The organism is Peribacillus deserti (genome assembly GCF_002863585.1).
In the GTDB taxonomy this organism is placed as follows: Bacteria; Bacillota; Bacilli; order Bacillales; family DSM-1321; genus Paraperibacillus; species Paraperibacillus deserti_A.
Genome location: NZ_PGUY01000046.1, coordinates 1 through 57,671, shown reverse-complemented (window position 1 = coordinate 57,671; position 57,671 = coordinate 1). Strand labels below are relative to the sequence as shown.

At 40.1% G+C, this 57,671-nt stretch carries 53 protein-coding genes and 2 pseudogenes (1 of these 55 running past the window's edge); 35 read left to right on the top strand and 20 right to left on the bottom strand.

Features of this window, described 5'->3' with window-relative positions; genetic code table 11:
* From CUU66_RS15030 to yhbH, 4 genes are all read left to right on the top strand, one after another.
* Positions 1–534: the final stretch of a PrkA family serine protein kinase gene (locus CUU66_RS15030; RefSeq protein ID WP_101643591.1), read on the top strand. It extends 1,362 nt beyond the left edge of the window; only the last 534 of its 1,896 coding nucleotides appear in the window; its start codon lies beyond the left edge, outside the window; the stop codon is at positions 532–534.
* Between the two features lie 430 nt (positions 535–964).
* Positions 965–1,150 (top strand): hypothetical protein, encoded by a 186-nt coding sequence (locus CUU66_RS15025; RefSeq protein ID WP_101643589.1) that lies wholly within the window; start codon positions 965–967, stop codon positions 1,148–1,150.
* A gap of 157 nt (positions 1,151–1,307) precedes the next feature.
* Complete coding sequence (locus tag CUU66_RS15020) at positions 1,308–2,465, top strand: polysaccharide deacetylase family protein (protein ID WP_101643588.1); 1,158 nt, start codon at positions 1,308–1,310, stop codon at positions 2,463–2,465.
* 241 nt (positions 2,466–2,706) lie between these two features.
* A complete protein-coding gene (yhbH, locus tag CUU66_RS15015; RefSeq protein ID WP_101643585.1) occupies positions 2,707–3,879 on the top strand; it encodes a sporulation protein YhbH in 1,173 nt (390 codons plus the stop codon).
* Positions 3,880–3,928: 49 nt separating this feature from the next.
* On the opposite strand, the gene CUU66_RS15010 is transcribed toward yhbH, so the two are convergent.
* Positions 3,929–4,552: a DNA-3-methyladenine glycosylase gene (locus CUU66_RS15010; protein ID WP_101643583.1), complete on the bottom strand. Its 624-nt coding sequence runs from the start codon at positions 4,550–4,552 to the stop codon at positions 3,929–3,931.
* Between the two features lie 667 nt (positions 4,553–5,219).
* On the opposite strand from CUU66_RS15010, the gene CUU66_RS15005 reads away from it, so the two are divergent.
* Genes CUU66_RS15005 through CUU66_RS14995 form a run of 3 tightly spaced genes read left to right on the top strand, consistent with a single transcriptional unit; the run spans position 5,220 to position 8,730 of the window.
* On the top strand, positions 5,220–6,572 hold the full coding sequence (locus CUU66_RS15005) for a spore germination protein (protein WP_101643581.1): 1,353 nt from the start codon (positions 5,220–5,222) through the stop codon (positions 6,570–6,572).
* Positions 6,572–7,651 carry a GerAB/ArcD/ProY family transporter gene (locus tag CUU66_RS15000; RefSeq protein WP_101643577.1) on the top strand — a complete coding sequence of 360 codons (1,080 nt, stop codon included), beginning with the start codon at positions 6,572–6,574 and terminating at the stop codon, positions 7,649–7,651. Before CUU66_RS15005 ends, CUU66_RS15000 begins: the two co-directional genes overlap by 1 nt.
* A complete protein-coding gene (locus CUU66_RS14995) occupies positions 7,648–8,730 on the top strand; it encodes a Ger(x)C family spore germination protein (protein WP_101643574.1) in 1,083 nt (360 codons plus the stop codon). Before CUU66_RS15000 ends, CUU66_RS14995 begins: the two co-directional genes overlap by 4 nt.
* Before the next feature lie 323 nt (positions 8,731–9,053).
* Here CUU66_RS14995 and ald read toward each other — a convergent pair whose 3' ends face one another.
* The 4 genes from ald to CUU66_RS14975 all read right to left on the bottom strand — a co-directional run bounded on the left by ald (position 9,054) and on the right by CUU66_RS14975 (position 13,388).
* The gene (gene ald / locus CUU66_RS14990; RefSeq protein WP_101643571.1) at positions 9,054–10,187 is read right to left on the bottom strand and encodes an alanine dehydrogenase; all 1,134 of its coding nucleotides are present in this window, start codon (positions 10,185–10,187) and stop codon (positions 9,054–9,056) included.
* A gap of 184 nt (positions 10,188–10,371) precedes the next feature.
* Complete coding sequence (locus CUU66_RS14985; RefSeq protein WP_101643569.1) at positions 10,372–11,625, bottom strand: PucR family transcriptional regulator; 1,254 nt, start codon at positions 11,623–11,625, stop codon at positions 10,372–10,374.
* A gap of 126 nt (positions 11,626–11,751) precedes the next feature.
* Positions 11,752–12,750: an inorganic phosphate transporter gene (locus tag CUU66_RS14980; protein WP_101643566.1), complete on the bottom strand. Its 999-nt coding sequence runs from the start codon at positions 12,748–12,750 to the stop codon at positions 11,752–11,754.
* A gap of 14 nt (positions 12,751–12,764) precedes the next feature.
* Positions 12,765–13,388 (bottom strand): DUF47 domain-containing protein, encoded by a 624-nt coding sequence (locus CUU66_RS14975; RefSeq protein WP_101643564.1) that lies wholly within the window; start codon positions 13,386–13,388, stop codon positions 12,765–12,767.
* 371 nt (positions 13,389–13,759) lie between these two features.
* Here CUU66_RS14975 and CUU66_RS14970 point away from each other — a divergent pair, with 371 nt between their 5' ends.
* The 3 genes from CUU66_RS14970 to abc-f all read left to right on the top strand — a co-directional run bounded on the left by CUU66_RS14970 (position 13,760) and on the right by abc-f (position 18,132).
* On the top strand, positions 13,760–14,656 hold the full coding sequence (locus CUU66_RS14970) for a manganese catalase family protein (RefSeq protein WP_101643562.1): 897 nt from the start codon (positions 13,760–13,762) through the stop codon (positions 14,654–14,656).
* A gap of 380 nt (positions 14,657–15,036) precedes the next feature.
* Positions 15,037–15,876, top strand: a complete 840-nt coding sequence (locus CUU66_RS14965; RefSeq protein WP_101643560.1) for an aldo/keto reductase — start codon at positions 15,037–15,039, stop codon at positions 15,874–15,876.
* A gap of 459 nt (positions 15,877–16,335) precedes the next feature.
* Positions 16,336–18,132 carry a ribosomal protection-like ABC-F family protein gene (gene abc-f, locus CUU66_RS14960; RefSeq protein ID WP_101643558.1) on the top strand — a complete coding sequence of 599 codons (1,797 nt, stop codon included), beginning with the start codon at positions 16,336–16,338 and terminating at the stop codon, positions 18,130–18,132.
* A 170-nt stretch (positions 18,133–18,302) separates the two neighbouring features.
* Here the strand turns inward: abc-f and CUU66_RS14955 are convergent, their stop codons facing one another.
* Positions 18,303–19,838, bottom strand: coding sequence for an ATP-binding protein (locus tag CUU66_RS14955; RefSeq protein ID WP_101643556.1), 1,536 nt, complete (start codon positions 19,836–19,838; stop codon positions 18,303–18,305).
* A gap of 341 nt (positions 19,839–20,179) precedes the next feature.
* Between CUU66_RS14955 and CUU66_RS14950 the strand changes: the two genes are divergently transcribed.
* Positions 20,180–20,824 carry an SDR family oxidoreductase gene (locus CUU66_RS14950; protein WP_101643554.1) on the top strand — a complete coding sequence of 215 codons (645 nt, stop codon included), beginning with the start codon at positions 20,180–20,182 and terminating at the stop codon, positions 20,822–20,824.
* Positions 20,825–20,870: 46 nt separating this feature from the next.
* Here the strand turns inward: CUU66_RS14950 and CUU66_RS14945 are convergent, their stop codons facing one another.
* The gene (locus CUU66_RS14945; RefSeq protein ID WP_101643551.1) at positions 20,871–22,682 is read right to left on the bottom strand and encodes a hypothetical protein; all 1,812 of its coding nucleotides are present in this window, start codon (positions 22,680–22,682) and stop codon (positions 20,871–20,873) included.
* Between the two features lie 325 nt (positions 22,683–23,007).
* Here CUU66_RS14945 and CUU66_RS14940 point away from each other — a divergent pair, with 325 nt between their 5' ends.
* Positions 23,008–23,199: a hypothetical protein gene (locus CUU66_RS14940; RefSeq protein ID WP_101643548.1), complete on the top strand. Its 192-nt coding sequence runs from the start codon at positions 23,008–23,010 to the stop codon at positions 23,197–23,199.
* Between the two features lie 200 nt (positions 23,200–23,399).
* Here the strand turns inward: CUU66_RS14940 and CUU66_RS24255 are convergent, their stop codons facing one another.
* The 3 genes from CUU66_RS24255 to CUU66_RS14930 all read right to left on the bottom strand — a co-directional run bounded on the left by CUU66_RS24255 (position 23,400) and on the right by CUU66_RS14930 (position 28,069).
* Positions 23,400–23,549: a hypothetical protein gene (locus CUU66_RS24255; RefSeq protein WP_180955300.1), complete on the bottom strand. Its 150-nt coding sequence runs from the start codon at positions 23,547–23,549 to the stop codon at positions 23,400–23,402.
* Positions 23,550–24,249: 700 nt separating this feature from the next.
* Positions 24,250–26,856 carry a hypothetical protein gene (locus CUU66_RS14935; protein ID WP_257968014.1) on the bottom strand — a complete coding sequence of 869 codons (2,607 nt, stop codon included), beginning with the start codon at positions 26,854–26,856 and terminating at the stop codon, positions 24,250–24,252.
* Complete coding sequence (locus CUU66_RS14930; protein WP_101643545.1) at positions 26,840–28,069, bottom strand: ATP-grasp domain-containing protein; 1,230 nt, start codon at positions 28,067–28,069, stop codon at positions 26,840–26,842. Before CUU66_RS14930 ends, CUU66_RS14935 begins: the two co-directional genes overlap by 17 nt.
* A 159-nt stretch (positions 28,070–28,228) precedes the next feature.
* On the opposite strand from CUU66_RS14930, the gene CUU66_RS14925 reads away from it, so the two are divergent.
* The 5 genes from CUU66_RS14925 (at position 28,229) to CUU66_RS14905 (ending at position 31,318) form a co-directional block, all read left to right on the top strand.
* The gene (locus CUU66_RS14925; protein ID WP_101643542.1) at positions 28,229–28,792 is read left to right on the top strand and encodes a GNAT family N-acetyltransferase; all 564 of its coding nucleotides are present in this window, start codon (positions 28,229–28,231) and stop codon (positions 28,790–28,792) included.
* A gap of 151 nt (positions 28,793–28,943) precedes the next feature.
* Positions 28,944–29,414, top strand: coding sequence for a DinB family protein (locus CUU66_RS14920; protein WP_101643540.1), 471 nt, complete (start codon positions 28,944–28,946; stop codon positions 29,412–29,414).
* A 184-nt stretch (positions 29,415–29,598) separates the two neighbouring features.
* Complete coding sequence (gene wrbA, locus CUU66_RS14915) at positions 29,599–30,213, top strand: NAD(P)H:quinone oxidoreductase (protein ID WP_101643537.1); 615 nt, start codon at positions 29,599–29,601, stop codon at positions 30,211–30,213.
* Between the two features lie 210 nt (positions 30,214–30,423).
* Complete coding sequence (locus tag CUU66_RS14910; RefSeq protein ID WP_101643535.1) at positions 30,424–31,023, top strand: hypothetical protein; 600 nt, start codon at positions 30,424–30,426, stop codon at positions 31,021–31,023.
* Between the two features lie 25 nt (positions 31,024–31,048).
* On the top strand, positions 31,049–31,318 hold the full coding sequence (locus CUU66_RS14905) for a GlsB/YeaQ/YmgE family stress response membrane protein (protein WP_101643533.1): 270 nt from the start codon (positions 31,049–31,051) through the stop codon (positions 31,316–31,318).
* Between the two features lie 351 nt (positions 31,319–31,669).
* Here the strand turns inward: CUU66_RS14905 and CUU66_RS14900 are convergent, their stop codons facing one another.
* Complete coding sequence (locus CUU66_RS14900; protein ID WP_257968013.1) at positions 31,670–32,569, bottom strand: RluA family pseudouridine synthase; 900 nt, start codon at positions 32,567–32,569, stop codon at positions 31,670–31,672.
* 213 nt (positions 32,570–32,782) lie between these two features.
* Between CUU66_RS14900 and CUU66_RS14895 the strand changes: the two genes are divergently transcribed.
* Complete coding sequence (locus CUU66_RS14895; RefSeq protein ID WP_101643530.1) at positions 32,783–33,193, top strand: DUF5365 family protein; 411 nt, start codon at positions 32,783–32,785, stop codon at positions 33,191–33,193.
* A 150-nt stretch (positions 33,194–33,343) separates the two neighbouring features.
* Here the strand turns inward: CUU66_RS14895 and CUU66_RS14890 are convergent, their stop codons facing one another.
* Both CUU66_RS14890 and CUU66_RS14885 read right to left on the bottom strand, forming a co-directional pair.
* A complete protein-coding gene (locus tag CUU66_RS14890; RefSeq protein ID WP_101643528.1) occupies positions 33,344–33,814 on the bottom strand; it encodes a thioredoxin family protein in 471 nt (156 codons plus the stop codon).
* Positions 33,815–33,818: 4 nt separating this feature from the next.
* Positions 33,819–34,250, bottom strand: a complete 432-nt coding sequence (locus CUU66_RS14885; RefSeq protein WP_101643527.1) for a disulfide oxidoreductase — start codon at positions 34,248–34,250, stop codon at positions 33,819–33,821.
* 339 nt (positions 34,251–34,589) lie between these two features.
* Between CUU66_RS14885 and CUU66_RS14880 the strand changes: the two genes are divergently transcribed.
* Together CUU66_RS14880 and CUU66_RS14875 are read left to right on the top strand one after the other, a co-directional pair.
* Positions 34,590–36,131, top strand: a complete 1,542-nt coding sequence (locus CUU66_RS14880) for a bifunctional GNAT family N-acetyltransferase/carbon-nitrogen hydrolase family protein (RefSeq protein WP_101643525.1) — start codon at positions 34,590–34,592, stop codon at positions 36,129–36,131.
* A 134-nt stretch (positions 36,132–36,265) separates the two neighbouring features.
* Positions 36,266–38,002, top strand: coding sequence for a phospho-sugar mutase (locus tag CUU66_RS14875; RefSeq protein ID WP_101643523.1), 1,737 nt, complete (start codon positions 36,266–36,268; stop codon positions 38,000–38,002).
* A 163-nt stretch (positions 38,003–38,165) separates the two neighbouring features.
* On the opposite strand, the gene CUU66_RS14870 is transcribed toward CUU66_RS14875, so the two are convergent.
* On the bottom strand, positions 38,166–38,405 hold the full coding sequence (locus CUU66_RS14870) for a YhdB family protein (RefSeq protein WP_101643522.1): 240 nt from the start codon (positions 38,403–38,405) through the stop codon (positions 38,166–38,168).
* Between the two features lie 258 nt (positions 38,406–38,663).
* Between CUU66_RS14870 and CUU66_RS14865 the strand changes: the two genes are divergently transcribed.
* A complete protein-coding gene (locus CUU66_RS14865; protein ID WP_101643520.1) occupies positions 38,664–40,079 on the top strand; it encodes a SpoVR family protein in 1,416 nt (471 codons plus the stop codon).
* A gap of 324 nt (positions 40,080–40,403) precedes the next feature.
* On the opposite strand, the gene CUU66_RS14860 is transcribed toward CUU66_RS14865, so the two are convergent.
* Positions 40,404–40,724, bottom strand: coding sequence for a winged helix-turn-helix transcriptional regulator (locus tag CUU66_RS14860; protein ID WP_101643518.1), 321 nt, complete (start codon positions 40,722–40,724; stop codon positions 40,404–40,406).
* A 212-nt stretch (positions 40,725–40,936) separates the two neighbouring features.
* Here CUU66_RS14860 and CUU66_RS14855 point away from each other — a divergent pair, with 212 nt between their 5' ends.
* The 7 genes and pseudogenes from CUU66_RS14855 (at position 40,937) to CUU66_RS14820 (ending at position 48,887) form a co-directional block, all read left to right on the top strand.
* Positions 40,937–42,370 carry a DHA2 family efflux MFS transporter permease subunit gene (locus CUU66_RS14855; RefSeq protein WP_180955301.1) on the top strand — a complete coding sequence of 478 codons (1,434 nt, stop codon included), beginning with the start codon at positions 40,937–40,939 and terminating at the stop codon, positions 42,368–42,370.
* A 398-nt stretch (positions 42,371–42,768) separates the two neighbouring features.
* The gene (locus CUU66_RS14850; RefSeq protein WP_101643514.1) at positions 42,769–43,320 is read left to right on the top strand and encodes a GNAT family N-acetyltransferase; all 552 of its coding nucleotides are present in this window, start codon (positions 42,769–42,771) and stop codon (positions 43,318–43,320) included.
* A 1,290-nt stretch (positions 43,321–44,610) separates the two neighbouring features.
* The gene (locus tag CUU66_RS14845; RefSeq protein ID WP_101643513.1) at positions 44,611–44,814 is read left to right on the top strand and encodes a YozQ family protein; all 204 of its coding nucleotides are present in this window, start codon (positions 44,611–44,613) and stop codon (positions 44,812–44,814) included.
* Positions 44,815–45,654: 840 nt separating this feature from the next.
* Entirely contained in the window at positions 45,655–46,128 is a 474-nt protein-coding gene (locus tag CUU66_RS14840) for a GNAT family N-acetyltransferase (protein ID WP_101643511.1), read from the top strand.
* Between the two features lie 645 nt (positions 46,129–46,773).
* Positions 46,774–47,123: pseudogene (locus CUU66_RS14835) on the top strand (short-chain dehydrogenase).
* A 261-nt stretch (positions 47,124–47,384) separates the two neighbouring features.
* Positions 47,385–47,816, top strand: a complete 432-nt coding sequence (locus tag CUU66_RS14830; protein WP_101643510.1) for a hypothetical protein — start codon at positions 47,385–47,387, stop codon at positions 47,814–47,816.
* An 876-nt stretch (positions 47,817–48,692) separates the two neighbouring features.
* Positions 48,693–48,887 carry a hypothetical protein gene (locus tag CUU66_RS14820; protein WP_101643506.1) on the top strand — a complete coding sequence of 65 codons (195 nt, stop codon included), beginning with the start codon at positions 48,693–48,695 and terminating at the stop codon, positions 48,885–48,887.
* A 102-nt stretch (positions 48,888–48,989) separates the two neighbouring features.
* Here the strand turns inward: CUU66_RS14820 and CUU66_RS14815 are convergent, their stop codons facing one another.
* Together CUU66_RS14815 and CUU66_RS14810 are read right to left on the bottom strand one after the other, a co-directional pair.
* Positions 48,990–49,817 carry a tyrosine-type recombinase/integrase gene (locus CUU66_RS14815; protein WP_101643504.1) on the bottom strand — a complete coding sequence of 276 codons (828 nt, stop codon included), beginning with the start codon at positions 49,815–49,817 and terminating at the stop codon, positions 48,990–48,992.
* A gap of 306 nt (positions 49,818–50,123) precedes the next feature.
* A complete protein-coding gene (locus tag CUU66_RS14810) occupies positions 50,124–50,516 on the bottom strand; it encodes a hypothetical protein (RefSeq protein WP_101643502.1) in 393 nt (130 codons plus the stop codon).
* A gap of 119 nt (positions 50,517–50,635) precedes the next feature.
* Here CUU66_RS14810 and CUU66_RS14805 point away from each other — a divergent pair.
* Positions 50,636–50,776, top strand: a pseudogene (locus CUU66_RS14805) (IS110 family transposase); the annotation flags it as partial.
* A gap of 311 nt (positions 50,777–51,087) precedes the next feature.
* On the opposite strand, the gene CUU66_RS14800 reads toward CUU66_RS14805, so the two are convergent.
* Positions 51,088–51,534, bottom strand: a complete 447-nt coding sequence (locus tag CUU66_RS14800; protein ID WP_101643500.1) for a PH domain-containing protein — start codon at positions 51,532–51,534, stop codon at positions 51,088–51,090.
* Positions 51,535–51,829: 295 nt separating this feature from the next.
* Between CUU66_RS14800 and CUU66_RS14795 the strand changes: the two genes are divergently transcribed.
* The gene (locus CUU66_RS14795) at positions 51,830–52,510 is read left to right on the top strand and encodes a TerD family protein (RefSeq protein WP_180955298.1); all 681 of its coding nucleotides are present in this window, start codon (positions 51,830–51,832) and stop codon (positions 52,508–52,510) included.
* Between the two features lie 193 nt (positions 52,511–52,703).
* On the opposite strand, the gene CUU66_RS14790 is transcribed toward CUU66_RS14795, so the two are convergent.
* Positions 52,704–52,904, bottom strand: a complete 201-nt coding sequence (locus CUU66_RS14790; protein ID WP_101643497.1) for a cold-shock protein — start codon at positions 52,902–52,904, stop codon at positions 52,704–52,706.
* 300 nt (positions 52,905–53,204) lie between these two features.
* On the opposite strand from CUU66_RS14790, the gene CUU66_RS14785 reads away from it, so the two are divergent.
* The 4 genes from CUU66_RS14785 (at position 53,205) to CUU66_RS14770 (ending at position 55,606) form a co-directional block, all read left to right on the top strand.
* Positions 53,205–53,399: a hypothetical protein gene (locus CUU66_RS14785; protein WP_101643495.1), complete on the top strand. Its 195-nt coding sequence runs from the start codon at positions 53,205–53,207 to the stop codon at positions 53,397–53,399.
* Positions 53,400–53,672: 273 nt separating this feature from the next.
* Complete coding sequence (locus CUU66_RS14780) at positions 53,673–54,437, top strand: sulfite exporter TauE/SafE family protein (RefSeq protein WP_101643493.1); 765 nt, start codon at positions 53,673–53,675, stop codon at positions 54,435–54,437.
* Between the two features lie 513 nt (positions 54,438–54,950).
* Positions 54,951–55,196, top strand: coding sequence for a hypothetical protein (locus tag CUU66_RS14775; RefSeq protein WP_101643491.1), 246 nt, complete (start codon positions 54,951–54,953; stop codon positions 55,194–55,196).
* A 23-nt stretch (positions 55,197–55,219) separates the two neighbouring features.
* Positions 55,220–55,606, top strand: coding sequence for a DUF4871 domain-containing protein (locus CUU66_RS14770; protein ID WP_101643489.1), 387 nt, complete (start codon positions 55,220–55,222; stop codon positions 55,604–55,606).
* A 292-nt stretch (positions 55,607–55,898) separates the two neighbouring features.
* Here the strand turns inward: CUU66_RS14770 and CUU66_RS14765 are convergent, their stop codons facing one another.
* Positions 55,899–56,162, bottom strand: a complete 264-nt coding sequence (locus CUU66_RS14765; protein ID WP_026693513.1) for a GlsB/YeaQ/YmgE family stress response membrane protein — start codon at positions 56,160–56,162, stop codon at positions 55,899–55,901.
* Positions 56,163–57,396: 1,234 nt separating this feature from the next.
* Here CUU66_RS14765 and CUU66_RS14760 point away from each other — a divergent pair.
* A partial coding sequence (locus CUU66_RS14760) for a gamma-glutamyl-gamma-aminobutyrate hydrolase family protein (protein ID WP_142383735.1) occupies positions 57,397–57,671 on the top strand: 275 nt, incomplete at its 3' end.

The window sequence follows — 57,671 nt, the reverse complement described above, 5'->3', positions numbered from 1 at the left end:
GAAAAGTATATGAACTTTATTTCGGTTGCCCGTAAGGAATATGATACGATCGCTAAAAAGGAAGTCCAAAAAGCATTTGTGTACTCTTACGAGGAAAGCGCGAAAACTCTTATGGATAATTACCTTGATAATGTGGAGGCCTATTGCAATAAAAACAAGCTGAGAGACCAGCTTACAGGCGAGGAAATCAGTCCGGATGAAAAATTAATGCGTTCTATTGAAGAACAGATAGGAATTTCTGAAAATGCAAAGAAATCTTTTCGGGAAGAAATCTTAATCCGAATCTCTGCTTATGCCAGAAAAGGCAAGCGATTTGATTACAACTCTCATGACCGGCTCAGGGAAGCGATTCAGAAAAAACTATTTGCTGATCTGAAGGATGTAGTCAAGATTACAACATCTTCGAAAACACCTGATGAAACGCAGCTTAAGAAAATAAACGAAGTAGTGGCACGGCTGGTTGATGAGCACGGGTATAACACTACCTCTGCAAATGAGCTTCTCCGTTATGTGGGCAGCCTGCTGAATAGATAGAATATAACACCTGCTTGTATAGCAGGTGTTTTCTATCATTCAAAGGTTCTGTTGAAAATGCTTGTCTGGTAAATGGAAAGGGTTTTTCGCAAACATTGTAGTTATTGAACAAGGGGGTTGATTGGAACGTGAGGATGCTCGCGGACCTTAGGGGCGGGCGCTAAGCCTCCTCGGCTTCGCCTGTGGGTTCTCATCTGTCCCGCTGCTCCCGCAGGAGTCTCGCACCTTACGTTCCAATCAACCTTTTTACAATAGGGTAGATACACAGAAACTTATCAATAAACAACAATCTTGTAGAAAAGGGACAAAGGAAAACACAATTATTATCTTTCATAAGTACGGTTGCCGCTTTCACCCAAAAAAACTTGATGAAAGACGAGTTTTTTAAAAAACAATACCGGGTATTAATTCAGTAAAAGGGGTGAATGCATTGAAAGAATATGTAAAGCCTGAACAAGTACCGGAAAATAGCTCTATGGCCCGGAATCTGAAGGAAATGAAGTTCCTTGGCAAGCAGATGGAGAATATGAGAAGTAACGAAGAACTGGGCACCTATGGTAAACATCCAGATCCAGTGCAGCATGAGGAAGAATTAAGAAACAGGGAAGGATTTTGATACTCCACAATAAGCAGCCTGTAAAAGAGGCTGCTGTATTTTTTTATTCTATATGCATAATACCTACTATTTTAATTTATTTACTCTACTACAATTAAACATATTTAGCGTTCTCTCCTAATAGCTATATACAAAGAAAGAAGGGGAGAGAGAGCATGTGAAAAAGTGGGGGCTATTCCTATTTTTGATGAGTGTATTCTTATTTTATTTTCCTCAGCTTACTGCTCAGGCAGCTGAAAGCAGTCAGTTCAAAGAGAAGATGCTGTTTGGTGTCAACGATAGGCTGCTTACTCCGCCAGGGACGGCCGTGATCTCAGAAGGAAACAGGGTATATGTATCGTTAGATCGATTTACTGAATTAGATATAGAGATACAATGGATAAACCAAAATGAAGTAACTCTTTATAAAAAGAATGATCGAAACAAACTGCTGCACATACTTTTCACCAATAGATTGGTAACTGATAAAAGAGGATTTCAGAAGTCCATTGAAATTCTGCAGCGGCAGCAAACCCAATATGTATCAGCCGAAGCAATCTGCTCGTACTTTGGATATAATGTACAATATCTGAAACAAGGACCTGTTATAAGGTTCAGCCAAACAACAGCAAAACTGACCGATGCTCAGTTCCTGCAGAAGCATAAACAACAAATGTTCACTGTTTACAATCCTCCCGCTCAAAAAAAGCGGATTCCTATATATTTAACCTTCGATGATGGACCAGGCCCCTTTATGGATTCAATATTAAACACATTAAAGTCAAAAAAGGCCAAGGCTACATTCTTTATGATTGAACCTCAAATGAAAAAATACTCATCTCTCGTGAAAAGATCTATAAAGGAAGGGCATTATCCCGCGCTTCACAGTGTCAGCCATGATAAACGAAAATTGTATGGAAAGAATACAGCAGCCATAGGCTTGGAAATGGAGGCCGCAAGAAAAACGTTATTGCAAATTACCGGAGTCAGCTCCCGGTTAACCAGGGTGCCATACGGCAGTAAACCCTACATGACTGTTCCTTATCGAAACAGTTTGTCAGTGAGGGGCTTTAAAATGTGGGATTGGAACGTAGATACGGAGGATTGGAGATACCAAAAGACGGATTCAAACCGCATTCTTGAAAATTGTCTTGCCGGCGTTAAGAAAATGAAAGGAAAACAAACACCAGCAGTGGTTTTGATGCATGTAAACAAGGGGACAGCGGAATCCCTGCCAAAGCTCATCGATTCCCTGCAAAAGCAGGGTTATGAATGTGTAGCGTATAATCAGAAAGCGCACTTTGTTTTAAACTTCTGGGGAGACAAAAGACTATAAGTACCATAGCTGATGAAAAGCTGTTATGTAGAGTTTAAGAGATTATGGGCTTTTGAGCAATTGTCGAAATTATTTGTAAATTTTTAACCTTTACTGCATATGATAGAGTAATCAAGTCCCTTTAGTGATCAAGATGGATATGTACCCATTAAGCCTAATACCACAGCAGGCTTATTTTTTACCATTCAAATCAGAGCCTGCATTAACAAAGTTGTAAGAAAAGTTAGGAGGGGAAATAAAAATGACAGATGACCTAAATCGCCAGTTTGTGATTTCCAAAGAAGATTGGTCCCTCCATCGCAAAGGATATGATGATCAGCAAAGGCATCAGGAAAGAGTGCAGGATGCCATTCGCAATAATCTGCCTGATTTAATTTCTGAAGAGAGTATTGTTATGTCAAATGGGCGAGATGTAATAAAAATCCCAATCCGTTCACTCGATGAATATAAGATTAGATATAATTACGACAAAAATAAACATGTAGGACAGGGAGACGGCGACAGCCAGATTGGTGATGTTGTGGCCAGAGATGGTTCCGGGTCGCAGCAGAAAGGCCCGGGAAAGGGCCAAGGCCCGGGAGATCAGTCAGGTGAGGATTATTACGAGGCTGAGGTATCATTGATGGAGATTGAAGAGGCGCTGTTTAAGCAGCTGGAACTCCCCAATCTGCAAAGAAAAGAACTCGATGAGAATACAATAGAACACATAGAATTCAATGATATTAGAAAAACAGGGCTCATGGGAAACATTGATAAGAAGAAAACCATGATTTCGGCTTTCAAAAGAAACGCCATGAACGGAAAACCAGGCTTTCATCCTATAACTAAGGATGATTTAAAGTTTAAGACCTGGAATGAAGTCGTTAAACCAGATTCAAAAGCGGTAGTGCTTGCTATGATGGATACTTCGGGATCTATGGGCCTTTGGGAAAAATACATGGCCAGAAGCTTCTTCTTTTGGATGACAAGATTTCTCCGAACAAAATATGAGACTGTCGAAATTGAATTTATAGCCCATCATACAGAAGCCAAGGTTGTTTCAGAGGAAGATTTCTTTTCAAAAGGTGAAAGCGGTGGGACGATCTGTTCATCGGCATACAGAAAGTCACTGGAACTGATAGATTTCAAATATAGCCCTTCTAAATTTAATATATACCCGTTTCACTTTTCAGATGGTGATAATCTAACGTCTGACAATGCCCGCTGCGTCAAGCTCGTGAATGAGTTAATGAAGGTTTCCAATATGTTTGGATACGGGGAAGTGAATCAATACAACAGACATTCTACCCTCATGTCAGCTTATAAAAATATTAACAATGAAAAATTTAATTATTATATTCTTAAACAAAAATCTGATGTGTTTCATGCAATGAAGAGTTTTTTCAAGAAAGATGAAAACAAAATGTATGCATAGAGGGCGATGGCTACATCGCTTTTTTGTTTTGAAAAAAAGCATGTACAAATTAAGATTCTTTCTTGCCAGAGTTTCTAGATACGTACGGATTACCTGAAACCCAAAATCGCCATGGGTAATGGACGGCATCTCCTGCGTTGGCGATGCCTATGCGTTTTCCGGTGGAAATAGCATCCGGCTTGATTCCTTCTGCTAGGTAAAGAGGCGGTTTTGTGAAATGACCTCCATAATCGTCCATGGTAATCCCCAGTGCTTTTGTTAATTTACCAGGTCCGTTCGTTAAGTTTCTACTATCCTCCATGCCCCGTCTGCTCATCATTAAATCCAGCCCCGCGGCCGGCTCTACTGCACGGATTAATACAGCTTCCGGTGCCCCTATCTTCCCGCTTACAATATTCACAAGGCAGTGAGTGTGCATAACGTAGGTATAGATCGAACCAGCTTCCCCAAACATGATTTCCGTCCGTTTTGTTCTTCTATTATTATAGCTGTGGGCAGCCTGGTCCATGGGCCCGATGTATGCTTCCGTTTCAACAATATAACCGGAGGCAGTTCCAGCGGCAGTTTCCTTAACCAGCAGGCAGCCAAGCAGCGACCGGGCCAGATCAAGAGTAGGCTGTGCAAAAAAAGCTTTACTAAGCGGCTTATTATAGCTTTCAAAATTATAGTCCATGATAAAAGTTCCTTACTATTGTAATAGTTATATATGGGGGTAGAATACACATCCATAATTGCTCCATATGCAGCATTAATACCCTCTTTTTTCTAGATTACTCTTTCTGCTGTAGATCATACTGTTTATTATCCGCTGCCATTATATGTATCCGTTTTATTTGAGGCCTTCATAAAAACTTAATTACTTGAGCCAGAACTACCTCCGGGTAAATGAGAGTATGTGCACCAATCAATGGAACATCAGCTCATTCACTACACGGAAGTCCAATTCAATTGAGCAGTTTAGTTTTTAACCCCTGATTTTTGAGTTATGCGCAATTTTTTATCCGCTGTTTTTATATGTGATGAAATTTTTCATACTCGGACGGACGATATGCTTGTAGTTTTAAAAACTTTCTGCCCATTCGTTTTTTGCTCCTAAGTCAACCTGATTGACCGTGAACCTGAGTTTTGTGCCCAAACTCCTCCAGCCGCTTTATTCTTCATATTCCGCCTATATGCTTGACGTTTTTAATCAAAAGTCAGTAAAACACTCATAATACTTCCAGATTGAGGAATGATAGTAACAATACGCATCAAAAGATTCGGAGTATGCTTTTAACGAAAATGAGTGAAAATAGGCAAGTCATTTTTTTGAGGTTAATTTGATTCTGGAGGATGTTTTAATGGTGATCAAAGTAAAAACGGAAAATGAAAAGGTACATGAATGGCTGAAGCAGCAGCTCGAAGATTGTGCGGATATAGACGACCGCGAGCTTAAAGCCGGGGATAAGAAAGCCAAAATTATTTATTTGAAGAGTGTTACTGACTCTCAAATCATCAATAGATTTATCATTACTCCTTTTTATGAAACAAAGGATACCAAGGAATTCATGGAGTATGTTGTGTCATTTCCAGCTGAAATGGAGCCCAAGGATCAGCATGAAGCGCTTTCGCAGTTATTAAAGGGATTTGTCATTATTTTTGCAGAAAACAAGTATGTTGCCTTCCAAGCGAAAAAAATGGCTGGAAGCGGTGTGACTGAAGCATCTGCGGAGGTTAATGTACAAGGCTCTCCAGATGCGCTGACGGAGAATCTGGAGGTCAATCTTAATTTAATCAGGCATCGCTATCAGACTGCGAATTTAAAAGTAGAATTAAAGGTAATCGGAAGTATTTCGCAATCTGCAGCTGGCATTCTCTACGATTCAACGAAAGTTGATAATGATGTGTTAAAGGAGCTAAAGAAGAGACTCGATTCAATCGAAGCGGAAGTCTTAATAACAGCAGGGGAATTAGAACAAGAGCTGTCTGGGAGGAAATTCCATATATTCCCTACAGTAGTGGTCACTGAAAGGCCAGATCGGCTTGTTAAGAGTATCGAGCAGGGTAAGATCGTAGTCATGCTTGATAAGACAAAATTTGCAATTATTCTTCCTTCGATATTTCAAGACTTTTTTGCGGCCATGGATGATCGCATACAGCTTCCGCTAGTAGGCTGGTTTTTGAAGGGGATTCGATATGCCGGCCTTATCGCAACTCTGTCTCTTCCCGCGTTTTATGTAGCTTTTGCAGCCTATAATCCTGAGATTCTCCGGGTTCAGCTTACGTTGATGATTGCAGGAAGCAGGGTGCCTGTCCCATACCCCGCGGTGATTGAAGTTTTGCTCATGCTCATTATGGTTGAATTTTTGATAGAAGCAAGTATCAGGCTGCCGAAAACGATTGGCCCCACTGCTACAACGGTAGGTGGTTTGATTCTAGGAACCGCCGCTACGGAAGCAGGATTAGTCGGGAATGTCATGATCATCCTCGTTTCCGCTGTTGCTATTACGAATTTCGTCATACCAATAAATATGATGAATTTTTCCGTGCGTGTCTTAAGGTATGCTTTTCTTCTTTTGGCTTCCCTTTTCGGATTGGTTGGAATTGTCCTTGGCTTTGTGGGAATTGTTGTCTACCTATCTCAGGTGCGCAGTTTTGGAAGGCCATATTTCAACATACTAGCCGATACTAACAGCAGAAAGGGCATATCATAATGCTTAATAACCGATATTTTTATTATTTATTAATTCTGAATGGTCTTGTGAATTCTGTGAATTTTGTCCCGCGGATACTGGTTAATAAAAATGGCAGCTTAATTGCCATTTTTGTTGCGGTGGTAATAGGAACCTTGATGATTATTTTTACTACAAAAGCCATGCAAAGCTTTCCAGGAAAAGAACTGCCAGAAATATTAGAACCACTTTTCCCTAAGTTCATTAATAAAGGGATGATTTTATTTTTCTCCCTGCATTGGTATTTATTTGGCGCCATTACCTTAGTATCTCTAGTGGATATCACACACAGGTTTATTACTCCTGATGTAAATCGGCTGATGCTGGCTTTTGGGCTCTTGGCGCTGGTTATCTTTGCCTGTCAGGTTGAATCATACTCCGTATTGGTGTCGATAGAGACTATTTTAATTGTAAATATCCCAATTTTTTTGTATTTTATCATTAAAATTTTTTCCAATGAATTTTTCAGCTGGGATACCATACGGGAGGTGGTAACAGATGCTGCTGATATGCCTCACTACACAGCCATTGCTGCGGCAAGCTTTATTTTTACCGGGTATATAAACTTAGTAGTCTTTAACCGCCTGTTTAAGGATTTAAAAGTCAAGAAAATCTGGATCATTGCCATATCAGGTCTGCTGCTGCTGCTCGCTGCCTATTTAATCCCAATTGGCATCAATGGGATTGAAGGTGTTAAACATCAGGTTTATCCATGGCTGACAACAGCAGATTCCAATAGAATTGTATTTTTTATCATAGAGCGCCTTCTTTTTATTTACTATCTTTTTTATATCACCGTGGCGGTCGCGGCTACTGTCCTTTACTGGCATGTAGGGCTCCGATTGCTGCAGACAAGTTTTTTTAAGAAAACCGGTAAGAAGTTTAATATAAAAAACTTACTACTTCTTTTGATTTTTGTTGCAGGAACCTTTTTCTTGATTCAGCTCGATCAATTTAATTTTATGAAAATCACTGATTGGTTTATCCGCGTCAGGCTGATTTCTGAGGTCCTTTTACTCTTGATGTTATTTTATGCTGTAAGGAGGGCGAAAAAGGCATGAAGAAGATCCTTCTTTTTGTATGCATTGCTGCCCTGCTGTCCGGGTGTAATATCCGGGATGTGGAGAAGCGCGCTTTCGTGGTTGCGATGGGAGTGGATAAAGCCAAAGAAAAGGATAAGCTTGAGATAAGCTTAAAAGTGTCGCTTCCCACAGGTGACCCAAAAGCAGGCTTGAGTAAATTCACAATTATCACTGTACAGGCGGAAAGTATTGCTGAAGCCATGAGGATCGCAAAGTCAAAAATAGATAAGGAATTGGATTTCGGGCATACAAGGGTGATTATGCTTGGCAAGAATCTCTTATCAGAGGACATTAAGCCAATCATTTATTGGGCTCAACGGCGCAGGGATATACAAATGATTTCGCATATAGCTGCAGCACAGCCTGATGCCAAAACAGTGATCGCGATTCAGCCTAAAACAGAAACGATTCCAGGCAGTTATCTGGTCAACTTATTCGATAGAGAAGGAAGTGAGTCTCCCTTTGTTATACCTGAGTATTTATTTGACTTGCAGCGAAAAATAAGCGAGTTTGGCTGGGATCCAGTGCTGCCGCTCGTTGAAGCCCAAAAGGATAATTTGGTGGTAGAAAGAGCTATACTGCTTAATGATGAAAAGATGAAAGTTACCTTATCCCCGGATGAGACACGATTATTGAATATACTGAAGGATGACGAAATCAAGTCAAGTTTTACCGCTATTGAACATGGAAAGATCAAGTATACAATCAATGAGGAAAGTTCTAGGGCCAAGTTCCGCATTTCAGAAGGTAATCATCCTACAATTACCTTCAATGTTAAAATGTCCGGTGTGCTGGAAGAGGATCGGGTGGAAGGGTACTTTACAAAAGAAAAGGCACAGGAAGCTGCCAGGCTCATTGAACAGGAATTGAATCGAAAAATGGTAAAACTGCTAATGAAATGTCAAAAGAGCAAAGTCGATCCACTCGGTTTTGGTCTAAGATACCAGGCGACTCATGTGAAAAAAGATGAACAAGAGGTTTGGAATGAATTATATCCGCGTATAAAATTTAAGGTGAATTCCAAAGTGGATATTCAATCAACAGGTATCATTAAATAGAAAAGCAGCCCGGTGAGTGAATACCGGGCTTTGTTAAAGGATGAATCCAGAATATTGGGAGCAGGGAGGAAGGAAAGGGTTTCTGCACTTTTTAATATACTCCTTGAAAGGCACCGTCCTCCGCTTTTCTAGTTGTCCAGCTCCGGACTGACACCTTCGGTCGTAAGCCAATCGCCATCAAAAGGCAAAAGCGGCCTTTCGCTGCCGCTTTTCTTACGCCTTTCAGGTGTCTGCCTTTCAAATAATATGGGTGTTAGAAGAGCTTGCTCCTCACGGTTCTTGTAAAGTATTACGTTTGAAAGGCACCGTCCTCCGCTTTTCTGTTAAGCCTCAATAAATTCTCTTTCTAGGGCATCTTTTAATTCTACATAATTAAAGCCTAAGTCTCTTGCTACTGCTTCAAATGTTACTTCACCATTAACAACGTTGACTCCTTGTGCAAGGGCTTCATTATCTAGAACGGCTTGTTTAGCTCCTTTATTGGCAATTTGTACAGCATAAGGAACTGTTACGTTTGTCAAAGCGATAGTGGATGTACGAGGCACCGCACCAGGCATATTAGCAACGGCATAATGAACGACACCATGTTTAACGTAAGTAGGGTTGTCATGTGTTGTGATATGATCAACTGTTTCAAAGATACCGCCTTGGTCGATCGCAACATCGACGATTACTGAGCCCGGGCTCATGGCTTTTACCATATCTTCCGTCACTAGCTTAGGAGCTTTGGCGCCAGGAATCAGTACAGCTCCGATCACCAGGTCAGATTCTCTCACAGCTTCAGCAATGTTGAAAGGATTAGAGATAATCGTCTTGATTTGATTACCAAAGATGTCATCTAATTGACGGAGACGTTCTGGGCTTAAATCAATCATAGTAACGTCAGCACCAAGGCCGACAGCGATTTTAGCTGCATTTGTACCTACAACGCCGCCTCCAATGATTGTTACTTTTCCTCTTTTTACGCCGGGAACTCCCGCAAGAAGAATTCCTTTGCCCCCATGTGGTTTCTCTAGAAATTGTGCACCAATCTGGGCCGCCATTCTGCCGGCTACTTCACTCATTGGAGTAAGAAGAGGAAGAGTTCGGTTTACAGTTACTGTTTCATAGGCGATGGAGAAAACACCGCTCTCTTTAAGTGCTTTCGCAAGCTCCGGTTCTGCAGCAAGGTGCAGATAAGTAAATAGGATCAATCCTTTACGGAAATACTTATATTCACTTTGCAAAGGCTCTTTAACCTTCATGATCATTTCTGCTTCTTTCCATACATCAGCAGCAGATTCCACGATGGTGGCGCCCTCTGCCCGATATTGTTCATTAGTAAAGCCGCTTCCAAGGCCGGCATTATTTTCTACAAGAACCTCGTGACCAGCATGTGTCAGTGTATATACACCAGCAGGAGTAAGGGCAACACGGTTTTCATTGTTTTTAATTTCAGCAGGTACGCCAATACGCATAATCATTTCCTCCAATTAAGGCTTTTCCTAATCATATAGCCTTATTATTGTTTAGGGGGTCCACTATATTCTTAAGTAGTTAAACCCTTTGTACAAACAGTATAAGCGCTTACAAGAAGATAATGTTTGTGATATGAGAAGAATTTGAAAAGGACCATTTGTGGAATTCCACAAATGGTCCTTTTCAAGGATTCTTATAATACTTTTCATATGCTGTCAGTTTAATATCGAGGAAGAGACCTATTTTTTGAAGGGGGTCCTTTAAATTGATAACTCCTACATCTGCTATTCTCTTCAGCCTGTATGTCATCGTATTTACGTGTATGTGCAGGGCCTTTGCCGCTTCATTCGGATTGCTGTCTTTTTCAAGATATACTTTCAATGTTTCGTATAAATCCGTCTGGTGCTTTATATCATATGACTGCAAACGGTCCAGATGTATATTTTGAATCCCTTTATTCCTATGTTTATGTAAAGTGTTTAGATATTTATAGGCACCAAGCTGGCTGTATAAATAGACTTTATTGGTCTCATCAGGAAAAACCTTTTTAAGAGAGAGAACCTCCAAAGCCTCCCGATAGCTTTGCATGGCGTCTGTAAAGTTACTATAAGTCATTCCGGATGCGCCGGAAATCGGATGTACATGGAACCTTGCTTTCATCTGCAGGATGAAATTCTCTATAAAGGAGGAGAGGGAGTCCATTATATTTTGCTCTTCCTGAAATCCTGCTAAAATAATGAGTTTATCCTGGTCTGTTGTAAAGATGTCTGCCTTGATTTTCTGAGTGGTTGTCAGCATGTACGAAATTTGCCGCTCCCTTTCAGAAGAAATATCCTCGGGAAAGTGAAAAACGAGTATAGAAAAAAGTGATGGTACGCGGGGAGAGTGCTTAATGAACTTTTCTCTTATTTCTTGTTCTTCTTTAAAGTGACCTGTTAAGAGCTGCCAGAGGAATTCCTGTGCGCTCTCAAGACGGCGGTGTTTCCTGGTTTGCAGCTGCAGAATTTGATTTTTTGCTTCCTTGGCGGCAAATTGCAGAAATTCCAGGTCATCCTCAGTGAATGGCTTATCGACTTCAAGCGCCCAGATAAAACCGATTACGTCATTGTTTTTCCAAATAGAAACGGCTGCCCTGTTTCCCAATCCCACGTCATCAATAGAAGGTACTTTTACAGGGGCACGTCCCTTTAAAAGTGTAGGAATGATTCCTTCTTTCCACAGACTATTAATCACTTTCTCAGGTACCCTTCGTCCGATAATCGTAGAGATCCTTGCCTTATCCGTTCTGTCATCATGCATGCTGTATGCAATCAGACGATGATTCGCATCCTCGATCGTAATGGGGCAGCCTAAATACGTGCTCACACGGTCAGCGAAATCCTCCAAATCCCCGTATAATCCCTGAAACAGCTCCTGCCAATCAGCATTCTTAGCCATAAAAAAACCTCTGTATCCATAAATTTATCTGCCTTGAATTTTACCACATACCAGGGGGACTGTCCCCATTTCCCGGTTTATTTCCCAAATGAAACAGGCCCGGAATGTGCTCCGGGCCTGTGTTTATTAAAATATTAGGTCTAATAAGAAGTACATGAGACCTGCAACTGTTGCAGATATCGGAAGGGTGATGACCCAGGTAATGATCATACGCTGTGCGGTTCCCCATTTAACTCCTTTTACGCGGTGGGCAGAGCCTACACCAAGGATGGAGGATGAAATGACGTGAGTCGTACTGACAGGCAGGTGTATATAAGTTGCACCAAAAATGATGGCAGCACTCGTTATGTCTGCAGCAACACCGTTAACAGGGCGTATTTTCATGATCTGTCCGCCGACTGTCTTAATGATCTTCCATCCGCCTATAGATGTACCAAGACCCATAGCCAGTGCACAGGAAATTTGAACCCATAAAGGAATATCTGTAGTAGACACATAATTATTCGCAATAAGAGCCATTGTGATGATACCCATTGCTTTTTGAGCATCGTTTGTACCATGTGTATAAGATTGAAGCGCAGCAGTTGCAATCTGAATTAAACGGAATCTCTGATTGGTCTTGGACAAGTTTGCCCCTTTAAACGCTACCTTGAAAATACTATACACAATGAACCCAAGCACAAAAGCTAAGATTGGAGAAATAACCAGTGCTTGCGCAATCTTTCCAAACCCGCCCCAGTTTAAAGAACCAAAGCCTTCAGACGCAATGGCTGCGCCGGCTATCGAACCTATAATCGCGTGAGAGGAACTGCTTGGAATCCCATAATACCAAGTAAGAAGATTCCAAAATATTGCTGCAATCAAAGCAGCAAGTATAACTACCGAACCGTTATGGAGCGTGAAGGGATCTACGATATCTTTAGTTATCGTTTTAGCAACCCCCGTAAAGGTCATGGCACCCACAAAGTTCATAACGGCTGCAAGTATTATTGCATGCCTTGGCTTTAGGGCTTTCGTTGAAACGGATGTAGCGATAGCATTAGCTGTATCATGGAACCCATTAATAAAGTCAAAGGCCAGAGCACCTATTACAATCAATATAGTTAAAATAAATACAGTTTCCATTAAGTTAAAACTCCTTACGCATTTTTCGTGACTATGGTTTCTAGAGCGTTTGCCACAGACTGACAGCTGTCAGCAATATCTTCAAGGTTTTCATAGATTTCTTTATATTGAATAATGCGGATAGGATCTTTTTCAACTGTGAAAAGGTTTTTTATTGATTGTCTTAAAATACCGTCGCATGTGGATTCAAGTTCTTTGATTTTAATTGCATGTTCACGGATTTGAATGAACTTTTTCTTATTTGTCAGCAATGCGACTGACTTCTCAATTTCTATTGCACAGTTACGGATTGCGTCCACAAATTTGAGCATATAATCATCTGCATTAATGACTGAATACATTTCAAACAGTGCAGAACTGCTTTCTAAGCCATCTAAAACGTCATCCATAGTCATCGCCAGAAGGAGAATGTCCTCACGCTCAATTGGAGTAATAAAAGCATTGTTCAGATCTGTAATCACTTCATGCACATAAGAATCGCCTTTGTGCTCATAATCTTTCATGGTGTCAGCAAATACTTTTAAATCACTGATATTGTTAAGCTTGTAATCAGCAAAGTAATCGGCACTGACCCGGATGTTTTCTGAAATATTAATAAGCAGACTTGCAAACTTATCTTGCTTTGACTTAAATACCATAATTTTAGTACCCCCGTTTTTTCATCCAAAAAATTTTACTAACAGTATTTGCTTTTACATTCTATATAATTCTTCGACAAAAAAGCTAGGTTTCGACAATAAATTTACAAAAACTTAACATTAAACAGGCAGAAAATTTTGCAAATTTACACTAGATTAATATTATTTACTTTAGCCATTTCCCTATTTGATGGTTATTAAACTCATCTAAAATAAAACTCAAATAAAAAGAATACCCATGGCCTGTTTGCACCGTCTTTTAGGACTGGCAATCATTCTCTCAGCAGCATTTTTTCTGTCATATTTACAGCATGTAATTCATAGATGTAAAAAGAATCAATTTGAACATCATCATGGCAGGAGGGCACAGCATGATAAAAAGAATGGATAAGATTGCTATAGAACTGCCTAGGACGCCCAGGCCTGATCCCGCTGCAGCCGCTAATCTGCAGCAGCTTTTGGGCGGGAAATTTGGAGAAATGTCGACGTTTAATAATTATATGTTCCAGTCGTTTAATTTCAGAGGAAAGCGGAAACTACGCCCGTTTTATGAATTAGTCGCATCTATCACAGCAGAAGAGTTTGGCCACATGGAACTGGTTGCCCATGCAATTGATCTATGCCTGGAAGGAAGTACAGAACCGGGCGATCCAGATACAGCGCCGCTGATGCCGGGTAATGCAGACCGAATCGCCCTGCATTTCATAGACTCCGCTCAATCTTCTCTTCCTGTTGATGCACAAGGCAGGCCGTGGAACGGAGAGTATGTGGTTAACAGCGGCAATCTGGTATTTGATTTCCTTCATAATTTCTTTTTAGAGTGCGGAGCCCGTACTAATAAAATGAGAGTGTACGAAATGACGGATAATCCTGTAGCCAGAGAGATGATAGGCTACCTGCTTGTCCGGGGCGGAGTGCACATCCTGGCCTATGCAAAAGGTCTTGAAATGGCTACAGGCGTTGACGTCACCAAAATGTTTCCAATCCCTAATCTGGATAATAAAGCATTCGATCATGCACGGAAATTTGAAGCAGTCGGGCTGCATACGAGACTTTATACTTTCAGTGATCGAGATTATAGACAGATTAATCAAATCTGGAAAGGCACGCATCCGACAGACGGACTCCCGCTTCAGGTGTTCCAAGGGGCGCCCCGGGGAGCGGAAGTACCTGATTATCCAGATCTGCCTGAGGAGTTTGCGCCAGGAGTCTCCGAAGAAGACTTTATGAAGATTGTACAGAGACTGCAAAGATCTGCTGGATTATAAGATAGTACTTAAATACGAATTATTTAGGGAAGTTTGGGATAGTTAAGCCTATTTCATACAGGTCTGTGAATTAGATATGCTTGAATATAGCTCCGTAAGATTTGATTATGGTCTGAAAAGGGTAAAGTTATGGATTCAATATGGCGGCTAAAATTCCTCGACGGTACTGATAATGCTCCAGCATTTTAGGACCGTGGAGATTTTTTTTAGCTCTGTTAAATATCTGTGGATTGCAGCCAGCAGGCACTCGCATTTTGCCTAAGCTGCATTTGCAAATGCAGGTACCCTAAAGCTCGATCCATAAAACAGCATAAACGGATTTTACAGGGAAACTATAATAGAAAAATGGGAAATTGCAATCATCCTGAAGGAGTACAAAGATGAATATTAATCAACAAACGAGGCTGAAGCTCCTCAATGGTGTGGATATGCCCATTATAGGCTTTGGAGTTTATAAAGTTGAAGCAGGGACTGAAACAGTAAATTCAGTGAAGACCGCAATCGAGGCAGGATACCGATCAATTGATACAGCAGCCATATATCAGAATGAATCGGGAGTGGGACAAGCCATCAGAGAAAGTAAAGTGCCTCGGGAGGAACTGTTTATTACTTCCAAGGTCTGGAATGATGATCAGGGCTATGATTTTACACTGCGTGCATTTGATGAATCCTTAAGAAAGCTCGGTTTAGACTATCTAGATTTATACCTGATCCACTGGCCGGTAGCCGGAATGTATGCTGACACATGGCGGGCAATGGAAAGGCTGTATAAAGAGGGAAGGGTAAGAGCCATAGGAGTTAGTAATTTTCATGTTCATCACCTGGAAAACTTGTTAAACCAAGCTAAGGAGGTACCGGTGATCAACCAGATTGAACTGCACCCCAGATTAAATCAGGCAGAAATAAGGAGTTTCTGCCACAGCCATAATATCGCTGTAGAAGCCTGGGCGCCGCTTGGTAAAGGAAAATTGCTTGATGAACCGGTCCTTGCTGAAATAGCAGATTCACATAATAAGACGGCTGCCCAGGTCATTTTAAGGTGGCATCTTCAGAACGGAGTTATTGTGATCCCCAAATCTGTAAATCCAGCTAGAATTAGAGAAAATATTAAAGTATTTGATTTTTCTTTGAGCCCTGAAGAAATGCAACAGATCGAAGAGCTAAATTCTAATGAACGGTTCGGGACAAATCCTGATAAATATGAACCTAAGCCCTCGTGAGCGGGCTGCAGGGATTAGTTAACTTCCATGCAAAAGGCTGTATGGCTGGGATAACCGTAAAAGCAAAATTCAGTCTCCATGTTTCCAGTCTAGTGTTTGTAACAGAGAGAAAAAAAGTACTTTTTTTCTAAATAATGCCCATTTTAAAAATAAAGTAATGTCCGTAACAGGATATATTGTGTATAATAACAGTAACTATTATCAAGGAGGCATCTAAATAGACGATATGTACATCCAATAACTTTTTCGCTGAGCAATTTTATAGCAAAAAAGTACTCTGCCTGTGGTCAGAGCAATGGGATAAGTCTGTCTATTTTAAGATGACGCTGAAAATACTTTTCTAACACATATGCTTTCGAATTTCGACAGCTCTCTTTATTATCTCATCCAATTTGCACAGGCAGAAGCCTGTGCTTTTTTGTATTCATTTAAAATACAAATGATGAGGATGGGATCTATATGCGTTTATTAAAAGCCGAAAATTTGACTGTTGACATTAATGGACTGAATATCGTTCAGGGGGGGAGCCTGGAAATCGTTCAGGGGGAAAAAGTGGCGTTATTGGGCCGGAATGGCGTTGGGAAAACAACGTTTCTAAGAGTGCTGACAGGAAATCTCCCACATTCTAAAGGTTCTTTATCCTATGGGATAGATAAAAGTGATATCGGCTGGATGATGGAGGAAGAAGTACAGCAGGAGCAGACGGCACTCGCCTTTATCCAACAAGGTAATGCCGCTTGTGATCATCTGAAATCCAAATTGGCAGAGTACAACGCTTTATGGGATTTAAAGGGGAATGATGAACGTTTTATAGATGAATATAATACACTCTTACAAGATTATGCGGATCACGGCGGATATGAATGGGAAGCAGCGGTTGAACGGATATTGAAGGAAATGAAAATTGGGGAAGCATTGTGGAATAATCCTTATTCCAGCCTAAGCGGGGGACAGAAAACACGTCTCAAATTGGCCCGGCTGCTAATAAGACAGCCAAAGCTCCTAGTACTGGATGAGCCGACCAACCATTTAGATGTAGAATCTGTCGAGTGGCTGGCCGCCTGGCTTCGTGGTTATAGAGGAACCGTGCTATTCATATCGCATGAACGTGAATTTATTGATAAAGTGGCTACAGTTACCTATGAACTGACCGAAAAGGGTACAAAGAGATACCCTGGTGGTTATTCGGTATATAAGAAGCTGAAGGAAGAAGAGATTCAGGCAGCGAAGGCCTTATATGATAAACAGCAGCAGGAAAGGAAGAAACTGCTCGAAGTGATTCAAACCTATAAACAGTGGTACCAAAAGGGCTCAAACGCAGCAAGCGTAAGAGATCCTTATGCACAGAAGCAAGCAGGGCGGCACGCAGTCCAGATTAAATCAAAGGAAAAGGCGCTAGAAAAATTAGAAAACCAGCGGACTGAAAAGCCAAGAGAAACGAAAGAAATACGAGCCTCCTTTGACATTGGGGAATTTGACTCCAAAAGGATGATTGCCTTAAAAGACATTTCCTTTTCCTATTCTCACACCTCCCCATTTTTTATTGATATAAGTTTTCATATCCAAAGAGGGGAACGAATAGCTGTTACAGGGAGAAATGGTTCAGGTAAGACAACGCTTCTAAGATTATTAACTGGCCAGCTCCCTCCGGATAAGGGAAGCCTGAAAAAAAATCCACAGACAAAAATTGGGTACTTTATGCAGGAACTGGAAGGGTTAAAACTGGAGAATACCATTCTGGACGAAATACTTTCTTTAAAAAATATAACCCAGGAAGAAGCAAGGACCATATTGGCATGCTTTTTATTCCGGAGAGAAGAGGTATTCAAGAAAGTAAAAGATCTTAGTATGGGTGAAAAATGCCGGGTTGCATTTGTGAAACTTTATTTTTCAGAAGCTAATCTTTTGGTGCTGGACGAACCGACAAATTATTTGGATATTAGTGCAAGAGAGCAAATAGAAGAGGCGCTGCTCAGCTATCATGGCTCAGTGGTCATTGTATCCCATGATCCTTATTTGCTGAGATCTGTTGCTAATCGTGTGCTTTACTTAAATAATGGTACCATAGAAGACTTTCAAGGAACCTATGAGGAGTGGGAGAACTATAAAAAGCGGACCGTTGATCAGCAGAATCTCTTGAATGAGCAGCTTGTTCTGGAGCTTAAGTTAACCGATTTATTGAATCAAGAGGAATCGGATATGGTACAAATCAGAATGATTCAGAATGAAATTAATGCAATAAAAAAGCAATTATAGTTTTTACAAAAGGTGGTTCTTTTTAGAACCGCCTTTTGAATTTATATGCCGGGCTGTTCATACTAAAAGCCTGGTACGTTTATTGGGATATCACTTACTGAAAACTTTCTGCGGAATTAGCGGAAATATCCTCCTTGTACGTGTTTGCAAAAGCTCATATCGGGCCTGTTTCAGGATGACCGGCTGTCAATAAGCGGAAACGACAGCTGGAATAGAGTTCCTTGATTTTTTTCGCTTTTCACCGAAATATTCCCATGATGATTTTGAATGATTTTATAGCTCACCATTAAACCCAGTCCGTTACCATAGGGTTTTGTTGTATAGAAAGGCTCTCCCAATTTTTTAATCTGATCCTTGCTCATTCCAATCCCGTTATCCTGGATGGAGATAACCAGCTCTGACTGATAGTCATGAACATGAATTTTGATATGTCCGCCATGGGGAAGTGCTTCTATTCCATTTTTAATGATGTTTAGGAATACTTGCTTTAACTGATTCTTTTCACCGCGGATCATGCTGCTTTTTTGAGGAATTTCCCGCATTAGAATGACATCTTTCAAGGCTGCCTCAGCTTCGAGGAGGTTGATAACACTATGCAGGATATCGCAGACATTACACTCGGTATAATAATTTGCATGAGGTCTCGCGAAGACCATAAACTCACTCACGATAAAATTGATGCGGTCTATTTCCTCTAATATAGTATCAGCGTACAACAGTTTTGTTTCTTCATGGGATTTTCTTAGGAGCTGGACAAAGCCTTTGATGGTTGTCAACGGGTTGCGGATTTCGTGGGCTATGCCTGCAGCCAGTTCGCCAACCAGCGATAGTTTTTCCGCTTTTCTGAGGATTTCCTCTGTCTTTTTTTGTTCTGTAATATCGTACTGAATAGATATGTGCTGGTACGTTTCTCCATTGGCATTAATAAAGGGAACGATCGTTGTGTCGACCCAGTAGCAGGTTCCATCCTTGGCACGGTTATAAATTTCTCCCTTCCAGACTCTCCCTTCCTGAATGGTCTGCCAAATCTCCCGGAAAAAAATGTCCGGATGGAAACCAGAATTTAGTAAATTGTGCTTTTGTCCAAGTAATTCCGCTTTCGTGTATTTAGAAATCTCACAAAATTTTTCATTCACATAGGAAATTTCGTCATTGCTATCAGTGATTGCGAATATGGCAGCTTCATTCAGAGCATTTTTAAGGTCGGCAAGTTCTTTCAGGGTGATGCTCAAGTCTTCTGCTGATTCATCCAGGGCAAATTTCGTCAGCGAAAAACGATCTATATAAAGTTCTGTAATAGTACTGGTAACAAGCTGGAACAGAGAATCGAGTTCTCTAGTTAGCTTGATTAAAGTCATAGCGGAAATCCTCTGGCTGCTTACTTCTTCCTGTATGAACTCCATGATGCTCGAACGGATAAAATATATAAAATTGCAGGACATATCGAGGGATATTTCTGATTGAATAGACCTCTGTCCAAATAAATCGGCCCAGGAGGCAATATTATTCCGTGCCTCAATATGATCTGTCGATAAATATTCACCAATCCAATAGAACAGCTCTTCAGGTAAACAATGGCGGTCGGTTAGTTTCACATTTAATAGACTGCATACCAAATCCCCTTTTGGATGTTCAACTGTTTTACCCGTTAGTACTTTACCATTTTGCTTGATCTTCTTGCCGATATAGTTGATTTGGTAATCCATAGTGACCCTCCTAAAATCCAAACGAAAGCAATCAGTAATTTACTTTGACATAGAAGCCGAGAATACCTTCTTGTTCTAAAATAAATTTATGTTTAAAGACCTATATTTTTAGATCCTTTATCCTATCAAAAGAAAACCAATGAAATAACAGGAGGGAACATCAAGCCCTGGTTTTTATTTGGAATCTGGGAATTTCCAATTCAGGTACATAAATTTAACAAATATAAAAAACTGGATGTTGTTTGACTGAGGACAAAAAAGGATATGTATGGGTATTGCATCAATTTGGTACGTTAAGGCATATGAAGGAAAGAATTTAAGGGAAAAGGGGTTATTCAATCATGAAAGTACTTGTTGTAGGCGCAAATGGGCAGGTTGGCCAGCATCTTGTCCGGCTGTTAAGTGAAAATAATGATCACACCGTGAGAGCTCTGGTAAGGAAGGAAGAACAGCTGAGTTATTTTAAGGAAATCGGGGCGGAGGCAGTCCTTGCTGATTTAGAAGGAAGTGTGGACCAGCTTGCAGAAGCAGCAAGAGGATGTGATGCAGTTGTATTCACGGCAGGATCTGGGGGAAGCACTGGAGCAGATAAAACACTATTAATCGACTTGGACGGAGCGGTAAAAACGGTTGAAGCGGCTGAAAAGGCAGGCATCACCCGATTTATAATGGTAAGCGCCCTGCAGGCTCATAACAGGGAAAACTGGAATGAAAAGATAAAGCCCTATTATGCAGCTAAGCACTATGCTGACAAAGCTCTGGTACAAAGCAGCCTCAACTATACGATCATACGGCCTGGGGGACTGCTGAATGAACCGGGATCAGGTCAAATAGAAGCGGCAGAAAATCTGGATCGGGGCACCATCTCCAGAGACGATGTGGCGAGCTGTATCATGGCAGCCTTGGATGAAGAACATACTTTTAAAAAAGCTTTCGATGTTATTTCGGGAGATGTACCAATTAAAGAAGCTTTAAAAAGGATATAAAAAGAAGCGGACGTCATGATCAGCATGCTGTCCGCTTTTTTATTAGTCAGAAATGAAAAGCATATAAGCATTTAGCGAATTGTTCAAAGGGAAGTGAGGCTTCCCCTTCTAATTCCCCATTTCCGGAAACACTAACAGCCATGTTTTTACCCCATATCTGGCTGCTGTCATTATTGGGATTATAAAAGTAAACCCGTATCATCCCGTGAGGATCCCTGCAGACTCTTTGAATCAATATCGCATGTGCCCCAAGAGGCTTATCATTGCGGTCATAAATAATAACTCCTGCTGGCTGGGGAAGCGCCTGGCTAATCATTTGGCTGAAGGAAGGATGATAGTATTTCTTGAAAAGCAGTAAAAATTCTTTGCAATGATATATATCAGTGAAACCAGGCAGAACTTCTGATCCGTAAAAGCCTGGATTGATCCATTTGTGTGCATCCTCGCCTCTGAATCCAGTCCGCTTAAGCATTTCTGCATAAATGGCATCCAGGTGGGGAAGAAGGACAACCGATGCTGCATCCATCGGGATGGTGTAATTCAGCTCTGATAATTTCAAATTTGAAGAGTTAATGATCTCACCCTCAAAAAGCAGGGATACATTCCCCTGGGTTATTGCTTCATGGTACAGAGTTAGAAAGAATACGGGATTCTTTTGTGACCAGTAACTTAAAGCCCTGGTGGATTGACAGGTAGGGTTAAATCCCTGCCCTACTCCAAGCGGCTGGCCAAGTATGCCTATAAATCCAGCAGTCAGCCAGCTCTTGACTTCTTGTTCTGAACAATTGAAGGCAGATTGAATCCGCTGGCTTGTTGAGCAATCCACCTCTGACGAGAGTATATTTTGTACCGCTCTTACAAACTCTTCCGAGAATATATCTCTTTCCAATAACTTTGATAATCCATATACGGCCTGCTTAGTATCTTTATTGATTCCTGCGGAAATAAGATCCTCAATAAGCTTTTGATGCTGTTCCAGATTTTTTTTGCCGGCTGCCCCAAGACCCAGGGCTGAGCCTATTAAGGCAGGATCAACATTTCTGAGATGTTCCAGTAAACACGCATGGTATCGCGAAACGAGTCCTGTTTTGGACATGGATTCACTGAACTGTTCTGCTTCAAGGGTTAAGTCTGCTGCAGCCAGATGATTTAGTCCCTCTGCGTATTGTGGACCTAACACCTTTGAGAAGTGGGTAGGTGAAAGGACTGCGTCTTTATACCCTTTAAATGACTTTGGAAGCTCCTGATCATGCTTCAGGAGTTTAAGTCCCGATGTGATTAACTTTTCAATTTTATCGGTGGTAATCGGGCGCTGTACAGATAATTTTTCGATTTCTTTCGTTACATAATCTAACGCACCAGGGAAGGGGAAACGAAGAGTGATAAATTCAAGGAGCACCTGGGTTTGCTGGTATTCCATCTGATGAAGCCTTGCCTCTTCTGTTTCAGACAAAAAAAGTGCATCCAGGTTAAGAGCTATTACCTCATTTATATATAAACGGGCTTTTTCAGCACTGAATGTAGGGTGTGGATATAACCCAAGAGCAATTGCCAGTATTCGAAGGTTGCTGATAACCTCCGTACAGGCAGTAGGGCCCCCGGCTTCCAGAGTGCCCCTGACTAAAGGCGGCTGGAGAAGATGCATATGTTCCCAGGGACTTCCCTGAAAAAAGTCATACTGATCTAATTGGGGTGCATATGAAAATAAAGTATCAAGACCGGATAAACTCTTAGACAGCCCGCTTGCTTCCGTGAGAATCTGATCTCGCAGCAGAATTCTCCTGGCTGACTTATCCTGCATATACGAATGAACCAAGGGCAGCAGCTGATCATCTTTAAAATTAAATAATAAGCCCATGATTTTCTTTCCTTTCGTATTCCAAGGGTTATTATAGTATAGACAGAAATAGGAATAAATTTACAGGCTTTTTGTTAAAAAAGATATAATGGGCCTTGCTAAAAGCGCAGGACGGTGAATTTCAGGGTCTCTTTTCAAAAAATCACGATCAAGAACACACGTTGCTTAACAAAAAGTAATTCATAAGTGGATCGGCAGCGAGAGGACGTTTTTCCCTTTTGATGGCGAGGTTTATGACGGAACGCTTCAGTCCGCAGCTGGATTACACTCAAAGCGATGAACGGTGACTCAAAGAGAACTTTGAGGAAAAAACCGTGAGGAAAAAATGATTGCAAAGGTAACCGCGAAGGAAGCAGGGAAGCAGGCGGGTATAAAGCTCGAGGTCGTTGCACCAGGGAGGTCTTTATTGGGTGGTATATTACTAGGTGCTTGCATGGAGGGAGGGGGAGCCGTAAAATCTAGCTTGCTGGAAGATCAGGGTGCACGCAGATCAGGTGGATTTGATTTTGGGCGATAACAAAGCGGGGTAACTTATTATATGGAGGGGAAAGGGCGCAAGTAGAGTAATAAAGAGAGAACTTGCCAAAGTCGCGATTGAATGCAGACATCAAGCTAAATATAATGGGAAGTATGAAGTATCGCTAAGCATATATACAGAACAGGATGCATAAGGCATCATTTATAAGCATATACCCTCTTAGATAAGCATATACCCTCTTAGATAAGCATATACCCTCTTAGATAAGCATATACCCTCTTAGATAAGCATAACGCTTCGAATGAAAGCATACCGATCAGCGGGATAAGCATAAAAGCAAACAACATAAGCATAAACTTCCAAAACTTAAGCATAAATGTCACGAACATAAGCATAAACTCCTGAAACATAAGTATAAGCCCTTTTTATAAAGAAGAAAATTAGCTGAAAACCACTAAATCCTCCAGAAAGGGAATCACGAACCCACTTTTTCGATGCCCTCTAAAAAAATAATCCTGAATAAGATTAATTCTTCACTAATTTAAGTAAAAAAATGCTTTTAAATGGAAGCGCAGCTTACCCCGGGCTAGATGGGCCAAACAGCAGATCTAGGTGACTGATGGTAAAATTTATGTGGCTAACCAGCAGCTTTAAGTGGCTGAAAAATAAGATTTAGGTGGCCAAACAGCAGCTTTATGTGGCTGAAAAATAAGATTTAGGTGGCCAACCAGCAGCTTTATGTGGCTGAAGATAAGATTTAAGTGGCCAAACAGCAGCTTTATGTGGCTAAAAGTAAGATTTAAGTGGCCAAACGACAGATTTATGTGGCTGATAATAAAATTTATGCGGCTAACCATTTTAGTAAGGATTTATGTTGCTGTCATAAGATTTAATGGCTACTAAATAAGATTTATGCGGCCATAAAAAAATCAAACACAACCCGATTTACTCGAAGGATTCTGCAGCTGCCTGCCCCTTATAATCGACCAGCCCGACAGTCCTAGCAACAACCCAGTGATCCTGCCGTGCCAAATAATCGCTCGCGCATTCAAAAAAACTATGCTCCAAAGTAAGAGCATAGTTCTATCATTAAATCCAAGTATAAGCTTCTCCCCAGCTTTCCCGGGCGATTTTTTCAATTTCAGCGACGATGCTGTCTTCCACCATGTACGTATCGCCTTGTTCATACGGGTTGTAGTGGAAGGCATACATGCGGGACACGAATTGGTGGAATGGCAGTGAGCATTCTCCTTCAAGTTCACCATTTCCCGTCACGCTTGGTTCGATGCCCTGCCCCCAATTCTGGCTGCTGTCGTTGTTTGGATTGTAGAAATAAATTCTGTATTCTCCGTTTTTATCTTCTGCAATTCTCTGGATAGAAACAGCATGCAGTCCTAAGAGATTTCCATGGACATTTGTTATATATATACCGACTGGGTTAGGATAGATCAGCTCATATCCTTCATTATATTCTGGGTGATGGGTTGCATAAAATAGGCGGACAAACGCATCAAATTCAGATACATACCCGGTTATTGGATCGATAAGATTAAGGAATCCCCTGGGAATCCATTCGCCATAAAATTCCGGGTTCACCCATTTATGGCCGTCTTCGCCCCGTAATAATGTTTTTTTCATCATTTCATTATAAATTTTATCCAGGTGTGGAACTAGAACTTTGGAAACCGGATCTAAATCCTGATGAATTTCTCCTCCGGCAACCCCGCCCTCAAGCGCGCTGGAATGAATGATTTCGCCTTCAAATGTCATATCAATATCGTTATCGCGTGCGCCTCGGGCAATATTTTCTAGCAGCTGGCCAATGCCGTGCTGAGCCCATAAGCTGATGGCCCTCGCGGATTGACAGGTTGGATTTAATCCCTGTCCTACACCAAGCGGCTGCCCAAGAACACTCACGGTTCCCGCAACCAATACTCCATTTGCACTAATACCGTTTTTCCGGTATACAGGCCTTAACAAACTTTTTCTGACTTGAGGGTGGATATCCAATTCCAAAAGACGGCGGATTGCTGGAATTAGAGGCTCCTGCGTGAGAACCCCTCTATCAAGCATTCTTCCCAGCCCATAGATGGCCTGGCATGTCTGAGGATAGATTGACAGCAAAATAATATCACGGATCAGTTCTTTGTTAGCATTTAAGCTCGCCGTTCCGGTTTCTGATAAATCCAATGCTATAGTCATTAAATCTGGATTCGCTCTATTGATAAAGCGGATGAAGGTAGCGTGAAACGGTGATACAAGGCCGGTAGCTTTTACCGATTCTGCAAAGAACTGTGCCTCCTTTTCCAAAACATCTTTGTCGGCTGTTTTTAATTTACTCTGATACTGCCTGGTGTCAGGGAACTCCGCACTCAAAGGAGTAGGGGAAGTAATGGCTTTTTCATATTTAATAAGGCACTCTTTAGCCTTTTCGTCTATGTCTGAATCAACCATATTTTTAGCCATTTCAATCATGCTTATAATACGGTCAACCATGATCGGTCTCTGAACGGTCAAACGTTCAATTTCTCCTACAATCTTATCTGCGATCGCGTTAAAGGAAAGTTCAGATCCTAGGAATTGAAATAGTCGTTCTGCCCGCTCAATATGATCCCCGGATTCGACACGGGCAGCTTCCGTTTCAGGAGGGAACAGCAAATCTAAATTCAGTGCAAGCACTTCGTTTAAAAATGACCGCGCTTCTTCCTGTGAAAGTTGCGGGTGTTTGTAATCTCCCTTAGCAATAGAAAGCATACGCATTTCACTTAACAATTCAATGATGGAATTGACTCCTTTAAGCTTCAGGGATCCGCCGACTAGGGGCGGCTGAAGCTTTGAAGCATTTTCCCAAGGTCCTGAAAAAAAGACTCCCGCTTCATCATATTTAGAAGCATTTTCATAGAGCGCCTGCAGCCCTTCCTCTGTACGGGCCAATTCTGTAGCCAATTGAAATACGTTTGTCTGGTACATACTCTTGGCAAAAGGCTTTGCCTGTTGGAGCGAATCAAGAGCTGATTCGAATTTATCAATAACAGTGGATGTATCTGTTGCCATCTTTTCTTTTCCTCCAGTCACTAAAGGTAAATTATCACTTGTTTCAGCATGTTCCGTATTTCTGGAGGTGTATGCGGTGACTGCATTCTTCACAGTCTGACTGCTGGAAGTGAATGCATGTCCTGCTTCGTCCTCTGAAGCCATTCCGGACGCGTCTAAAGCGGCAGAAGGTTCTTTACTGGTTGAGGCGATTGCGAAATCATCAACATCCTCCATAGAATGGCTGCTGAAAGTATTTTTGGGAGAACCTTCCAGTTTATTTCCGTAACTGCTCGGATCAAATGAACCGACAGCTGATATGAATGTCGAATCTCCAGCATCTCTCATAAAATGGTGTCCGGAATCGCCTTCCGGTGCTGGATCCCCCTCTGCAGTTTCATAACCCGGCTCATATGAGGAAATTTCCTTGCCTTTATTAGTGGCTGAGTCAACATGCTTATCTGCAGCAATGCTATAGAACTCAGAAGGATCAGCTTTGCCCTTATCAGCAGCAGTGCTGGATACGTACGCTGTTTGAGCATCCGCATCCGCAGGATTCTTATCGGCAATTTCGGAAGTGGCGCCGCCGGTATTTCTCCCTATGGAAAATAGGGAATCATAAAGGCGCTTCCATTTTACTGCTGCATTATAAATAAAAGTCATATTTCTCGTACTGCTTCAATAAGCTTCTCATTCTTTCGCTGTCATCACCAAAGAAGAAGATTGTGCCATAGTGGTTACCGAATCCGACCCTTTCTGCCACTTTTGAAGTAACAGGGATAAACATGTCATGTTTTTCAAAGTACGGATTCGTTTTCAATTCTTCCGGTACATTCAACCGTTCGATTAATTTAACTTTTGGATAAACCATTAAGCTGCCAGCATAGCCTTTTGCAGACGTTACTTCTTCCGGGAAAAATGCACGAAGCTCTTCCTCGGTTGTATCCGGATCGCTGCAAAGAATCTGAGCCTGAAACGCACTAAAGCCATAGGCTCGTTCAATCAGTTCGAATATATGGCCGCCAGGTACCCGGGCAGCTACTTCACCAAAGTTCAAGGTGCCATCAGCAGCAATAAAATACTCAGGATGAATGACGCCGTATTTAATTTCAAAGGAATCTACTAATTTCTGAACTTCTTCTCTAATTCTTGGACGCCATTCTTCTAAAGCAGGGGAGGCTGGGATGAAGTTAGAATGTCCAAGCTGTACATATTCCGTAATATTAAGAAACTGGATTTTCCCATTATGAATGAAAGCTTCACAAGAGAATTCCTGTCCATCCAAATGGCTCTCCATCAGGCAGGGGAATTCTGTATCGCCCATTAAATCTATGTCCTGGGCGTCACGGATCAGGCGGTGTCCTACTGTACCGGCTTTATTCAATGGTTTAACATGAATAGGGTCATTTACGTCTCCATCCATTTTTATAAGAGCCTCATTCATTCTTTTTAAAAAGCGGTATACATCATCCTTCGTATAAGCCTCCTCAAAGACGCCTACACGAATCCCGGCCATCTGGGCTTTACGCTTCATTAAACCTTTATCTCTAAGAAGAAGCGAGCGGTTGAAAATTCGGGGATCATTATTGAAATGTGCGTTGAGAGCTCCTGCCCATTCAACGGTTTCTTCATAAATCGGTACAGCTACCTTTGTATTTAATGCTTCTAATTTCTCATAAAGCTCATTTGAGCGTTCGTTTAATTGTTCAAAGTCCCAGGCAACAAACTTAATTCCGTTTTTATCTGCAAACTCCTGGAAGTCCGGCGGACCTACCACGACATACGGTTTATTCAGTTTATCGATTGCTTCAATGGCCGGCAGACTCCAGCCTAATAAAGCGGTTAATTTTGTTTCTTGAATTTCAGGTTTATCCATCCCAATTCCCTGCCTTCTCATAGAATAAAAGAATCTTAACGAACTATATATTTCCTAAATTAAAAGTTTTCAAACATATTTTTTTAAAAAGGTTTAGTCAATTAAAAAAATTGGTAATAGAAGATAGATTCAATAACTTTAAAGGAGTTGCCACGGACAATGACTGAATGGTATAGCAAGCTGAGAGAATATTTCCCTGAAAGAGAGATGAAGTCGGAGGCGCAGATGAAGATTCTGTTCTCCGATAAGGAAGCATATAAGCGGGAAACAGGCCCTGAACATGTTCTCATCTATCTTGAAAAGGAAGATTTTATCTTTGTTGATTACATTCTGATAAGCGGCAAATACCGCGGGAATGGAATGGGCAGCACTCTCTTAAGCAGGCTTAAGAAGAAAAATAAGCCGATTCTGCTTGAAGTAGAGCCGATTACACCATCAGATCTAGATAGCCAAAAAAGAGTGCAATTTTACGAGAGAAATAATTTCAAAAAAGCGAATTCTATCAACTATGAGCGCCGCCACATCATTACAGACGAATTGAACAGTATGGATATCTTTTATTGGTCCCAAGAGCGTAAGAGTGAAGAGTGGGTGTTTGCTAAAATGAAAGAAGTTTACACAGAAGTGCATTCATATAAAGCAGCGGATGTTTATGATAAAGAAATGCAGAATGTATCAGAGGTCCTATCCATGAAAGAGGACAAATGGAGTGTCGCGAAATAAAACCCTTGAAATGAAGATATTGTAAGCGCTCGCTTTTTAACATCAGACATTAACATGTCTGGTGTTTTTGTGTTGGGAGTGTCATTAAATAACAGATGAGTCCGAACGCTCTTTCTTGTATAATTAAGGAAATTATCCAGGAGGTGCTGTTTTGAATTCTACTGAATTGATTATATTGAATCTGGAAGAAATTAGAAGACGGAGCATTAAGGTATGGACTTCTATCCCGGCTGACTATTTAGAGTGGAGGCCAGATGAATCGGCGATGACATGCCTGGAAATGGTGCGCCATGTATTGGATTCAGAACATTATTACCATCTGGCTGTTTTGAATAGGGGAAGCCTTGGGCAGTACGATTCGCCTTTTGATTCACAACCCCTCATGTCTGTTGAGCAGGAATTAGCCATTGCAGAGCCGCTGAGAGCGAGTTTTATAGACATGATAAAATCTGTGAATCCACAAGACTTCACAGATACCTTAATCGACCGTTCTGATGCAGGGTATATTAGAAACCTTGGGGATATGCTTCTCCGGGTTGGATATCATGAAGCTATACATACGGGTCAGCTCCTGGATTATTTAAGGACTGCAGGCCTGACACGAGTAAAGATATGGGATTGATTCATTTACTTACAACATGTTCGGAGTACGATTACTGACATTCATAATAGAGAGTAAAATAGACCTTCCGTGAAGGTTTATTTTTTATGGAGAAGATTGTTTCTTTAAGAGGATTAGAGGGAATTATGAATGAGTCCATGTTCGTAATCGCGGGAAATCATTTTTGATAGAGGGAGATGGAAAGATGGCTAATGTAAATGTTGCGATTATTTATTACAGTTCGACTGGTACCAACTATCAGTTATCTCGATGGGCTGAAGAGGCTGCTTCACAGGCTGGAGCAGAGGTGCGCCTGCTGAAGGTCAAGGAACTTGCTCCAGAAAGCGCGATCTCCCAGAATCCTGCCTGGGAGAAGCATTATAATCAAACAAAGGATGTGCCCGAAGCAACCAATGATGACTTGGAGTGGGCAGATGCTATCATTTTCAGTACTCCTACGAGATTCGGAAATGTGCCGGCTCAAATCAAGCAGTTCCTTGACATGACAGGCGGCATCTGGGCCAAGGGGAAGCTTGTCAATAAAGTCGTTAGTGCCATGAGCTCTGCAAGCAATCTCCACGGAGGGCATGAACAAACGATTACCGCGCTATATACTACCATGATGCATTGGGGCGCGATTCTTGTACCTCCCGGCTATGCGGATCCAATAACCTTTGGTGCTGGCGGCAATCCGTATGGAACATCTGTAACGATTGACCAGGAAGGGAATATGAAAGAAGATGTAGAAGCATCCGTTAAATTCCAGGCGAAGAGAACGATTGAAGTTGCTGGCTGGATTAAGGCGGGAAAACAATCATAAATGGATCAGGGAGAATATCAGCAGATATTCTCTCTTTTTAGCATGCTTTCATTTTCCTGTATTTTTATGGATTTTTTTAACCCTCCCAGTGTTTGATTTCAAATGCCGCGGGAATATATCAACTAACCATCATCCTACTGGTAATTACTAAAAAACACTCTAACAGTTGCTGACTGAAAGCCATCCTGGAACTGATCGGAGGGAAAGATAGTGGTAAAACGATTGTATAGCGCTGTAATAGCAGCTGCCTTGCTTACAGGCTGCGGCCAGACTGAGGAAGCAGCAAAAAACACAGAAGGCGCAGTCCAGAAGGTAAAAGAAGAATCCAAGAAAGCAGTAAATGAAGTAGACAAAAAAACACAGCCGGCACAGGATAAAATCAAGCAGGAAGCTGATACAGGAAACTTAAAAGATAAAACGAACCAGGCTGTCGATAAGGTGAAACAAGAAGCCGATACAGGAAACCTTAAAGACAAAACCAAACAGGCGGTGGACAAGGTAAAGCAAACGATAAATACGGCTAAAACAAAAACTGAGAAGAAAATCCTAGAGCCTGGTGAACAAGCTGTTTTAGAAGAAGATGCCTTCCTTGCTAAAACAGACAGTGAATATGATAAGCTCTACCAGTTTATCAAAATTAATGATTATGATGGAGTATCCAGTCTAGTTAAACAAAATAAAGCGATTGAGTTGAAAAAGGGAGATACGGTAGAGATTATCAGCAGAGAAGCAGTAAAGGCAAAGGTACTTGTAAAGGATACCCAGGATAAGGGATTCCTTCCAACTTCTCTTCTGCAGCCTAGAAATTAAATATCAGAATAGGAGGAGTTTCACCATGCTGGGGATAGTATGGTCCATCATAATTGGCGGATTAATTGGCTGGGTCGCACAGATGATTATAGGCAGAGGCGTGCCAGGAGGTATAATCAGATCCATTGTCTCAGGTTTTGCAGGTGCATGGTTAGGTTCTATGCTGCTCGGCAGTTTTGGCCCGGCAACAGGAGGCTTTGCCATCATACCGGCGTTGATTGGTGCGCTTATCTTTGTGTTCATTCTTAGCATCTTTTTCAGAGAGAGCCGACATAAAGAATCTGGATATATGTGAACAATTGTATGGAACTGAGTTTCCTGGAGGGAGTCTGAATTTCGCGGATGGTTAATGCAGAGGTGAAAAACCCCTGCCATTATGGCAGGTTACCATATAAAGGCGAAGATCCTATGTCTTCGCCTTGTTTAAATAGTAAGAAATAATCAATAATGTGAACCCGCATTTTTGTATAGGTCCATGCTGTTACCCTCATGTTAAAGCCATGCAGCCCAAGGAGAAGAAGAGCACTCATCACGGCAAGATTTAGCAATCAGGATCCCTGCCGGCCTTATCCGCTAAATTGTTTACTTATCAACACTTCGTATCCGGTTTACAAGATATAGGCAGGCCCGCTTTTCCGCAATTTAATTACATAGGAAAAATAGGAGGCTGGTCCAGATAGGGAGCCGAAATAACAATTGGCTCTTCTGTAAGGGGATGAATAAATTCGAGTCTGCATGCGTGCAAAGCCTGTCGTGGTGCGTCAGGCCTGCCTCCGTATAAAAGGTCCCCAACTAACGGATGCCCTATATAACTCAAATGTACACGAATCTGGTGAGTACGCCCTGTATCTAGATGGCATGTGACAAGTGTCTGTCTTTTATCCGGAAAAGTCTGTACCACTTCATAGTGTGTTACAGCAGGCTGGCCGGTGGGGGAAACCCTTCTTCTCGATCCATGGTGACGGTCTTTTCCGATTCCTTCATCGATCTTACCTCTTTTATTTTTAATCAGTCCATGCACCAGCGCCTTATAGGTTCGTTTAATGTTTCTTTCTTTTAATTCCCGGTCCAGTATTGCAGCTGAAAGGCGGTCTTTTGCAAATAAAATGGCTCCGGTCGTATCTCTATCGAGGCGGTGGATATGTGTAGGAAACTGACCTTCCCCATTTGCAAGCATATGGAAGGCTACACCATTTACCAAAGAGTCGGTTTCACCCGGCTGTGATGGATGTGTCTGTAAGCCAGCAGGCTTATTTACAACAATAACATGATCATCCTCATATAATACTTCTATATCCATATATGTCTGCTGTTCTCCTTGTTCCTCGTACAACAGAGGGATCTGAAGCAGATCTCCTTCGTTTAAGACTTCGGTCCAGGGAGCGGCTATTCCCCGCAGCATTACTTTTTTTCCCATCCGCCATTCGTGGATCATCTTTTTAGGTGCACGCCAGTATTGAGTAAATAGTTCCTCAATAGTGAATCCGTTCCACTTCCGAGGAACCCATATATGCAGGGAAGAACCCTTCTTTTCGGTTTTTATCAACTATGCCACTTCTTTCCTATTGAATAATGGATAAAATAGTAACAACCATAAGTTTCATCCATTTATTTCCCATCTATTACCGTCAAAATAACTATGTAATTGCCAAGTGGTTTAAATTTCCACCCTACTTTTGAATGATTTTATGTTATCCTAAAAAAAGGAAACACAATATACAGAATAAACAGGATAATATGCTTAAGGGTGGTTTTTTTCGTGAGAGTCGTTTTTGCTTCGACAACAGAACAAGAACAGGAAATTTCTGAGCTTGTTCACTATTTTTATGAATCGGTATTTCCACTATATTTTACCAAAAGTGATATTGCGCAATTTAAAGAAATTGGCGTCCTGCAGACAACAACAAAAAGTTTTGAGTACTTCGGAACCTTAAAAGATGCGTTTCACGTGATGACTAGTTTACATGTTATTTTAACAGTTTTAGAAAAAAAGAGAGCAAATATTGAAATGGCAGAAGAAAAGCTTGAAAATTTATTTTTTCACAACGCTAACCTGCTAAATAAATACGGCATTTATTTTCCATTATCCTTCGACCAATTCAGCTACATACATACACCTACAAAGGATTTGAATTTATTTATCAATCCAGCCAACGAAATACTAGTGTGAGCTGCAAGAACTGCAAATGGCCAAACGAGGCATTGCAGTTCTTTTTTTGATCGTCTCTTTTAGACGATCAGGTGAAAATCCACCCACAGGGAATTTCGCAAAACGAAAAAAGCTGGTAAAGCAAAAATCAATTGCCTCGCCAGCTCTATGTTACTTCAATGTGTATTTATCAAACCAATTACTGAATATTTCTTTTTCGTTATATCCAACAATACGGGCTGTTTCTTTTCCATCCTTAAACTGGACGAGGGTAGGAGTGGATTCTATTCCATAATCATCCCAGCCTTGTTCGAATTCCTGCAGATTGTATTGGTCGATGTGGATGTCCTTGCTTTTAGCAAGCGGCATTAGTTCGGGCGTGGTCCTTTTACAATGCGGGCATGTCGAACTATAGAAATAAACCGTTACATCCTCCTTGTTATCCAATTTCTTTTTTAGTTCATCGGGAAGGATCAGATTCTTATAATTGGGATCATCCAGCTGATCGACAGTAGCAGGATTAAGTTCTTCTTTCCCATAAGGATTGTCTGCTGTCTTTTCTTTTTGCTGCATATTGTTAACCACTGCGATAGCCCCAAATAGGGCAATGATAAGGACTAGAAAAATAATGACCTTCTTCATATCGTCAATCCTCCTTTGAATGTTTCCAGACTAGCAGACTTGCAATAAAGATCAAGATAAATGCTGTTAATGCAAGTAATGGGATCGTTATGAATCCAAGCCAGTTTATGTAGTCTGAGGTACAGGGAACCCGTCCGCAGGCAGGTGCTGAATCAGTAAAGAAAGCAACCTTCTGAATCAGGAAATGATAGAGAGAAATCAGGCCGCCTATAGCTGAGAGAATCATGGTGTATATACTTATTTTAAAGTGTTTCTTTACAACTGCTATTCCCAGAATCACTGCCATTGGATACATCAGTATCCGTTGATACCAGCATAGTTCACAGGGCTCGTACCCTTTTATCTCGGAAAAATAGAGGCTGCCAAACATGGCGATGACTGAGACACCCCAGGCGAAGAATAGCAGATTTTCCTTTTTGCTGTCAGTTTTCTTCATATTTTCATCCCCGAATATTTGAATTGAAGATAATCATCTAAAATTATATGTGCTAATAGATAGATTGTAAATAACAATTCCTACTAGCAATTTTTTCTCAGCATCGAGGCCTTTCTTAATAAGATTCTGCCTATCTTCAAAGACTAAGGCTAGAAGCTTACGGCTAAGTATAGAAGGACGGAAAAATCGGCCTCCGACAAGGCAGCCAAGCTCCAGTCATCTCTTACTATAACTATTCATAGGTATGAACTATAGACCTGGATGGGAAAGAGTTTAACAGTACCAGCGTTACGGGTATTAACATTATTGGATACTTCATTGCATAAGGAGTGCTTATAGATGAGCGAAGAACTTGATTTACATAAATTCGAAAAAAAATTAATCATACGAAATATAGAGCATAAAGATATAGATGCCATTCTTGAGATGCAGCTATTGTGTTTTCCTGGGATGAGTCCATGGAAAAGGGAACACTTGGAGAGCCATCTTTCTATTTTCCCGGAGGGGCAGTTCTGTGCTGAATTCGATGGCAGGATCATAGGGTCCTGCTCGAGTTTAATCATCAACTTCGATGAGTATGATGACCGCCATTCCTGGGACGATGTAACGGATAATGGTTACATCACGAACCATAATCCAGATGGATATAACTTATATGGCATTGAGGTAATGGTCCACCCAGAATTCCGCCGTATGAAGATTGGACATCGCCTGTATGAAGCCAGGAAGGAACTGGCCCGCCAATTAAACCTGAAAAGCATTATCATCGGAGGCCGTATACCCAATTATCATAAATTTGCTGATGAATATACACCAAGAGAATACGTTCAGGAAGTAATCCTCCACAAGCTTTATGATCCAGTCCTGTCGTTCCAGCTTCTAAATGAGTTTAGTTTAATGCGGATCAATCCAAATTATCTTCCTGATGACAAACAATCGGGTAAGTATGCAACGTTAATGGAATGGAATAACATTGACTACCTTCCAAAGACGAACCGGTTCTTTAAAACATCACAGCCAGTACGTATCTGTGTTGTGCAATATATGATGCGCCAGATCAGTTCTTTTGATGATTTTGCCAATCAAGTTGAATATTTTACAGACGTCGCTTCCGATGCGGGTGCTGACTTTGCTGTTTTTCCGGAGATTTTCACCACCCAATTGATGTCATTTTTGAGTGAACGGTCACCGAGTATGGCGGTAAGGAAAATCACGGAGTTTACAGAACCTTTTATCGAGCTCTTTACGGACCTTGCTGTCAGATATAATGTGAACATTATAGGCGGATCCCATTTTGTGATGGAGGATGATGATAATATTTACAATATCAGCTATCTGTTCCGGAGAGACGGCACAATCGAAAAGCAATACAAGATCCATATAACGCCTAACGAACGTAAATGGTGGGGCATCAGCCCTGGAGATCAGGTCGAAGTGTTTGATACAGACTGCGGAAAAATTGCGATTCAGATCTGCTATGATATCGAGTTCCCTGAACTGGCAAGGATTGCAACAGACAAAGGAGCAAAGATTATCTTCACTCCTTTCTGTACGGAGGACAGACAAGGGTATCTGCGTGTCCGTTACTGTGCGCAGGCACGCGCAGTTGAAAACCAAATTTATACGGTTATATCCGGTACAGTCGGCAATCTGCCGCAGACAGAGAACATGGATATCCAATATGCCCAGTCCGGGATATTTGCTCCATCCGATTTTGAATTTGCCCGGGATGGGATAGTCGGTGAGACGAACCCTAATATCGAGATGGTCTTGATTGGCGATGTTGATCTTGAAATCCTTCGCCGCCAGAGGCAGTCCGGAACAGTTAACCAGCTGCGGGACCGCAGGCATGACGTATACAAAATACACTATAAGAAATAAAAGATAAGGAATGGGGGCTGACCTCATTCCATTTTTACTGTAAAATTATCTTTGACTTTGAAAGGGTTTTTCATGATTTAGCTTGAATTAATAAAGTGAGACTATATTCTATCTATTAAACGGGAGATGATCAAATGGATTTTAAACAAATCGCAGCACAGTGGGAAGCATTTTCCGGGCTTGATATCGAAATTAAGAATGAATTATTGGAGCTCAAAAAAAATGAAAAGGCTTTAGAAGATGCTTTTTATAAAAATCTAGAGTTTGGTACAGGCGGGATGAGGGGAGAAATAGGTGCAGGTACCAACCGGATGAATATCTATACGGTGCGAAAGGCCACAGCTGGTCTGGCTGATTATATTTCTTCATATGGAGAGGAAGCGAAAAAGCGCGGGGTTGTCATTGCTTATGACTCCAGGCATAAATCGCCGGAGTTCTCTATGGAAGCCGCAAAGACACTGGCTTCACAAGACATCCAGGTGTATCTGTTTGAGAGCTTACGCCCTACTCCGGAATTATCATTTGCGGTTAGAAAACTTCATGCTTACGCAGGCATCGTTATAACAGCAAGCCATAATCCACCGGAATACAATGGATATAAGGTCTATGGCCCGGATGGTGCCCAGCTGCCGCCGGAGCCGGCTGATGCCGTTATCCAGTATGTGAATAAAATAGAAAATGAACTGCTTCTTGACGTACAGGATGAAGGTGAGCTGCTGAAAAAAGGGCTCATTAAAATGATCAGTGAAGAAGTGGATGCAGCATATAATGAACAGCTGATGAGCATCTCGGAAAACCCAGATCTTGCAGCTTCTGTTGACTTGAACATCGTGTTTACCGCTTTACATGGTACAGCTAATCTTCCAGTACGAAGAGGACTCGAATCCATGGGATATAAGAATATATTTATAGTAGAGGAACAGGCTCAGCCGGATCCTGACTTTTCGACGGTTGCATCGCCAAATCCAGAAGAGCATGCAGCATTTAAGCTGGCAATTCAAAAGGGAAAAGAAGTGGCTGCGGATCTATTAATAGCAACTGATCCGGATGCTGACAGACTGGGTGTAGCTGTCAAAAATCCTGAAGGAGAATACGTCGTCCTTACGGGAAATCAGACTGGCGCTATTCTGCTTGAATATCTTCTGTCACAGAAGAAAGCAAAAGGCACGCTGCCAAGCAACGGCATTGTTATGAAAACAATCGTTACTTCTGAGATAGGCAGAGCTATAGCCGAAGCGTATGGTTTACAGGCAGAAGATGTACTGACAGGATTCAAATTTATCGCTGAGAAGATTGGCGAATATGAAAAATCAAAGGAACATACCTTCTTGTTCGGCTATGAAGAAAGCTATGGCTATTTAATCGGCGATTTTGCCCGCGATAAGGATGCCATACAGGCCGCTCTTCTGGCGGCAGAAGTGGCTGCGTATTATAAAAATAGGGGTATGACCCTGTATCAGGGACTGAACGAAATATTTGAAAAGTACGGAACATATTTAGAAAGCCTGCGTTCCTTAACATTAAAGGGAAAAGACGGGGCAGAACAGATTCAGCAGATTCTTACAGATTTCAGAAGCAATCCTCCTAAAGAACTTGCAGGACTTAGAGTTAGCCTAATGGAGGATTACCAAAAGAGCATTAGATTCAACCTTGAGGAAAAAACGAATGAAGAAATTCATCTTCCAAAGTCCAATGTGCTGAAGTACTTCCTTGAGGACGGCACATGGGTCTGCTTAAGGCCGTCAGGAACAGAGCCAAAGATTAAATTCTATTTCGGAGTCAACGATACTTCCAGGGAAAAAGCAGCGGAAAAACTTCAAAATGTGCAGCAGGCATTCATGGACGTGTCATATATCGCTAAATTAAGTTAACTAAAAACTCAGCTGTCTCCATGTCAGCTGAGTTTTTTTATGATTAGCCGTCCTTACGCTTCCATAAGGGATTGCTAACCCTTTATTGCTTTAGTTCTTAGGGTAAGCGGTAAGAGCCTGGAGAGAATAGCACAGCCTCGAATGGAAATGCTATACACAATTGTTACCCGAACATCACCAAGGAGTCAGCTGTCTTTGCTGATGCATGGTCAATATATCTTAATAAGCCGTAAAGGTGCTTTTCAATTACTGAGTAATCTTTTTCAAAGTGGTATGAGTGAAGGAACATTTCGATCTTCTTTGATAGAAAATGATCCTTCGTTCTAACCATCAGGATTAAAAGGTTATCCCACTCAGACCTATGCGTGTAATACAAAGCCCGGTCGTAATCCACTTTAGTCATTGTTTTTCCTCCTCTTTAGGAGTTAATAGTAGTGTGTGCGGTTTTTGTCCTTTGTTTCTCAGAAAAACTTGGACATTACGCCGTATAGGCATTGTTTGTTTTTCCCTGAATCAAAAGCAGGAGTATAGGGGAAATTAGCATATCTAAATGTTGTTTGGACCCTGCTGTTTTAAAACAAACTGGATTTTCCAAAGCCTGTCGTCATTTTCTCTTATCTTTTACATACATTGTGGTAAGAAGAAAAGGGGGAGAGGCAAAGTGCGAGAATCTGATCAAAAAGCCCTTGAATATGCCATAAGTGAAATAACCGAAATTGCTACCGGTTTCGGACTCGACTTTTATCCGATGCGCTATGAAATCTGTCCATCAGAAATAATTTATACATTTGGGGCATACGGGATGCCAACCCGATTTTCTCACTGGAGCTTTGGAAAGCAATTTCACAAAATGAAGCTTCATTATGATCTGGGGTTAAGCAAGATTTATGAGCTGGTTATTAATTCTGATCCTTGTTATGCTTTCTTATTGGACTCTAACTCGCTAATTCAAAATAAATTAATTGTGGCACATGTTCTTGCCCACTGCGATTTCTTCAAAAATAATGTCCGCTTTCAAAACACCAAGCGGGATATGGTCGAAAGTATGGCAGCCACGGCAGACCGGATCCGTCAGTATGAGATACAATATGGAAAAGAAGAAGTCGAGTCGTTCCTGGATGCGGTATTAGCGGTTGAGGAGCATATTGATCCCTCATTAATGAGGCCAAAGCTTTCCTGGTCCATTCATGATGATGAGGAGGAGTCAGGAGAAAAAATACTCACTACCCCTTACGATGACTTATGGAAACTGGATCATAAGAGCTCCAGCCCAAAATCGGAGAAACGGAAAACGAAAAAGTTTCCGCCAAAGCCGGAAAAGGATATTCTCCTCTTTATTGAGCAATACAGCCGGAATCTATCAGAATGGCAGCGGGATATACTGACCATGATGCGTGAGGAGATGCTGTACTTCTGGCCACAGCTGGAGACTAAGATTATGAACGAGGGCTGGGCCTCATTCTGGCATCAGCGGATTCTTCGCGAACTTAACTTGACGAGCAGTGAAGCCATAGAATTTGCAAAGCTGAATGCAGGTGTGGTGCAGCCATCAAGAACGAGTATCAATCCGTATTATTTAGGTCTAAAAATATTTGAAGATATTGAAGAACGCTATAATAATCCAACCAAAGAAATGAAAGAACGAGGCATAAAGCCGGGTTCGGGCCGTGAACAAATGTTTGAAGTTAGAGAAATAGAATCCGATATATCATTCTTGCGGAATTACCTTACCAAAGACCTTGTCATGCGGGAAGATATGTACTTGTTCCAGAAGCAGGGGAAAGAATACAAAGTTGTAGATAAACAGTGGGAGCATGTCCGCGACCAGCTTGTCGGCATGCGGGTGAACGGAGGCTTCCCGTTTATTACGGTAAACGATGGAGATTATTTGAAAAATGGGGAGCTGTATTTAAAACACTGGTATGAGGATATTGAGCTGGATGTCAAATACCTAGAGAAAGTACTCCCTTACCTTCACCAGCTGTGGGGCCGGCCAGTGCACTTAGAGAGCATGTATGAAGGACGAAACATTGTCTTCAGTTACGACGGAAAAGGCGTGCATAGGAAGTATATATAATTCAAAGAACTGCTGATGTATGAGTCAGCAGTTCGTTTTTTTAGATGGTGGATAAATCAATTGGTTGGAATTCTTTTTCGCCAGGCTGAGAAGGTGGGTTTCCAAATGGCATTTAAGCGATAAGCTTCCAATTAAATGGGTATCACAAACGAACAAGGCAAAACTAAAAGGCCTGAGCCCGGATGAATACCGAGTTCAGACCTTAATGGCTGCCTATAATTAAAGAATCGTGTCTAACTTTATGAGGGCACTTCACACAGCAGGCTGTTTTAACGCCTGTAAAACATATACCCTTTGTTAGTTTGTTAAACAATTTCATAAATTTTATTCTAAATTGGACTCTCCCCATTCAGACATACTATGAAGGATGGGTACAAACCGCTGACCAAGTTTTGTTAAAGAATATTCTACTCTTGGTGGAACCTCTTTATAAATTTTACGATGTAAGAGTCCATCACTTTCTAATTCTCTGAGTTGCTTCGTTAGCATCGATTGTGTAATATCTGGAAAAACGCGTTTTATCTCCCCAAATCTTCTTGTTTCTTCGGAAATATACCACAAAAGTGACAATTTCCACTTCCCGCCAACCATTTTTTGTACTTTATTTAGTCCACAATCAGAGGAATACTTCTTGCTGTGGTTCATAATTTCCACCTCCAAAAATATATATTATGCTCTTAAAAGTGTGCAAAATCACATTAGTATTATTTTTGATAGTATGTTCTAAAAATAATCGTACTTGTTTATAATAAGATACTCAAATAAGATAATAATAGCAAGTTTAGTAAGAAAAATCACTACAATATTTAAAATCTACTTTATAGATTATGGAGGAATAACGATTGAAATCTTCAGACATGAAAAAGTACAATACGCCTGCCATCTTGGCTTCGCTGCTTATCTGCGGTTTTGTCGGCATGTTTAGCGAGACCGCTCTAAATATAGCCATGACTAATTTAATGGTAGTGTTCCAAATTTCAGCTGCAACCGCACAGTGGTTAACTACCGGGTTCCTGTTGACTCTTGGCATTTTAATGCCGATGAGCGGGCTGCTGCTGCAGAGGTTTACAACGAGACAACTGTTCACAGGTTCGCTCACAAGCTTGATTCTAGGTACACTAATTGCGGCGCTCGCGTTTAATTTTGAAATGTTGATGGTCGCTCGAGTTTTGCAGGCTGCAGGCATGGGGTTATTGCTGCCGCTCATGTTCAATACGATTCTTGTCATATACCCGCCGGAAAAGCGTGGGGCGGCAATGGGCTTCGTTGGACTTGTAATCATGTTTGCGCCAGCAACCGGCCCGACCATTGGCGGTCTATTAATCGAGTATTTAACATGGCATTATATTTTCTGGTTCTCTCTGCCGTTCCTGGTTATTGGGTTGTTTGTAGGGGTTAAGTACCTGGAAAATGTTACTGATGTTACGAAGCCCCGGATTGACCTGCTATCTGTCGCATTGTCAACAATCGGCTTTGGAGGGGTTGTCTTCGGCTTCAGTAAGGCAGGCGAAGGATCTGAAGGCTGGGGCAGCGCAGTTGTGGTCACTTCAATCATTGTTGGGCTCGTCGCTCTGGTGCTGTTCATAATGCGGCAGAACGCCATGAGGGATCCGATGATGAATCTTAGCGTTTTCAAGTACCCCATGTTCGTTGTTGGGCTGCTCCTGATACTGTCGTGTATGCTGATCATGATGTCGAGCATGATTATCCTGCCGATGTTTCTGCAGACGGGTGCAGGTCTGTCTGTTTTCGCTACGGGACTAATGCTTTTGCCGGGAAGCGCGCTGAACGGTATCCTCTCCCCGCGTATGGGTCGCTTGTTCGATAAATATGGGCCTAAATGGCTGGTTATTCCCGGACTCGTGACCGTTGTAGTCATGTTATGGTTCTTTACTACACTATCTCCTGCTTCTTCAGTGGCTTTTATCGTGGCTTTGCATATCGGGCTCATGATTGGGGTAGGCATGATATGGATGCCTGCTCAAACGAACGGGCTAAATCAATTGCCGCCGGAGTTATACCCGCACGGCACGGCAGTCATGAACACCCTGCAGCAGGTGGTAGGCGCAATTGGAACAGCGGTCGCAATCAGCATTCTTACGGGCGGTATGGACAAATACTTGCACGGCTCCTCCGCTCCGGCCAAACAGGCTGAAATTGCAAACGCGATGACGGCTGGATCACAAAACGTGTTCCTGTTTGCGATGATTATAGCACTGATTGGCGTTGTCATAGCATTCTTCATCCGACGCGTCGCAGTCAGCCCCGAAGCGGTGCATTCGCCACATTGATGTGTTGGTGTCGGTTGGAATTTTATGAGTTGGAATCAACCGGATATGCTCATTGTGAAGAACTACCTTAAACAAACGGGAGCATTGACCCAAAAAGGATCAATGCTCTTTTTTTGTTTAGCCATAGGGTGGCATTCCTATAACAAAGAAAAGTGTGTGAAACAATGTACTTAAGCTAACGGGTGCGGTAGTTGAGGAAGGAGACAGACAGTCGTCCATTCGAGGGTTGATTGTTTGAGCATATTGTAAACTTCGTTTATCGTCCTGTTCAAATAACGGTGTATTAGTTGACCTTAAGAAAAGTAAGCAGGTATTCCCAATTTTTGTTTCCTATTTTCTTAATAAGAAGTATAATATTTTCCCTAACAATATAGCTTTTGAATTGGGGAGTGCATTTAATGATTATCAATCAAAAAGAGTTCTTTGTTAAAGATTTAAACTATACTATTAGATTTGCTACTAAAAGTGATGCGGAAAAATTGTCTGATTTAAGGCTGCAGATTGATGGAGAATCTGAAAATATGGACAGAGAAAAGGGAGAAGACTTTATTGATCCGTCACGATTTGCGGATATTATTGAAACCGATACCAGCCATGCAAGAAACTTGTTTTTAGTTGCTGAACTGGATGGTAGGTTGATTGGTTATTCAAGATGTGTAGGCAGTGATTTAAAAAGATTTATACATAAAGTCGAATTTGGATTAGGTGTTCGGAAGGCTTACTGGGGATATGGGATTGGTAAAAATCTTATGAAAGAAACAATTTCCTGGGCTGACCTGAACAGGATTAAAAAAATTGTATTAAATGGTGTCCTTGAAACAAACGAAAGAGGTATTGAAATGTATAAAAGACTCGGTTTTGAAATAGAAGGTACAATGAAAAAAGATAGAGTCTTATCTGACGGAAGATATTATAACACTTATATAATGGCAAGATTTAATGAGTGTTAAGAGACTTGGGCGTCTTAAGTATAGAATACAACTTTACAGAAAAAACTTTCCCTTTTCTGATTATTATTCAAGACCCTAATGGGATTATATAAATTTCTTAATTTGAATGTCATACATACACTAATGTGTGAAAAGGTAATTGTTTTGTATCTGACGCTATTCTTACTTAACAAACTGGGCTAGTTAGTATATAGGAAGAGGGAAATATTTCAAAAGGGTGCTTTAGTAAAAAAACGACCAATAAAATTGTCTCTTAGCGGTAAAAAGTTTGACTAAAAAAGGCTTATTCGACATTTTAAAGGACCAAGAGTAATCTCCTTAATTTGGCGATTCCTCTTCTACTGAGTCCCGGCAGAATTGCTTATTATAGAACTGCTAAAGTAGCCAAATGTACTTTTCTAACTCACCCGTTACTACAAGTGTGAATTCTCATAAAGAGTTTATGTAAGGGGAAAAAAAGGGCTGTTCGCACATTCTAAAATTTTCCCTCTTATTTTTTTATCACCTTAACTAACTTAACCATTAGAAACCCAAGAAGAACAATTCCTACTAATATTAGTACTGGTGTTAAGGTATTTAATATCAATTACTTACCTCCTATGGTATATAGATAATTTACTAAACCACCCCCACTAATACCCACTAATAAAACTACATTAAAAGGCGACGAAGCACCGGTGAAAATTATTTACATTCGATAAATTTGTTAGTAGTCCTTCTTTAACTAACCTGCCTTTAGTAAAAAAATAAAAGCCAACCGAAGCAGCCACCCTTCTTGAACTAACGCTCTCCAAGATATGTCTTCAAATGCTTATAAATAATTCATCCGCCCTCTTACTTATCACTACTTCATCAAACCAAAAAGTAAGTGTTTCCTATAACATCGACTCCTATTAACAAAGTTCCGGTTACACAAAAAACAAAAACCCTTTATTTTTTAAAGGGTAATATTGGCTATAACCATCCTTAAGAAACCTATATCTTCTCGAATTTGTTTTTTGTATTTGGGATTAGTACATCTATTTAGGTCCATTAGAAGCCTGCCAAGTTCCCTCTTTAAAAGAAATTGTTCTTGATCTTCCATTTAGTCTCCCCGCTGGTGTCACAATTTAATGTTATTTACCCCTCATTCATGTTCCTAAAAACCAGAATTAGGCAGATTTTCTTTGTTTAACTAACGCATCCGTTAGTGAAAAATCAAAAACAATGCGTAATGGTAACCATCCAACGTCTCTGTATGAATAAGCTGTTTTTGACGAAAAATATCTAAGAAGGAAAGGAGGGTTAACTTTGGAAAATAACGAAAATAAAGAGAGTCTAAAAATAGCGAACAGATATTATCAGCCGGGAGATTATAACAGAGATGACCAGGTGTCGGTAGGATTAGCTACAACTCACGAGCAAGTGAGTGATAATTATATGGCAACTGAAAGTGCACCTCCAGAAAGCAGAGTTGCTCCAATTCCAAGAGAATCAACAGAAGAAAGAGAATAGGATTCCTCTTGTAAATGGGTACTGCGGAGAAGATGATATTTCTATCCGCTGTAAATTGAAGTATAAATTAACATTATTCGAAAATATATAAACACTGGGGGCTGCTGCGGCAGCCCTATTTTAGTTCCATTCAAAATGACAGCTTTGGAAAGAAATCATTTATATACTAAAATTAAATAAATTATATCTGATGAAAAGGGGAGAGATAAATGAGTAAAGTATTTGGTGAAAGACAGGAGAATAAAAAATAAATATGGAGACCAGCCGTTTATGGATTGATGTTTTATAAAGAGAAAAAGATAGCGGTTATACAAATACTAAAACAATGGTTTTTTAAAAGGCTCTTTTCTAAAAGATTGTTGTTTTTTTAATAGTTCTGTGAACAAACCCTATTGTGAAACAGGTTGATTGGAACGTAAGGTGCGAGACTCCTGCGGGAGCAGCGGGACAGGTGAGACCCCACAGGCGAAGCCGAGGAGGCTCAGCGCCCGCCCCGCGGAAAGCGAGCATCCTGTAGTGGAAATCAACCCCTTGTTCAATAACAACAAAGTTTGCGAAAACAGCCTTTTAAAAATATAAACTAAATTACGTTTTATATGCGATAGTGGCGTGTTTAAGGGGATTATTGTTTACCTACTGTATCGTTCAGACTTTCTGAGCTGCCAACGCTTCTTGAATCAACGGGTGCGTTAGTTAAATATAGAGGGTTTTATGCTGGAAACTTTTATGGCATAGTAGGCACAAACTGTGCGTTAGAAAAAGGAATAATTAAGTGAAAAAGATTTTATTTGTCATTAAAGATTGGTATATTTAGGAAAGTTCAAAAATGGAGTGTTTAGTATGAGTATACAATTATGTGTTGCTAATGAGTCTGATGCTCAGGTTCTTTTTGATATTCAAATATGTTCATTTAAACCTTTATTAGAGAAATACGAAGACTACGAAACAAGTCCTGCCAATGAGTCAATAGAGAAACTGATTTCTAGAATTAACTACCCTAATGGGGTATTCTATAAGATCATGTTTGATGGGAGTCTAGTCGGGGGGGTTCGAGTAGTATGGCAGGAAGAATCAACTCATTTTCGTTTGAGTATTATGTTCATTCATCCAGACTTTCAAGGATTGGGGTTAGCACAGAAGGTTTTCTCTATGTTAGATGATGTGTTTCCTCAAGCGACAAGTTGGGAACTAGATACCTTACTTGAGGAGACACGTAATTGTCACTTATATGAAAAGATGGGGTATGTTAAAACAGGTGTTTTTAGGAAAATAAATGATAAAACTACACTTGTATCTTACCAACGTATTTGCTGAACGGTTCGAACATACTGTTCAGAAATAGGCGTACCCTTCGGAGTTTTTTTACTACCGGTGCGTTAGGTTCAAGAAGAGGGGTGCTTAGGCAGCCTTTTCGGAATGTGTAGATAAAAAGAAATGCTAGAATAGGCTTAAAGAGGTGATGAAAAACACCTGTATTTCCAGATGAACTTCAGTTCCTTCCATTTTTGAATCGGAACCAATTTTTATTTGATACTTCCTCAAAGGCCATGCCATTTTATTATAATGATGCAACATATAAATACTCCAATGGAGAGGAAGGCTTTATTGTGAAAATTTCCCTATCTTACGGTGAAGTTAAAATACAAGTAATAAAACATAGCTCCATACATTGATATCTCTCTTGGATTTAAAACGAGTTGGAAAATTTGAAATTACAAATGATAAGAAAGACCGTGCCAGTGTGCTTTTGACTATTGATAATGATGATTCTGAACAAACAATTGAAATTGATTTTAAGGCGTATTTTAAGCTGATCATAAAAGATCATCTTTCTCGGTAAGTACAGATTCTAATTAAGCAAACGGGTTAGTTAGCAGCCCGGGCTGCGTTGAAGTCCTTTTTGATGCTGTACGAACAGAGGTTCAAAGAATTTGTGAGCTGGAACAAGAACGGAGGAGGATAATAATGCCTGTTCATGAATTTGGAATCATTGAAGATATTGAAAACGAGAAATATGAGATCGGTTATGAACCAATAAGATACAAATGTATATCGTTGATGATGATATTATTAATAGCCTAAGTGAGCATTTATCTATCATGAAAATGTACTTTCATTTGCTTAAACGCCAAGAGTTTGGTTTAGCTTATTGGGGAATTACAATTATTCCACCTGATTCATTATCATTATTCTATGAAACTGTTACATCTTCAACATTTTATGAAGAATCCTCCGCACTTAATGAATTGGCTACAAAGATTAATGATGCAAAAGAAGACAACAAACACATGATACATTATGGGGTTTAATTTTTAGTACATAGAAGCGTATTAGGATTAGCCCTTATTTGTTCTCTTTATCTAAAGGGTGGTTATCAGCAGGATTAACGGCCTTTTTTTGAATTCCTTATTGAACAATCGTGGCAGTTTAGTTCAACCAGAATACCTAGCCGATATTTTTTGCTCTGTTTAAGAATAATGGTGATTTTTGATGACTCTTCGAAATCTTACTTTTAGTTACCTGTCAGATGGTAAGAGATATAGGAATAATATATTACTGGATTAATAAAATTGAAACAGGAAGAAAAACGAGGTGATTTTATTTTAGAAAAACTCAGGAAAATTAATATGAAAACTGCTGTGTTTATGGGAATTATTTTTTACTCTTTGACTATCTTAATCCACTTTCTTATTATAAGCAAAAGTATTCCATTCACATGGGTCAATGGTGGAAGGTCTGAATCATTCGCTGAACAACTACCAATATCTGTTATAAATGTCGTTATTTCTATTATTGGAGTAGTTTTTACGTTGATTGTTGGTAGAATTAAACTATATAAATACAAAAGAGGAATAACCGTTATATGTTGGTTTTTTGTTGTACTTTGGTCTTTTGGATTTATACAACAATTGTTTGGAACACCTTTTGAAAAAATGGTTTGTTCGTTAGTGTTGATTATTGGAGTTATCTCGAACTTGCGTATGGCGATTGAAAAAAAATAGATGTAACTTTCTAATTAATAAGTTTGTGAATAATTACACTTAAACTAAAGGGTGCGTGTGCGGCCGAGCCTAGGTCGTATCATATAGCGGGTGGGATTCCCATCGAGTAAGAACTAGCCGTTCGCTCGTAGCGAGTCTTGGAGGGCTAAAGGTAACTTTAGTCTTTAAGCGTAGACAGTTAGGTGGGGTGGCGGGCCGAAAGCCAAATGGTTGAAGGGATTGAGCTCCATAATGTTAGTAAATCGAGAGGGCTGATGCCTTACGCACTGCAGAAAGCTACATTTTATCCTTCGTTAAGGGCAAGATGGATAAAACCTCTCTGGAGTCAGAGACCTTGGCACGTTACACATCGATATGATATGGCAACTCGGGAGACCCTACCGGTCTTTTCTTGTTAGAGGAGTATGGTGTACAAGCGATAAAAAGCAAGGAAACCAAATGCTGTGTAGGGAGTCGGATAGCAGCGTAGTACCAATGAAGTTGGGTAATGCCAATGGAGGAAAGGCTAGCTATCAGTTATCGCCCTTACTAGGGAAACATTTACTACACTCAGAGGTAGGGATGAATGGAGACAAAACTACTAAGGATAGCAGAATTAGCAAAATCTGAATCTAAGAGATTAGCTACATTTTGTGAATGGTAACTAGGAGGAGCCGTGTGCATTAATAGTGCAAGCACGGTTCTGTGAGGGGGGTGGAGTCCAATTTACCGCAAGGTAGAAAGGCTCCCTTCTACTCGACTAGTTAAATAAGGAGGGCTGCAACGATAACCTTTTTTATTTTTCACTAAAGGGGAGGAAGGTTAGTTTAGTAACAGGTTTCATGTTACGATTGAATAATCGGAGTAATATAGAAATCTTATGAGAGGATGAAGATAATGAAACAAATTGATAGTGACAAACTATATAAATTTGCTGCAATTTGCTTTGCTATTGCAGGAATTTCTTTTCTTACAGTGGGGATTTTAGGTGGCTTTCAAACATTCAATATTGTTTTGACAGTGTTGTTCGCTATAAATTCCATACTATTTTTCTCCTTAGATAAGATGAAGACAAATAAAGACCTAAATTAATTAAACTTGGGTTATGACTAGAGCTACCATTAAGGTCGCTTTTTTCTTATTGAAATAAAGGGTGCGTTAGTGAAAGAATGGAGGCTGCTGAAGCAGCCTTCGCTAGAAGAAATCTTTCCTTATTTTTCCGATAAGATGGGCGTAGACTCTGGTTGTTTCACTTTTTTCGTGTCCGAGTAAAGTCTGAATAACTTCAAGAGGGGCCCCATTATTTAATAAATGAGTCGCATAACTGTGGCGGAATTGGTGGGGATGGATATTTTTATTGAAGGCTGCTCTTTTCGAAATTCGCTTTATGATGTAACGTATCTGGGCTGTACTCATCCTATGAGGACAGCGTTCCGTGACAAATAGGGCTGAATCTTGATCCTGCCGGTCATCCAGGTAACGCTTTAACCAAATGTCACTGCGAGTATTAAAATAAACTTCACGTTCTTTATCTCCTTTCCCTCTGACTATCGCTGACCTGCTGGACCAATCTATGTGCTCTTTGTTGAGCATTGCTAGTTCACCAATCCTGCACCCTGTCGAAAACATAAATTCAAACAATGCATTTTCCATTGGTGAATAACAAACCTCTCTTAGTAATTCGATCTCCTGTTCAGAAAGAAATTTTGGTATTCGCTGCCCCAATTTAGGCTCTTTTATTTTTGCAGCTGGGTTGTGATTTAAATAGCCTTCTTCATATGCCCACCTAAGTAAGGATTTTATGAATCGTATCCGGTGTGCAAGACTTGCTGGCTTCAAATGATCCCCATTACTTATAAGGTATTGTTTTAAATCTTCCGTGGTAAGTGTTGTTATATCTATGTCCTTGAAATATTTTATCAGTAGGTACAATTGAACTTTGTATGCTTTTATCGTATGAGGGGAATAACCTTCAATCCGTTTATCGACTTCATAATTTTCCCACGCTTTGGTTAATAACATATAATCTCCTCCTGATTGACTATCTAGAAGGGATTATCTCCAGTTAAAATACCACTTAATACACTTTAGTCTGAATATTGACCTAAAGAGAGCATTAATAAAGAAGGAGGGCTGGCTGCTACATCAGCTTTTTTTTGTTCTTCAGCTAACGGGCAGGTTAATTTAAGTGTAATTATTCACAATCTGTATTTCTAAATGTCCTATTCCTCCACACAAAAGGACTCCCATCACATGAAAAAGGAGAATGATTTCATTATGAAATCATCCCCTCAAATAGTTTGAAAATGCTTATAGTGATATTACTCCTCAATTACTAGCTAAACGTTTTTCAAATTCAGCCTTAAACAGCAGAATAGCATCAATATTTACAGCAAAATCGTGGTCACTGATATTAAAATTAGTTATAAACTCGTCAGACTTCTCACGAACCATAATTGTCGGAAGGTTATTGTCTCCAATAGTTTCCAGAGTTACACCACTTCCATAAATATACCAGTTAGTTTCAGTAGGCTTATTTGCTGCATTTTTAGATAAATCATTTTTTATTATTTCGCATAAATTATCCATAAAATCTTCATTAAGATTAATGATTTTTCCATGATCACCATCAACTGATATATCAGCATCTCCATACCAAATATTCCTGCTTGCTCGCCTTCCTTCGTTTGAAGTGTATGTTTCATCATACAAAATCTTCATTTTCATTACCCTCCGTAAAACATAATTACTTTACACTATTTTACAACAATTAGAAATTTTAAACAAAATTGCTGTTAGTCTCACTAACTTGTAAGAGTCAGCAAGCTTCTTCTTTGTACAAGAAGCTAAAAGAATATTATGATCGAAAACGAAATGAAGGAAAGCCTTCAAAAGTAGCGATGATCGCTTGTGTAACCAAGCTCTTACACTGGATTTATGCAATCCTAAAAAGAAATGAGCAATTCCTAGACTTGGCTTAATCCACAAGAAAAAGCAGCTTATGAAAAACCTTCCAATTGAGAGTTGGAGGGTTATTTGGCGTGTCTTCAAAAAGTATAACACCGAAGAAAATATATTTTAATAAAAAGTTCTTGACTCCTATTAGCTGGTTTAGTTTAAGCAGGCTGCTTTTACTGACTTTCTAATGTAGTAAGTAAGTTTCCAAAATCAAGGAAAGCTAACCAAGTTGTCACGACTTCTGTATACCCTTTACATTCTCTAAATATGAAAATAGCGAGAACTAGGCTTACACTAAGTTTCTCGCTTTACAGTAATGTAATTGTATTAGAATTTAACTAATCTGCATTTTGATGAATTTAAAGATTTTATCAAAGTCATTTTGAGGAATATGGGTGATTTTATTTTTCTTGCTTCCAAATAAACCAGGTTTTTTCAACTCAATAACGGTTGCAGTGATACCAAGTGCTTTAAGGATATCATGGTCAATTTCTGTATAATCCGCGTATTTAAGCTCATGGGGTTTTACTTTCCCGAAAGGCTTTACTTCCGCCAATACCACTTTTTTATTCGTTACAAATAGGTATCCAAATGTCGTTCCGCTGAAGGCACCTGTAGACAGGAAATAAATCTTTTCACCAACAAGGTTTTTCTTTACAGTATCTAGAGCCTTCATAAATTGTTGACGATCGGTTTTAGGCAATGTTTCTGCTTCAGTACGAAGAGCTTCATAAGTTGAATATTCTCCTACAATCGTTATCTCGATATTAATTTTAGTCATGATGATGGATCCTCTCAGTTTATTATTACACCTTTATTATACTGCCTTTCTTCAAATAATGGGTGCTTTAATCACGAACGTAGGGCTGAAATGGCAGTCTTTTCTTTTGGATTTAGTCTATTATTAGGAACTAATCCAGGCATTAATTAGCTTATAGGTGCCGAGGGAAATCTTGAACCTATATTCATTGCTTCCTATAAATAAAAAGTTTTTTTAAGATAAAAAAATCAACGGTACATATGAATTATTTTTAGGTAAAATGAAAGAATTAAATGCGAAAAAAGGAGGAATATGCATGAAACTATTAAAGGGGCAAAAGGTGGATATAACAAAGGCACGAGCTATCTCGGACATAGTGGTTACCCTGGATTATTCCTCCGGGAAAAAGGACATGGAGATTGATGGGGCTGCTTTTTTATTAGAAGAAAACGGAAAATGCAAGGGAGACGAAGGTTTCGTATTTTATGGGCAGCCTGCAACCGCAGATTGCTCTGTTCGCCATACTTTGAATAAAAGGCAGAATGAAATTCATATTCAATTGAAAACAGCCCCAACTCATGTTCAGAAAATCGCCTTTACGTTAACCATTCATGAAGGAGAACAGAGGGGTCATTTTTTCAATCAAGTTACGTCTTCCAAAATGTTTATTAAAGATAAGCGAACAGGGGAAATCATGTACGAGTTCCCGTTTGGGGAAGGGCTATCCCGAGAGACTGCGATTGTCGTTGGCGAGTTATATCGGCATAATGGCGAATGGAAGCTGAATGCAATTGGCAGTGGATTTTTTGGCGGATTGGCAGCCCTTTGCCAGAACTTTGGCATTGAAGTAAAACAGGAACCTGCAGCACCTGAAATTCCTCCTCAAACAGGAATTCAAGGCTGCTACGGACCCTTTTTCGTTGCTAACAAATGGCTGCTTCGGCTGCCTTATTTATTTCATGTTTCACTAGCAGGCAGGTTAGGTAAAGATAAATAAAAATCTATACATTTCTATTGTCATTACAGTATGTTATAATGTAAACAAACCTTTGAAGCTTTAAAACTTTTTATATTACCTGTACCATCTCCCTACTCGAACAATGAGTAGGGTTTTTTAATAAGTATTATAAGGAGAATATAAAAAAACAAGCTCTTTTAATAAAGAACTTGTTTTTGTCATCGATATGAAATTAAGCTTTTTGAACGTTAGTAGCTTGTGGTCCGCGTTGACCTTGCTCAACGTCAAAAGTAACTTTTTGACCTTCGTCTAAAGATTTGAATCCTTCAGATTGGATAGCAGAGAAATGTACGAATACGTCTTCTCCACCTTCGCGTTCGATGAATCCGAAGCCTTTTTCTGCGTTAAACCATTTTACTGTACCTTGTTCCATTTTTGTTGCCTCCTAGTGCGTTAAAACACAATGTATTACTATCCTTGCCCAAAGTGATTCTCAAGAAGAAAAGTCCATATTCATACTATCCCATTACACCGAACAAAAATAATTCTTTTTTATCATAACAGGATACTGAAGATATTGCAAATTATTGAAGGCTGAATAGTGGGTTTTTCAATGGGTGAGGCTATTTGAATAAAGATTTAAGTTTTTTGTACATTGTAATTTATGGATATAATATATTGAGTATAAACGTTACTTACACATGGCTGATTATTTAAAATAGGGGGACAATAAATGTCCAAGGTGAACCAAAGAAAAAGATACTCGGTCGTTGTTGAAGGAAATGGTAAAATTGAGCATGCGGTAATAATTGCAGAGAGTTTGGACCTCATGTATTGGCAAGTACACAAGCTGTATGGACACTTATTGAAAGACGAAGATGGTAGAGATGTCGGGAAAGTTTCATTTGTAGAATCCGCACTAACTTAAATCCTAAAGGCACTCATAAATGGGTGTCTTTTCTTTTTGAAATTAACGTACTCATTAGCTGTTTTTCTAATCTATAAGGAGCGAATTGAAGTCCCATTTTTAATAAGTGGATGCTTTAGCATATTGTGCAGAAGGGACTTGGTACCTCAACTGGATGCCGATGATACTTCTTTTATCTACCGTTATAAAAATTTTTGAATTTTGTCTATTTACAAGAAAATTATAAATATATATAATCCTATTTAAATACTTGGAATTAGTAGGCGGTGTAAAATGAGCATAGGCATTACATTAATGGGACTACTTGTGGGTTTTTTAGTAGGCTTGACTGGAGTAGGAGGAGCAGCACTTCTAACTCCCGTATTAATATTAATAGGGATTAATCCTTCGATTGCTGTGGGTACTGATCTAGTCTATAATTCTATTACTAAACTATTTGGGGCTTCTCAACATTGGAGACAAAAAACAGTTAATGGTCAGATGGTTAAGTATTTGGCGATAGGAAGTATTCCGAGTGCGGTAGCTGCAATAGTTGCCCTTCACTATTTTGAGTCTTATTTCCATAACCAAGAACAGATTATTAGGCATTCCCTAGGATATATTCTGATCTTAGTTTCACTAGCTATCCTTCTAAGAACTGTTATAGAGAAAAAGATAAGACCTAACCGTTGGCAGCTTAAACCTTTGGAAGAAAAGAAGATGTTGACGATTTTAATTGGTATCGTATTTGGATTTATAGTTGGACTCACTTCTTTAGGTTCAGGTTCTCTATTCGCCGTAGCCATGATTTTTCTGTATCAAATGAAGACATCAGAGATGATTGGTACTGATATTGTTCATGCTTTTCTTTTGGTTTCAGTCGCAGGATTACTTCATATTGGTTATGGAAATATAAACTATATGCTTGTGGGTAATTTACTTATTGGGTCTATTCCCGGAGTGATTATTGGCAGCAAAATTTCTGCGAAGGTTCCGACAAGACCGCTGCGCACTGTTGTTGCTCTGTTAATACTTGTTAGTGGATTAAAGTTGGTATAGGGTACCTATGTATTATAAAAAATGAAATGTAGGCTTTTTTGTTTAGAACAATTAGACCCCGTAGGCTGTTTGTTTTTCCTTAAAAGAGGTCGGTGCGAAAAGGGAATTTAATCGGTGGAATTAGAAGAGCTTATTTAACTATAGGGTGCGTTAGTTAAAGGCAATGAGCTGTTTCGGCTGCCCTTTTTGTTTTACTAACAATTGTATTGAGGAATTATGAAGAAATCGCCCAGGGCGGTTCTTTTTTTGTTTATAGGAAGGCTATGTTAAAGGTCATTGTTGTTTTTTGCACGATGTTGATTGGAACGGATATGCGAGACTCCTGCGGGAAAAGCGGGGCAAGGGAGACCCCACAGGCTTCAACGCCGAAGAGGCTCCCGGACCGCCCCGCGGAAAGCGAGTGCCTGCTAGCTGCAATCAACAGCGATGTTTAACAGAGCTTATGGAAAAAGAAGGGGAAAACTTGTTCTTCGATAATAAGTATTTATATGTTCCTTTAGGAGGCAAAGGGTTATGGTATGGAAAAGGATCTTAACCGTATCTACCATTACAGTTTTATTCTTGGGATTTAGAGGGTTCTATCTATTTAAATGGTCGCATAGTGAATCAGGTTCGATAAAAGGATTTCCGGTACCAAAAGGGGCAGACCTTACTAAAGATAAAAAATCCGTTCAAGAATATTACTGGTCATTTGCCTCGGAGGAAAACGGACTCCCCGAATGGTATGAAATGACGATCAGTTATGCGGCTGGAATTTAACCACCTATGAAAAAGACGGTCGAATGGCAGAAGTAATGTCCTTAAATGATTATCTTTCTATAGGCAAAAGTCATTCCGAAAAAGAGGATCATCCGCTTACACCGACCTTCAAGGCTGAAGGAAAAGAGCTAATAGGGCTTGAAGGACGAATAGGAATCAATAATTCACCGCTTAAACACCAGGCATACAATAAAGTTTTGTGGCACTTATGGGGCAACCCATCCGAAATAAAGGGAAAGTTTAAAGTAATAGGCACCGATTTAAAATCTGGCAAACAGGAGCCCGTTTTGTTAGTAAATTCGGAAGGTAAAGAAAAGACATGGGAATATGAGGGCCATTATACTCAGCCCAATTTACGAGCTGCTAAAACCATTCCTTCCGCCTTATGGTTCGATACGCCAGGAAAGTGAAATTTAAGTGTCTACGTAGATGGTAATCATTACGCAGACCTGATTGTGGAGGTTGGGAATCGAAATTTAGGACCAGAACTTTTTAAAGGGATTAACAGCTGCAGTTGCGGATTCCTTCTATAACTAAAGAGTGCTTTAGTTGAAGAAGATATACTGCTACGGCAGCCTTATTAGTGAAGCCAATGAGGGTTATTTCGTAAAAAACAAAAAAGGTAAAACTCAGAAAATATTGAGTTTTACCTTTTTTGAAGGGTCATTGCCTTCTATTAATTAAGTTAAGATGATAGTGTTATTAATGTCTGTGATTTCGTCCTCTTACAGATTTCATAATAAAACTAACAATAAGAATTAAAATTATAGCTCCGATCAATGCTGGAAGAATGGCAAAACCGGCAATATGAGGACCCCAATCACCAAAAATCAATCCGCCTAACCAGGCACCAATAAACCCGGCGATGATATTTCCAATTACGCCTCCTGGAACGTCACGGCCTAGAATCATTCCAGCTAACCAACCAATAATGCCACCTATAATTAATGACCATAAAAATTCCATTTTATCAAGTCTCCTTCACTTATTTTCAGCGTCTCCGCATATTTATATCTGCCCTCTACAGATATCTTTTAAACCAAAGAAGATTTTTTCAGTGTTTTCCAATAACAAGTGGCGAAAGATCATTGGCAATCATTGGATTGCAACCCACGTGTTTAATAATGGGCAGGTTGAACATGTTTTCTAATCACTGGTTGAAAAGCAAATCCCTAAAACTGAATTTCCGAGAATCAACTTCACCTTGCTAAGCTAACGGGTGCGTTAGTCAGCTAGAATTGGCTGCGGAGGGGTTGAATAAGGGCGGCTATTGAACGTTATTGTACAGACGGAAGACAAACGGGAAGTACTGTGTTTTAGAATACTAATTCTTCTTCAGCTAACGGATACGTTTAGTTGAAGATCGTATGGCTGCTTAGCAGCCTTTTATTGTTTAACTCACGGGGAGGTTAGTTGAACAGGAAGATTTTTCCTAGTTTATAAATGTGGATAAATTAGGAAGTGATAAATTTCCTGTAAATTGTTTTCTGGATAACTCCAAGAGGGTAAAAGATTTTATTAAATACATCTGAGAGGGGACTTGAATGCATGACATAGAACAATTTTTATTGAAGAGAGAACTTGGAAGGCTTCTGATGGATTTGCAAAGGTGTTCACACCCACACTACAAAAAAATGATTCGTAATGACATCTATTTTCTTAGAAAAATCATAGCTAATAAAGATTCCCCTTTTAATGAATAAAAAGTAGGGGAATTTTTTTTTATTTCCTACTCCATGGGGAGTTATGTATATTTACTTAATTATGAAGAAGAGATCAAATCCTCTTACTTCAACTAATGGGTGCGATAGTTTAATTAGGATGGTTGAGTTTGCAGCTCTCTTTGTCGTAGTTGACAAATACGACAAGTATTCCTCCTTTTTAGGAATTTCATCACAGTACTTCTAATCAAAATAAGAATTGATGCACCATTTTAATTTTCTACATGCGGTCCCCAGCGTCCTAAACCCAACTCTCCTACCAAGCTTCTAAAATCCAGTAATAATTCTACCGGGTCTATACTGTCCTAATATCCTTCTTGCTAACCAACCAATAAAAATATCGGTAATTAATGAACATAAAAGTTCTATTCCTTACATCCCTCCGCCGTAGAAAAATTAGCAAAAGTATTCTTAGTGGTTCTTCGACTTCTAAATTAGGGTAATTAAAAAATAAATTATTAACAAACGGAGATGAAATTATGAAAAGAAAGCCTATTATTGGTATAACTTGTTCAAACATAGAGTATTCAGGTATAACGAGTAGTTTATTGCATTATAGCTATTCTGATTCTGTAATTAATGCCGGTGGGATTCCTATAATATTACCCATTGGTAACAAGGAAATAACGGAGAAAATGTTTTCTATATGCGATGGTATTCTTTTAAGTGGCGGTGAAGACATAAATCCTCAGCTGTTTGGTGCTGAACCTCATCCAAAGTTAGGAAAAATTATACCCGAAAGAGACAGCATGGA

Bases quoted from the DNA above. Each gene is read 5' to 3' on its own strand.
- yhbH (WP_101643585.1), top strand. From the start codon at position 2,707: ATGACAGATGACCTAAATCGCCAGTTTGTGATTTCCAAAGAAGATTGG.
- CUU66_RS15010 (WP_101643583.1), bottom strand. From the start codon at position 4,552: ATGGACTATAATTTTGAAAGCTATAATAAGCCGCTTAGTAAAGCTTTT.
- CUU66_RS15005 (WP_101643581.1), top strand. From the start codon at position 5,220: ATGGTGATCAAAGTAAAAACGGAAAATGAAAAGGTACATGAATGGCTG.
- CUU66_RS15000 (WP_101643577.1), top strand. From the start codon at position 6,572: ATGCTTAATAACCGATATTTTTATTATTTATTAATTCTGAATGGTCTT.
- CUU66_RS14995 (WP_101643574.1), top strand. From the start codon at position 7,648: ATGAAGAAGATCCTTCTTTTTGTATGCATTGCTGCCCTGCTGTCCGGG.
- ald (WP_101643571.1), bottom strand. From the start codon at position 10,187: ATGCGTATTGGCGTACCTGCTGAAATTAAAAACAATGAAAACCGTGTT.
- CUU66_RS14985 (WP_101643569.1), bottom strand. From the start codon at position 11,625: ATGGCTAAGAATGCTGATTGGCAGGAGCTGTTTCAGGGATTATACGGG.
- CUU66_RS14980 (WP_101643566.1), bottom strand. From the start codon at position 12,750: ATGGAAACTGTATTTATTTTAACTATATTGATTGTAATAGGTGCTCTG.
- CUU66_RS14975 (WP_101643564.1), bottom strand. From the start codon at position 13,388: ATGGTATTTAAGTCAAAGCAAGATAAGTTTGCAAGTCTGCTTATTAAT.
- CUU66_RS14970 (WP_101643562.1), top strand. From the start codon at position 13,760: ATGATAAAAAGAATGGATAAGATTGCTATAGAACTGCCTAGGACGCCC.
- CUU66_RS14965 (WP_101643560.1), top strand. From the start codon at position 15,037: ATGAATATTAATCAACAAACGAGGCTGAAGCTCCTCAATGGTGTGGAT.
- abc-f (WP_101643558.1), top strand. From the start codon at position 16,336: ATGCGTTTATTAAAAGCCGAAAATTTGACTGTTGACATTAATGGACTG.
- CUU66_RS14955 (WP_101643556.1), bottom strand. From the start codon at position 19,838: ATGGATTACCAAATCAACTATATCGGCAAGAAGATCAAGCAAAATGGT.
- CUU66_RS14950 (WP_101643554.1), top strand. From the start codon at position 20,180: ATGAAAGTACTTGTTGTAGGCGCAAATGGGCAGGTTGGCCAGCATCTT.
- CUU66_RS14945 (WP_101643551.1), bottom strand. From the start codon at position 22,682: ATGGGCTTATTATTTAATTTTAAAGATGATCAGCTGCTGCCCTTGGTT.
- CUU66_RS14940 (WP_101643548.1), top strand. From the start codon at position 23,008: ATGATTGCAAAGGTAACCGCGAAGGAAGCAGGGAAGCAGGCGGGTATA.
- CUU66_RS24255 (WP_180955300.1), bottom strand. From the start codon at position 23,549: ATGTTCGTGACATTTATGCTTAAGTTTTGGAAGTTTATGCTTATGTTG.
- CUU66_RS14935 (WP_257968014.1), bottom strand. From the start codon at position 26,856: ATGACTTTTATTTATAATGCAGCAGTAAAATGGAAGCGCCTTTATGAT.
- CUU66_RS14930 (WP_101643545.1), bottom strand. From the start codon at position 28,069: ATGGATAAACCTGAAATTCAAGAAACAAAATTAACCGCTTTATTAGGC.
- CUU66_RS14925 (WP_101643542.1), top strand. From the start codon at position 28,229: ATGACTGAATGGTATAGCAAGCTGAGAGAATATTTCCCTGAAAGAGAG.
- wrbA (WP_101643537.1), top strand. From the start codon at position 29,599: ATGGCTAATGTAAATGTTGCGATTATTTATTACAGTTCGACTGGTACC.
- CUU66_RS14905 (WP_101643533.1), top strand. From the start codon at position 31,049: ATGCTGGGGATAGTATGGTCCATCATAATTGGCGGATTAATTGGCTGG.
- CUU66_RS14890 (WP_101643528.1), bottom strand. From the start codon at position 33,814: ATGAAGAAGGTCATTATTTTTCTAGTCCTTATCATTGCCCTATTTGGG.
- CUU66_RS14885 (WP_101643527.1), bottom strand. From the start codon at position 34,250: ATGAAGAAAACTGACAGCAAAAAGGAAAATCTGCTATTCTTCGCCTGG.
- CUU66_RS14880 (WP_101643525.1), top strand. From the start codon at position 34,590: ATGAGCGAAGAACTTGATTTACATAAATTCGAAAAAAAATTAATCATA.
- CUU66_RS14875 (WP_101643523.1), top strand. From the start codon at position 36,266: ATGGATTTTAAACAAATCGCAGCACAGTGGGAAGCATTTTCCGGGCTT.
- CUU66_RS14870 (WP_101643522.1), bottom strand. From the start codon at position 38,405: ATGACTAAAGTGGATTACGACCGGGCTTTGTATTACACGCATAGGTCT.
- CUU66_RS14860 (WP_101643518.1), bottom strand. From the start codon at position 40,724: ATGAACCACAGCAAGAAGTATTCCTCTGATTGTGGACTAAATAAAGTA.
- CUU66_RS14855 (WP_180955301.1), top strand. From the start codon at position 40,937: ATGAAAAAGTACAATACGCCTGCCATCTTGGCTTCGCTGCTTATCTGC.
- CUU66_RS14850 (WP_101643514.1), top strand. From the start codon at position 42,769: ATGATTATCAATCAAAAAGAGTTCTTTGTTAAAGATTTAAACTATACT.
- CUU66_RS14840 (WP_101643511.1), top strand. From the start codon at position 45,655: ATGAGTATACAATTATGTGTTGCTAATGAGTCTGATGCTCAGGTTCTT.
- CUU66_RS14820 (WP_101643506.1), top strand. From the start codon at position 48,693: ATGAAACAAATTGATAGTGACAAACTATATAAATTTGCTGCAATTTGC.
- CUU66_RS14815 (WP_101643504.1), bottom strand. From the start codon at position 49,817: ATGTTATTAACCAAAGCGTGGGAAAATTATGAAGTCGATAAACGGATT.
- CUU66_RS14810 (WP_101643502.1), bottom strand. From the start codon at position 50,516: ATGAAGATTTTGTATGATGAAACATACACTTCAAACGAAGGAAGGCGA.
- CUU66_RS14800 (WP_101643500.1), bottom strand. From the start codon at position 51,534: ATGACTAAAATTAATATCGAGATAACGATTGTAGGAGAATATTCAACT.
- CUU66_RS14795 (WP_180955298.1), top strand. From the start codon at position 51,830: ATGAAACTATTAAAGGGGCAAAAGGTGGATATAACAAAGGCACGAGCT.
- CUU66_RS14790 (WP_101643497.1), bottom strand. From the start codon at position 52,904: ATGGAACAAGGTACAGTAAAATGGTTTAACGCAGAAAAAGGCTTCGGA.
- CUU66_RS14785 (WP_101643495.1), top strand. From the start codon at position 53,205: ATGTCCAAGGTGAACCAAAGAAAAAGATACTCGGTCGTTGTTGAAGGA.
- CUU66_RS14780 (WP_101643493.1), top strand. From the start codon at position 53,673: ATGAGCATAGGCATTACATTAATGGGACTACTTGTGGGTTTTTTAGTA.
- CUU66_RS14775 (WP_101643491.1), top strand. From the start codon at position 54,951: ATGGTATGGAAAAGGATCTTAACCGTATCTACCATTACAGTTTTATTC.
- CUU66_RS14770 (WP_101643489.1), top strand. From the start codon at position 55,220: ATGGCAGAAGTAATGTCCTTAAATGATTATCTTTCTATAGGCAAAAGT.
- CUU66_RS14765 (WP_026693513.1), bottom strand. From the start codon at position 56,162: ATGGAATTTTTATGGTCATTAATTATAGGTGGCATTATTGGTTGGTTA.